The organism is Acinetobacter sp. YH12255 (assembly GCF_013417355.1).
GTDB classification, from domain to species: Bacteria; Pseudomonadota; Gammaproteobacteria; order Pseudomonadales; family Moraxellaceae; genus Acinetobacter; species Acinetobacter pseudolwoffii.
On record NZ_VPEC01000001.1, the window covers coordinates 1 to 56,780 of the forward strand.

Genomic DNA, 56,780 nt, shown 5'->3' on the forward strand with positions numbered 1-56,780 from the left:
GTGAGGAGGATTATGTAATCGTTGATGTCACTGAGTCACAGATTGAGCGTCCCAAAAAAACAAAGAAAATTCTATAGTGGTAAAAAGAAGAAACATACGCTAAAAACACAGGTCATTTTTAACCCAAAATTAAAGCAAATTGTAAGTATACAGATTGAAGATGGCAGAAAACACGATCTGACGATTGCGCGTAAGTATTTGAAGGAGATGGTCATTTATCCTTGTATCATGGCAGATTTAGCCTATAAAGGATTTCATCAGATTAAGAGTAAGTTACTCATTCCCATCAAGAAACCTAAGAATTTATCATTACCCCAAATAGCAAAACAGATCAACCAAGAAATCAGTCGGCGTAGGATCACAATTGAACATATCAACGGCAAACTTAAACATTTTCGGATATTAACAGAACGCTATAGAAATAGACGGAAACGCTTTGGTCTAAGAATGAATTTAATTGCTGGAATGGTGAATTGGATGCTCTTAAATTAACTTTCGCAAGAGATCTATTGTCATGTTATTATGGTCTTTAATAAAAATAATAACCAAATAATAATGAGAGCATTAATAACAGTCGGCTGTAAAACCGATCATGGGGGAATCATTACTTTTGGCGACCCTTCCTTTCTGGTGGAAGGAAAAGCTGTGCATTTGGATGGAATGGTACATTATTGTCCTAAATGTAATGTCCTAGCGAAAGCTCTTGCTTCTAACCGAGGCTTTATAGTCGTCCTGGGTAGAAGCATTGTTGCGGCAGGAGACACATCAACTTGTGGTTCAAAATTTCTAAAAACTTCTGATTTGGCTGTCATAAGTAATGGTATTATCTCAAGTAAAATTGATCAATTAATATCAGATACAGCTACTAAATACATTGAAGAAAAAGAAGAAAAGATCATTAGATCTCCTGCGAAAGTAAAAAATTGTTCATACTGGCCCCATGAAATATGAAAATTTAATTAGATTTAATGATGGGGAATTTAAGCGACTCGTTGGAGTTCCTCGTCCATTATTCTTAAAAATGGTATCGGTGTTACAACACGTTGAACTTGCCAAGAAAAAATCTGGAAGGCCGCATTCTTTGTGTTTAGAGGATCAATTATTGTTAACTCTAAACTACTTACGCTGTTATAGGACTCAAATTGAATTATCCGCTGACTATAATCTCGCTGAAAGTAATGTGAATCGTACTATTCATAAAGTTGAAAATGCTCTGATTCAATCACGGATTTTTGCATTACCGAAAAGGAATCAAAAGTTTAGTGAAGGTGATTATGTGATCGTTGATGTCACTGAGTCACAGATTGAGCGTCCCAAAAAAACAAAGAAAATTCTATAGCGGTAAAAAGAAGAAACATACGCTAAAAACACAGGTCATTTTTAACCCAAGACTAAAGCAAATTGTAAGTATACAGGTCGAAAGTGGCAGAAAACATGATCTGACGATTGCGCGTAAGTATTTTAAGGAGATGATCATTTATCCTTGTATTATGGCAGATTTAGCCTATAAAGGATTTCATCAGATTAAGAGTAAGTTACTCATTCCAATCAAGAAACCTAAGAATTTATCATTACCCAAAATAGCAAAAAAGATCAACCAAGAAATCAGTCGGCGTAGGATCACAATTGAACATATCAACGGCAAACTTAAACATTTTCGGATATTGACAGAACGCTATAGAAATAGACGGAAACGATTTGGTCTAAGAATGAATTTAATTGTTGGAATGGTGAATTGGATGCTCTTGAATTAACTTTCGCAAGAGATCTATTAATAATATTTATTGGAGTTATGGAGATAACCTTATTCTTCTAAAAAGAAAATCTAGATTTTTTGATGACTTGAATTTGCATATAGAAACTTCAGGTTATGCACAAGGAGATACTATTGATATAGAAATAAAACCAGAATCTTCTGAGATAAACTCATTTCATCCATTTACGATTTCACTTGATATTGATGCTGAAGGTAAGGGAGTGCTTAAAAATATTTTTAAAGGAAAAACTATATTAATTGATACGGAATATTAAATATGGTGAGTATAACTGCAAGGGCTGGTGGTCGGTCTTCGACCATACAAGCAAAAAGACCTTTATTTTCCGAATTATGGAAATATTATCCGGTAAAAATGTCAGCAAATGATGTGTATTCTATGGTGGGAGGTCAAGCTATGGCTTTATATCAAGAAAATCCTACAGGATACGCAAATGCTTGTGCTTTAAGATTAAGTAGATCTTTCAACTACGGCGGAATGCCAATTAAACAGTCAACCAGAGGTTATAAAGTCAGAGGCGCTGATCATAAACCTTATTTACTTAGGGTTCGCGAGATGATCAGCTTTGTTGAACAAAATTTAGGAACTGCAGATCTCTCCTTCAAGCCTCAAAATAACCAGGATTTATCATCACAATTAAAAGGGAAAAAAGGAATTATTATTTTTAAAGTCTCTGGTTGGGGAGATGCTTCTGGACATGTCACTTTATGGAATGGAAATGATTGTGGAGATAGTTGCTACTTTATTCATGATACACCGAGCCTAAGAACCACAGATATTCTGTTTTGGAATTTAAGATAATGAAAATAATTGCTGTACTTTTTAGTTGTCTAGTGATGAGTGCATGTTATGCAAAAGACTTAATTCCATCCATATCAAATGAGGATGAGCTCAATATCAAAAATTTTGGCTTTAGTTATTGTCTGACGAGGGCTCAGGATCAATCCCTCAGTTCTGAGGCTGCTCTAGCGATGGGCGGGTATTTCCAACAGGGATCATATGAAGAACCCGCGTATAAAAATTTGAAAGAATATATAAACCAATCTATGAAAGCAAAAACTGAGGTGTATAAAAATCAAGCAAGGCCAGCCATATTAATGAGCTGTTTAGAGCTGTATAACTCGACAGAATATAATGAAATGGTTAAACAACAGCATCACTATCTTATCCGATAGTTATTTTTAACTTAGACTTGAGAAGATAAGTACATTCTCAAGCGTATAATGTTTAGCCCTGCTGCGCCAAAAACTTCTTAATCGCCACCTGCGCAATCTCAGCGTCCTCAAATGATTTCACACCTGATACACCCATCGCACCCACTAATTGCCCTTGATACAGAATCGGTTCGCCACCTTCCAGCATTCCCGAGAAACTTTCCATAGTCAGAAAGCCCATCTGCCCGCCTTTGATAATATCTTCAAACAGCTTGGATGGACGACGACTCATCGCCGAGCATCTGGCTTTTTCAATGGCCAGATTTGCAGTCATCGGTGCTGCACCATCCATACGTTTCATCGCAAGCAAATTGCCCGTTTCATCGACTACGGCAATACTGACATTGAAGCTGTTCTGAATTGCGTATTGATGGGCGTGATCCAATAGAAATTCCGCATCACTTAGAGTCAAATAGTGTTTGGTTTGCATGAATGAATATCCATAATTTTAGCATTTAATCTCCCCTAACCCTGAGCCAGATATGGCACAAGGAAAAGAGGGGAAATTTATTATTTGTACAGATAAAATTCCCTCCTTTGAAAAGGTGAAAAGCACCGCTTCGCAAGAGGGAGGATTTTAAAAAAATTAAAATTTAAGCGTTCATCTCAGCAAAAGTCTCGATCGCAGCCTGAATGGTAAATTCAATATCTTCATCGCTGTGTGCAGCCGAGAAGAAGCCAGCTTCGAATGCAGAAGGTGCTAAATTCACCCCCCGATTCAACATGCCATGGAAAAATTTACGAAAAGCATCGATATCACATTTCAACATCGAATCAAAGCTGGTGATGTCTTCCTGATCGGTGAAGTACAGACCAAACATCCCACCGACCTGTTGGGTTTTAAAGGGTACGCCTGCCTCGTCTGCTGCTGCTTGTAAACCTGCAAGAAGTTTTGACAACTGCGCAGATAGGTTTTCATAGAAACCTTCAGCACGAAGATGCTTAAACATCTCAATCCCGGCACGCATTGCCAATGGATTACCCGACAATGTTCCTGCTTGATACACTTTACCCAGTGGCGCAATGCATTCCATCACTTCACGTTTACCGCCAAAGGCACCGACTGGTAGACCTGCACCAATAATTTTACCCAATGTGGTTAAATCCGGAGTTACGCCATAATGTGCCTGCGCACCGCCTAAGCCAACACGGAAACCGGTCATCACTTCGTCGATGATAAAGACTGAACCATGCTCATCACAAACATCACGAATCGCTTGCAGAAAACCGTCAATTGGTTTCACCAGATTCATGTTGCCTGCCACAGGCTCCACAATCACGCCGGCAATTTCAGCACCAAACTTGGCAAAGCATTCTTTTAAAGTCGCAATGTCATTGTATGGAAGCGTGATGGTATGCTTGGCAAAATCAGCTGGCACACCCGCAGATGTCGCTTCGCCCTCACCTTTAGTTAACAAGCCCGAACCTGCTTTTACAAGAAGCGAGTCTGAGTGACCGTGATAACAGCCTTCAAATTTTACAATCTTGTCACGGCCGGTATAACCGCGCGCTAAACGAATCGCTGTCATGGTGGCTTCCGTGCCCGAGTTGGTCATACGTACCAATTCAATCGACGGCATGATCTCGCAAATAATATCGGCAAGCGTGGTTTCATGAACTGTTGGCGCACCAAAGCTTAAACCATCTACTGCGGCCTGTTGAACGGCTTGAATAATTGCAGGATGGGCGTGACCCAGAATCATCGGTCCCCATGAACCGACATAGTCCACATAACGTTTTCCGTCTACATCATACAAATATGCGCCTTGGGCTTTTTCGATAAAGACCGGTGTACCACCGACGCCGTTAAATGCGCGTACAGGTGAGTTGACGCCACCCGGAATATGTTTATTGGCTTGTTTGAACAATTGTTCTTGCTTTGGAGATAAGCTCATGAAGGCACTCGACTCAAAATTAAATCAATCAAAAAATTTTATGCTGTAGCTTGAAAAAGCGCAGACCATTCATCTAAACGTTCAGGAATGGCATTCATCGGCAAGCCCAATATATCACTAATCACGGCGCAATAATCCGCACCTGACTCAATGACTTCTTTGGAATTTTCAACCGTTAAACCGCCAATGGCACATAAAGGCACGTTCAATTTCTCTTTGGCCAGTTTTAAAGTTTCCAAGCCAATATTACCGGCTTCAGGTTTACTGTCGGTGGCATAGATGGCACCAAATGCCACATAGTTTGCACCATCGGCAATGGCCTGTTCAGCCAGCTCAAGCGAGTTATTACAGCTACGACCAATCAAGACATTTTTTGGCAAGCGTGCAACTGCCTCGACAATAGACCCGTCATCCTGACCCAAATGCACACCCACCCCGTATTTAACGGCCATTTCAAGATCATCATTAATCACAAAAAGCACACCATATTCAGCACACATGGCTTTCATATACTCGATTTCGTAAATTTGATCTTGTTTGGCGACTTTTTTACGGCGATATTGCAATACTGCAATGCCGCCATTGGCCATTGCGCCTTCCAGTTTTGCCAATAAAAGTTCTACGGGATCATCATTGGTAATTAAATATAAACCGCGCATCTTGCTCGCCACTTGCTAGGATGGCTCTATTATAGGCATAACTCGGTTTAATTGCCGCAGTCCTGCTGTTTCCGCGACCGGGTAGCAACAGATTTGCAGTTTTTTAGCGCAATTTTCCAGTTAAATCTAAAATATCACCATTTTCAGGGATATACCGACTATAAAATATGGGTTTTAATCGCTTTATAACAAAAATAATAAAGTGTTAATGCTTACGCCCTCCGACAAACGCTTTTAGGATTTTGCAGATAACTTGGTGGAGAAGTTGCAAAATTCTAAGAGCGGTTTTTTTTACCTTTAAATTTTCAATATTGTTAAGCCTCTTTAAGATTAAACTCAAAAAGATTAAAAAATACCCAATTTCAGGGATGGCCCAATTAGCTCAAAGAGACTTAAATAGCGTTAGACACAGAAAATAACCAGAAAAATAAATACCTGTGTTGGTGACACCCGATCCTTTCTAGTTTTGAATAATACGTTTGTGGGGAGACGTTTCAAAGCTAGAAAGGATCATTTTCTTTATGTATGATCCGCATGACTTGTTCTATAAATATTTACGCAATAATGGCAACGAAGTCAGTAAATTTATTTAAAAAATAGAGATATAAAAAAGCCCGGAGAAGGTCGCTCCAGGCTTGGAAAACTGTTTTATTCAGTAAACTATAACTTTTGATCAAATTCCATCAAACTGAATAAGCAATAACACAATTAATAGAATAATAAATGGCGACTTGCAAGTCTTTTATCGAAAGATCATGTTCCCTAGCCACACAATCCGATGAAAGTTACCTGAGTTTAACTTGAAATCTTATCGTATTTGCGATCAAGCAGACTGAGACGACCACGCAGGACATCCGCAAACATACGCCAGTCTGAAATAAAGCTATACACCGGCTGTTTAAAACTGGCCGGTTTATTGCGTTCAAAGATAAAATGGCCAATCCAGGCACAGGCATAACCCGAAAGCAAACCATAAGCAAAATATCGTGGTTTGCCTTGACGAATGGCTTGAGTAAAACAATATAGGCCGATACTGCTACCTGCGACATGTAAACGGCGACTGACCATATGCCGGTGTTCGGTCAAATAAAAGCGGTAAAACTCATGATAATTGCCAATCGGCATCTGGGGTTGATGCGCGATCACATGGGTATTCTCTGGCTGTACTTGTACATTCATTTCTCATCGTCCTGATGTTTTCTTTTACCTTAGCGTATATTTTGGCCAATTAACAGTCTCTTGATTTGCTCGAATATTCTTAGATATTTTCCAAGCAAAGCCGCAATTCCTCTCGCTTTGCAACCCTATTAACAGCTCAAAGCCAATATTTAAATTCCTGTTCAATATTTTTATATGCAGGTCAAGTCTTACATGCATTTTGATTTTGGTTACAATCTGCCACGCATACATCTAAAAATATAATTGCGGCGATTGCCCGCCGAATTTTCAGCATCTCATTAAAGCGAAAAATATCAGTACATGCTGGCGTGTACTAAACAGATAGGAAAATCATTATGGTTGAAGTTGAACTCAAGTTCCAGATTCCTGCGGCACGACGCACTGCGCTGCTCAAGGCACTTGATCCGAAAAAGTCTCAACAGATCCAGCTTCAAGCCAAATATTATGATACTGCCGACCGTCAACTGGCCCAGCACGGGGTAGCACTACGTCAGCGTCTGGAAGGTACGCGCTGGGTGCAAACCCTGAAAGCTGCCGGTAAAAGCCATATTGAACGCTTTGAACATAATCATGATCTGGGGGAATTAACTGAATCTCCTGAACTGGATTTAAGTATTTATACCCAGTTCCCAGAAGCACAGGCGATTCTGAGCCATGCGCTCGGCAATCAGTCTGATCAGCTACAACTGCAATTCGAAACCGATATTGCCCGCACCTTGCGTGTAATTGAATACCAAGACACACAAATCGAAGTCAGTCTGGATATTGGGCAGATCCGTACCCGAGATGCTGAACAAGAGGTACATGAAGTCGAGTTTGAGCTAAAAAGTGGGTTGATACACAATTTATTGGCGTTCAGTTTTGAATGGGTCAAGAAATATCAGCTCTGGCTCGATGTACGTAGCAAGGCAGAAATCGGTAATTTATTGGCCACCTCACAACGCGTGAGCCCGGCCACCTTCGCCAAAGAGTTCCAGATCAGTAAAAAAGACAGCGCTGGTAAAACCCTATGCAGTCTGATTGCGCAGCAGATGCAACATTTATTGCCAAATATCGCCGCGATTTCAGCTCAGGTTGCACAGCAGGAACATATTCAGCAGGCTCAACTGGCACTGGATCAGCTATATCTCACTTTGCTGCTGTTTAAAGACTGGCATCCGCAGCTTTCGGACAAATGGGCACATCAAATGGCTGCCTTTAAGCAGCAGTTCGAGCATTTACAACATTTGCAGCATATGCAAAACAGCTTGGCCAGCTTCCTGCAAAATCCGACCACTGCGGAAAATCTGAGTAAAGATATTCTGTATGCTCAGGAAAAACTGGGCAATCTAGTCAAATCAACGCAAAATGTGCATCATTATCTGGAGTTATTGACTTTTAGTTTAACTGAAGATGAACATGCTGCTCTGGATTTAAAAACTGCTGCACAAACCACGCTGCAACAACAGTATAAAGTGCTGCAAGAACAGATGAACCAGACTGAAATTAACAATTTTGAAAGTCTGGATCAATTGGCAAGCCGGATTCAGGAACTCAAATTCAGCTTTCCGATCTTAACCACAATCTATGACGTCAAAAACTTGCAGAAGTACAGCAAAGCACTGAATGATGCACAACTTGCAGCCGGTGAATATCAAACCTTGGCTTCTTCGGCAGTGTATATTCAGCAAACTGAACTGGAAGCGAGTGACTGGTTTGTATTAGGTTGGCTGACTGCTAAACAGGAAGTCTATGCCCAGAAACTGCTTGAGGCGACAGAACAGTTCCTGGTGAGCCGTAAATTCCTCAAATAAATATCTTTAAGAATATTTTAAAGCACGCTCCCTCTACGGCGTGCTTTTTTTGTTGCAGAAGCACATCACACCATGGCTAATCTTTGAGCTATATTGCTCTGTATAACCTACATCGAGAAGGAATGACCCGATGGCAGAAATAGAGCTTAAATTCCAGATTCCGTCACCGTCACGTGCACAATTTGAACAGGACTTCCAGAAGCTTCAGCCGACTCGGCATCGTTTATGTGCGCGCTACTTCGATACTGAAGCACAACAACTCCAACAACATCAAATCGCCTTGCGACAACGTCTAGAAGACCAGCAATGGATTCAAACCCTGAAAGCACCTACTGAGCAGCAATTTGAACGTTTTGAACTTGAACATACATTAAAAAGCCCACCTGAAAGCTGTGATTTTCAGTTATATCGCAAACACAAACCGGCAAAAAAGATTCTGAAACAGGCGCTTGGCGATTTGGATATACCGCTTATTCTGCAATTTGAAACAGATGTCGCGCGTTATGTGCTGACCGAAACACATCAAAATAGCCAGATTGAGATTGCCTTTGATGTAGGGGAAATTCGCCATAAGGATCAAGCCATTGATATTTATGAAGTCGAATTTGAGCTAAAATCCGGTCAATTGAGCGAATTGATTGATTTCATTCGGCCATGGATTCAACGTTATGATTTATGGCTGGATACGCGGAGTAAATCGGAACGCGGTTATGCCCTATTACAGGGTGAAGAAAGTCTGCCTGTGCAGCATCAGCTGCCATTAGAACTTGAGCAGAAAGATCAGATTGCTACTATTTTAAAGAAAATCGTAGCCAACTGTCTGGCTCATCTTTTTCCGAATGCAACTGCGATTGCCGCTGATCATTATAACAGCGATCATGTGCATCAGGCACGTGTCGCGATCCGGCGCTTACGCAGTGCCTTTAAAATTTTTCAGTCTGTGACTGAACATGTACAGCCAGAATGGCCGGAACAGCTGCGAGATATTTTTCAGCAACTGGGTTCTACCCGAGATCGCGATGCCCTTGCAGAAAGTCTGATTCCGCAACTGGAAAAAGCCGGCTCACCCTTATTAAAATTACCACCACACCGACAAAAACAGCCAGATATTAGCACGCTGTTCAGACAAACAGCTACAGTGGACTTGATACTGCAACTACTCAGCTTTAGTCAGGAAAAAACGCATAGCAAAGCCAAATCTTCGCATAAAATTTTGTGTAAAGGTTTGAGCAAGTTACATCAGCAAATTTGTCAGGATGCCGAAAACTATCAGGAACTGGATATTGAATCGCGGCATCGCACCCGTAAACGGGTGAAACGCTTGCGCTATAACGTAGAATTTTTACAGAGTTTATTTCCTGAAAAGGATGTGAAAACTTATCTGAAAGCCCTAAAACCCTTACAGGAAAGCTTGGGGCATTATAACGACCTGTTTGTGGCAGACGAACTGTTTAGACCGTATGTCAAGCAAAATAGCAAAGCCTGGTTTGTGCTGGGTTGGATAAGCGCGGAACAGCAGCGTTTATCGAGTGAAGCAGCCGAGCGTTTACAGCAGTTTGCTGAAAATACCAAACCCTTCTGGTAAAACCGGGCTAGCGATATTTACCAAACACTTTCCAGGTATTATTATCGGCCAGAGGGTCATTATAACTATCACTGCGTTGCTTACGTGGTTTATCACGGGCATCGATCAGCTCAAAATGTGGCTCGACACTCAGCACGATACCATTCACATAAAAACGGGTACGTGTATATTCACTTTGACCATGCTGAAACACATAAGTACGTAAGTCTACAAATTCGCGGTGTGCCACCAAAGCCGCGGTATCGTCACTGTCGAGCCAGTGTCGCATGGCTGCGATCTGTTCGGGTTCAAACTGCCCGCATTTTTCAATCAGGCTGGCCACACCACGAAAAGTTTTAGATTCTTTGGCCCGGGTTTTATTTAGCCTGATTCGGTCAACATGAAAATAAAACAGCGGCAAGTTTAAATGACTGGGAAGATGGATAGCATCTAGGGTTTCATCGTCCATGAAAGGTTGGAACAGATCCTGCGCCCTTTCAATCAGACCAAGCCACTGGGTGTAATATTCTTCGACCTGCGATTTGGTTCCATAATAAATCGGCAGACCTTCGACATTGGCTAGATTTGCCGGTGGCCAGATATTCTGGCGCAATAAGGCAATATCACTTTTCAGACTTTGTACCGCAATCGCATCCTGCATGGCATTCACTTTTATATGCTTAGGCTATTTTTAGATTAAGGCAAAGGTTTAGTTTCTGCAAGGCTTTGCCTATAATTAGCCATTAAGATTTTATGATGGTCAGGAAAAATTCATGGTTCAAAAGATTGAAGCAACCGATGTAACCGAAGAAGAAGCGTTAAATGCGGCATTCTTTGAACGTGCTGATGAATTTATTCAACAAGCCAACGAGTTTTGTCGCGTAGAAAAAGGCTCGCAGGAAAAACCGAGTGATAAGCGCGGTCAAGTCAGTGCAGCCATGTTATTTGGTACTGCCCGTTTCAATACCTGGGTGGCAGCGAATAACTTTAAAGATGGCAACGAAATGCGCGATGCCAAAGATCAGGTGATGTCTTATATTATGCAGCAATTCCAAATGATGCTGGAAGATAACTATGATGAATACTGTGAACAGTTCGAAAACTATTTACGTTTCCGTCACAATGAAGAGTTTCATGCCAACAAGCATAACCATGATCACAAGCACGATCATTGATTAAAATATGAAAAGCCCCGCGGGGCTTTTTTATTTGCCTTAATTTATCATCTTGACTTCGAACTGATTTTAGCCCCATATAAATTGAATAATAAATACACTAAAACAAGGCATAGCATGCAGCAACTTCCCTTCCCGATCATTGACCCACATATTCACCAATGGGATCCGTACAACACCCCACACGCGGCAGCATTTGCCGTAAAACTGTTTGGCAAATATCCTAAATTACTGGACAAAATGGTGCGGCTGCTCAAACCTAAAGATGTGATTGAGACCATTGGCCTGACCGAGCATCTGACCGCCCCTTATCTGCCTGCGAACTACAACAAAGATCTAGGGCATTATGAAGTCGAACAAATTGTGCATGTTGAAGCCAGCTGGCATGATCAGAAAGGTACAGGCGTGGTGGATGAAACCCGTTTTGTGGCCGGACTTCCTTTTGATCAGCATAATATCCAGCTCGGTGGCATTATCGCTACGGCGGATCCGCGGCAGAAAAACTTTAAACAGTTGATTCAATTGCATCAGGAAGCTTCTCCCAAATTTCGCGGCATCCGTAAAATGGCTGCGGTACATCCAGACAAAGGCATTCATGCCTGGACCGATGAGCCGCATCTCTATCGCAACAAAGATTTCCTGAAGGGCTTTGAGGAACTGGCCCAGCAAGACTTAAGTTTTGATGCCTGGGTCTATTCGAGCCAGCTTGCTGATGTGACTGCACTGGCTAAAGCCTTTCCTAAAACACCCATCGCACTAGATCACCTCGGTACGCCTGTCGGCTTATTTGGCAAGGTGGGCAAAGCTACAGGCAAGACCGAACAAGATCGCGCCCTGATATTTTCAAGTTGGCAAGATCAACTGGCTGAACTGTCCGAGTGCAGAAATGTATCGACTAAAATGTCTGGCCTGTTTATGCCCGTTCTAGGTCATGATTTTCATCAGCAGAAACGGTTAGCCAATAAACAGGAATTATTGGAACGTGCAGCTCCCCTGATTCAGCATGCTTTAGATTGCTTTGGTTCTGAACGCCTGATGTTTGCCTCCAACTTTCCAATGGACAGTGTCAGCAGCTCACTCGTGAATATCATTGATGCTTTTAGCGATATTGTTCAGGACTATGATGAAAACGCGTTAAAGCCAGTTTTTTATGAGAATGCGAAAGCATTTTATAAATTATAAGAAGCGTCTGGATTTTTAAAGAAAGAAGGAAAATACATATGCTCTGGGAGGAAATAATCGCGAGTCCCCGATCAGATAGGCTTTTCTATACTTGCTGAGCAATCTTTTCTAGTTTAATCGCATCATATTATTACCAACATATTATTCACCTTCCCTTTAATAAAGATATCGCTGTTGGAGCAATATTAGTATCAGCTGGGATTTTCCTGTTTCTTTTTGCCACTTTCTGGTGGAGCTTACCCAGTGTTGTGCTATCTGGCGTTTTAGGTGGAATCCTGCTTACCAGAAAAGCGACTTAAATTAGAGCTTTTAATTATATTGAAGAATAAAAAATCCCCCTATTAGAGGAGGACTTTTTTTAATGTAGATCAATTCTATGATTTTTTGATTTCTTTTCCATATTGATCAGCCATCACTTCGACCAACTGATCCAGCTTGATGTATTTTTTAATCACGGCATCAATGTCGGCTTTCGTCAGTTGGGCAATCGCCTGATCACGTTTTTCACGGTAAATCAGCTTACGATCTTTTTCCAGTTGAGGAACCAACATACTGTGAATACGGCGATCATCTTCCAGTGCATTGACACGTTTTTTCAAAATGCTGGCTTTGGCCGCTTCCACTTCCTGTTCAGTTACACCACGTGTTAACAGCTCATTGAGTACCTGATGCACCGTTTGAGAAACCTGTGCAGATTTACCTGCGGTATAATTGGCACCCAGTGCCAAAGCACCTGAATCGGCCCATTCATTAAACTGAACATGGGCACTAAAACCGTAGACCAGCGCATTTTTTTCACGTAATTCCTGAGCCAAACGGGAAGACAGTTGAGAGTCACCCAGAATATGACGAAAGACTTGTAAAGCAGGTACATCTGCATGGTCTGCCCCCACCGGGAAGGTCAGCAATGCCTGATAACTACCGAACTCACGTTGTTCAGACAAGGCATGAATTTTTTGGGCTGGATAGCTTCGATATTCTGATTTCAGTCGTTCATAAGGCTGTGCCGCTTTCCAGTCCGCAAAACTATTTTTCAGCATTTTCTGTATAGATTTTGGCTGAAATTCCCCAGTCACTGCAATGTGTGCATGATGCGTTTTAAAGAATTGCTGATACAAAGCGACCACTTGCTCACGAGTGGCTGCTTTAAACTGCCTGGTGGCCAGTTCAGGTTCAAAATGGAAACGAATGTCACCGGGTTGATACACTTCAATGGTTCGCGCCATAGTCAGGCTCGACACTGTATCTGGCTCGGTATAAGGACGATCCAGACTGGATAAGGTCTGACCCTTGATCAAATCAAACTGGCTTTGCTCAAATGCAGGGTTTTTTAGTACATCAACCACATATTGGAAAAACTCTGCAAACTTCTCTTTTTTGGCACTGATCTGTATGTTCAGGCCATTACTCGATGGGCTGGCAGTCGCTGAACCGCCTACTTCGATAATTTTGTCAGCAATCTGCTGCAAGCTCTGGCTTTCCGATGAGCGCAGCATTAAATACGCGGTCAGATCCAGAATCTCGCCTTTATTCATCAGGCTTTGCGCAGTCCCAAAATCCAGAGAAATTGTGGCATACACCTTGTCATCGCGAATATTGGTTGGGAATAGCGCGTATTTAATGCCATTTTTTAACTTACCACGCTGAATCTGCTTGTCCTTAGCAGATAAATACTGCTTGGATTGCGCTACATACTGCTTCACTTCCGCCTGATAAACACTGACATCCTTTAAAGGCTCTTCAGTCTCAACCTGTTGGTCCAGTGTTTTTTTCGGTGCTTCCGTCTGTGTCACTTCCTGCGCTTTTTTCTGATCTTCAGGTGTTGGCAGGATATTGCCAGAAATACGATATTCAGGTTTTAGAAAGCCTTTATAGACCTGATTGACCTGACTCACATTCAGGTTTTCAATCGCATTCAGATCTTTAAAATACTGGCTCCAGTCACCCGAATAAGCCACGGCATAATCACTTAAACGTGAACCTAATGCAGTCGCGCTATTTTTAATATTATCAGCCTGATTGCGGGTCAGGTTTTTAACTCGGTTTAATTCGGCCTCGGTAAATGGCTGGCTTTGCTCTACGCCTTGAATCAAACTTTGTTCCACAGTTTTTGGCTGATGATTGGGTGCATAGATCGCGCCCATAAACACCAGATTAAAGTCTTTATCTAACCAGGTGCTAGATTGCACCATGGTCGATTTTCCACTTTCCACCATGCTCTGATATAAATGCCCGCTCGGTTGCAAGGTATAGAGCGTCGGCGAAACAGCCAAAGCAGTCTTGATCTTTTCATCCGGACCATTCAGGTAAATATTGAATTTGGCCAGATCACTGCCCTTTTGCACAGTAAATTCACGCTGTTGAATCTGCTCAGGTTTTAAAGCCGGAACTTTCACTTGCGCCGGTACACTTCGCGATTGAATCGGACTGAAATGGCTATCAATCTGCTTTAATACTTCCGCCTTATCAAACTTGCCTGAAATCACCATAAAGGCATTATTCGGTGCATACCAGCTCCGGTAAAACTGGTTCAATTCCTGCATATTGATGGATTGCAGCTCATTCAGATCACCAATCGGTAAACGGCCCAAATACTGATTGCCATAAGCCGACTTGAACACCTGATCCATGAGTACTGAAAATGGCTGATCCAGACGAATTTCGCGTTCGCGTTTTACAATATCAATTTCGGTCGGTACATATTTTCCCTGAAGAACCAGCTGATCCATACGCTCAGCTTCAAGAAAAATCACTTCACTGAGCGCCGTTTTTTCAGGACGAATGACATTGGTATATTTGGTTGAATAATAATCGGTACTGGCATTGGTCATTAAGGTATATTGATCGAGCCGACGCTGAAATTCATCACCTTTGACATTTTTAGTGCCTTTAAAAGCCAAGTGTTCCAGCAGATGCGCCAGTCCACCTTTTCCTTTAGGATCATTCAGTGAACCGGTCAAATACACCGTATTCATAAAAATTTTATTTTCTTTATCATTCGGTGCCAGAATAATTCGTAAACCATTATCAAGACGATATTCCTCCACATTCTGTTCAGTTTTCACCAAAACAGGTTGTGCAAAACTCAGCGCACTACAACCCGACAACAAAATCGCCAAGCTTAAATTCTTATAACGTACCAACATTATTCATCCAGATTTTAAATGTAAATTTTTATTCGCGCTCATTTTAGAGAATGATTCTTATTCTGAATAGTCTTTTCTAAATTGAATCATTAAAATAACATGCCGCCTTGCCTGACGACATGCATATCTATGTAATCAGAGATTAAAGATAAAGTTCAGCCTGCATATATAATTTGCCATAACCCGAAATTTCAATTCGTTCCTGATCTTGCAAAGCACAATAAAGTACACCACCGCGCGCTGATGCCTGATAAGCGACCAGTTCATTTTTACCCAGTTTGTCTGCCCAAAGTGGCGCAATTCCGGTGTGAATAGACCCTGTGACCGGGTCTTCATTGATTCCGTTACTCGGTGCAAAATAACGTGAAATACAATCATATTGTGTATCTTGCGAGGTAATCGCGACATCTAAAAAGTTATTCTGAGCAGTAATCGCGGTACGCTTGCCATTTAATTGTTTTAATAATTCAAAATCAGGTGATTCATCTAGCACATCCTGTACCGATTCATATTCGACAATATAACCTTGTGCATTCAGATAAACCTGCTTAAACGGTTTGCTCAATGCCTGTCTTAAGGCCTCAGGATATTCTGTGACGGCTACTGCACGGCGAATTGGAAAGTTCATTCTGATCTTGCCATCTGTATCCTGATCAACCACAAAGATCCCCAGATCTTTCACATGAAACTGGATCGTTTTTGCCGTACCAAATTGATTGAATAATACAAAGCTGCTGGCCAAGGTTGCATGACCACAAAAATCCACCTCCTTGGTCGGGGTAAACCAGCGAATAGCATAATTTTCTGCATCAATTATTTTCACAAAAGCTGTTTCAGACAGATTATTTTCCAAGGCGATATTTTGCATCAGTTCATCTTCGAGCCAGTCCTCCAGCACAATCACCGCAGCTGGATTTCCTTTAAACAGTTCCGTGGTAAACGCATCGACCTGGTACATTTTCATTTTCTGAAGTCCTCAATATCACAATCTCTAGTTTAAAAGCTTTTTTGCAAGAGTGAACTTGAATATGCTAATAATCTAACTAATCTAGCCACTTAAATACACCAATATAGTGAATGATGCGGTATGACCAACCCCCATCTTCAAAGTATTCTCCTAGAAAAATCCTATCGGCTAGGTAGGCTGAGCCTGCATGATGTACCTGAAAAATTGGCACCATCTGGCCTAAGGTTATTTAAATTCTCTGGTTTTGATATTTCTCTGGGCAAGGCTGTGCTGCATAAATACTCTGCGAGCTGATTCCCGGGCCGCATAACCAGCAAATGCATGATCTGTTTATTGGCAAGCTGATTGCGGCCTATGCCGATGATCAGTCTTCCGCGACAGTCACTGGCATTATCATGTAGTGAGTGAAGAATGGAAAAGTACTCATCATGTGACTGGTGTACAATTTTATAGCATTGGCAAGGCGGTAAGCGTTGATGATTCGGACTTATGATTTTTTAAATGGGACATAAACAAAAATTATCCCGGATGAGCAGATAATATCTGCAAGCCCAGAGCATCTGAAATTATGCTACTTTATTCTCAATCTTCATTTGGTCTGATGCGCTATGATGCCTTTTAAAATTCACTGTATTGATGTCCAGAACTCGCTGCAAAATTATATCTGGTTGCTGGAACATACGGCTTCTCATCAGGTCGTAGTCATTGACCCGACCGAAGCAGGATTGGTGCAAGATTATTGTGCCGAACACGGTTTAATCTTAAGTCAAATCTGGTTAACGCACTGGCATAAAGACCATATTGGCGGTGTGCCCGGCTTAATTCAGGGACAAAATCTGCCTGTTTATGGCCCACGTGCAGAACTGAGTAAAATTCCGTTGATCACGCATCCACTTGAGCATGAAGAACAGTTCAGCTTTCATGGGGCAGATATTCAAGTGATCGCAGTACCAGGCCATACATTAGGCCATATCGTTTACTTCATTGATGCGATTGATATGCTGTTCTGTGGCGATACTTTATTTGCCATGGGCTGTGGCCGGGTTTTTGAAGGTACTTATTCACAGATGTATCATTCACTGTCACGTCTGGCTGCCTTACCACCACGCACCCAGGTCTATTGCACGCATGAATACACCCTCTCGAATGCCCAGTTTGCCAAACACGTCGAACCGGACAATCAGGCAATTCTGGAACGCTTTGAGCATATCGAATGCTTGCGTATGTTAGGCCAGTGCACGCTGCCAAGCAGCATTGAAGATGAATTACAAACCAATCCTTTCCTGCGTGCGGATAGTGTGGAAGAGTTTCAGCGCTTGAGAACCCTGAAAGATCAGTTCTAGAGTTAAAGATCCATGTTAAAGAATCTGGTGACTTTGCGCATAAGCATCCAGTTCGTCTTGAGTGACGACACGCACTGCCTGCATTTCGTCAACACGTACCAGCAGCAAACCAGCTAAGGCCGGTTGATAACGACGTGCACTACCAAACGGCGTATAGGCTACTTTCGATTGCACTGTAAAATTCAACCAGTCCTCATGTCCCAGCATCACAGCAACCGGATCTAAGCCCTGTTGCTGCATCCATTCAATTTGCTGATTCACATTGTGTTCAATCGTCAGTTCAGTCATGGCAATCGTATTTAATTCAAGAATTACATTTTTGATAGTATAGCGTATGCATCTCAAACGATAGCTCAGAAAACCAGCAGCTGCTAATGATCCGATTAAATAATCAATGCAACTTTAATATGCCGATGCTTCGGCATTCCCTATTCTTACATTTTATGGTGTTGATAAAGTTTAAATTTAGATCAATAGCAAAATAAGCCTTTGAAATTAAACTATAATTAAATTTATTTACATGCTATAAAAACTTAATATTTAGTTACAACCTATTCAATATGATAAAAATCATTTACTTAAGTCATAAACTGCTTCTTTAGCGAGCATACGATGTTCACTAAACATTCAAATTAGATTAAATTAATTAAATATGGGAATTTGCCCTTTAAAACAAAATTTCTCACCCTTATTTAAGATAGAACAATGATGAAGGAGTGATCTCGTGAAAAAAGTGGTTAAAGCTAAAAATCTGATTGCATTTCGACTATGGTTAGAAAAATTAGGATATTCCGTACGCACCCTGGCTGATGATCGTGGTTTCAGTTTCAGTTTCAAAAAAGAATACGGTCTGGTCACCTGTGATCTGGCCGGCAATGCACTCGCGATCCAGCTGGGTGAGGAATTTGAAGATCATTTAAAAGCCTGATTCAGGTTATTTTCAATCAGAAAAATAAATAAATTATTCCACTGATTCAGCAACTCTATTCTCCAATCTTTAGTCCGTTTCGACGGACTTTTCTTTTTATCTTGATTAAATAAATTTCAGGAAATAAAAAAGCAAGGCATCAGCCTTGCTTTAATATGATGGTGGGGACGGAGAGACTCGAACTCTCACACCTCGCGGCGCTGGAACCTAAATCCAGTGCGTCTACCAATTTCGCCACGTCCCCATCAGGGTACCAACTTAGCGTTGGATTTTTCAAACTTTGGCAGAGGATCAAGGACTCGAACCTTGACGAACGGTTTTGGAGACCGTCATGCTACCATTACACCAATCCTCTACTCGGCCAGTTTACTCAATTACTCAAGTAAATTGGTGGGGACGGAGAGACTCGAACTCTCACACCTCGCGGCGCTGGAACCTAAATCCAGTGCGTCTACCAATTTCGCCACGTCCCCAATGGCTGTGTATATTATAGAGATAGACCGTCATTGACAAGCGATTTTACAAGCAATCACATTCTATTCCGCTAGAAATTAAACAGTTAATTATATTTTTTTACTTTTGATAAAATTTATCAAGACAATTTGACTCTTTGAAGACGAAACCACAAATTCAGTATTTTAAAAGGTCTCAGCTTTATTTTGTGTCATAAAAACCAAAATGTATAAAAAACAAACTACAGATCAAGCCTTATATTGTATGGCCTCGGCATTCAAAACAATGCAACCATGCTTTTTATATAACTTCCGTCACACACGTTCTATCAAGCAAAATAAGGATTTAAGAATAAGATCAATGAAAATTGCTGTATAAAATTTCAGGCAATAAAAAAGCAAGGCATTAGCCTTGCTTCAATATAATGGTGGGGATAGAGAGACTCGAACTCTCACGCCCAGAAGGCGCTGCGACCTGAACACAGTGCGTCTACCAATTCCGCCATATCCCCATGGCTGTGTATATTATAGCGATCAGACCCGATTCACAAGCAATTCTGTAGCAGGAAAATACTTTTATATCAAAATTTAAACAATTAATTCAGTGTTGCGTAAATACTGACCTATTTGCACTGTTGTCGCCTAGTTTCATCGAAACAGATAAGATCAATACGCACCACAGGAGAATCACATATTCAAATTTAGACTTTAGCTGACTTGCATAATATCAATTATTGCATCTAATAAAACAAAGTTTCCTGAAGTTCTGCCCTTTCCTGAGCATTGACCCGTTTTCTAACGTTCTTTAACAGACTAAACCTATGCGTAAAAGACAGCAAAATTTTACAGCTTAAAAAATCTGGTATAAATTTCAGGCAATAAAAAAGCAAGGCACCAGCCTTGCTTTAATATGATGGTGGGGACGGAGAGACTCGAACTCTCACACCTCGCGGCGCTGGAACCTAAATCCAGTGCGTCTACCAATTTCGCCACGTCCCCATCAGGGTACCAACTTAGCGTTGGATTTTTCAAACTTTGGCAGAGGATCAAGGACTCGAACCTTGACGAACGGTTTTGGAGACCGTCATGCTACCATTACACCAATCCTCTACTCGGCCAGTTTACTCAATTACTCAAGTAAATTGGTGGGGACGGAGAGACTCGAACTCTCACACCTCGCGGCGCTGGAACCTAAATCCAGTGCGTCTACCAATTTCGCCACGTCCCCAATGGCTGTGTATAATATAGAGATCATTTCCAGCTGACAAGCCGTTTATAAGAAAAAAACACTCGTTTGATTAAATAAGAAACAATCCCGATTTTATTGTATTTTTCTCATTCGATTTCAGTCACTAAGTAGTATTTAACCGCTTTAAAATCTGCCAACCGATGCTGTTTTTGCTTGCCTAGCATCAGCGCTAACAACTTTTCAAAAATCTGAATTTGTTCAGGCAACTCAACTTTTAGGCGCTGACAATGTAAAAACGCCCAATCCAGATAGTCAGTTGCCTGCAAGCGCTGTCCACTCAGCCATTCATAAAAAATCACGCCCAAAGCATAAACTTCGCTCTGCAAGCTTTTGGCTTTTCCTTGGAATAATTCCGGTGCCATATAACGTGGTGTCGCATTCAGCTCATCCACTTTCTGATCCAGAGGCTGGACGTGTTCAAAATCAAGTAGACATACCCTACCCTGATCATCAACAAAATGCTCCCGCTTTAAATCCGCATGCAAATAACCCAGCTGTTGCAGGCAGATTAAAGGTTCTACCGCTTGCAGCAAATGTTGTCGAATCTGCGTTACAGAAAGTTGATCTGGCATGATCTGAAAATGTGCTGGTGCATCGACCAGAATCAAAGCCTGCTCAAATTGTTCATGTTGAATGGTGAATGGTTGTTGAATGATTTGATGCGGAAGGAAAAAGTTCAGATCACTCGAACGGCTATGCGTTTGATAAAAATTCAGCTCCTGCTGCAAGCCCAGCTTTGCATGCGGAGATGATATTGAGCTGTCAGATTTAGTCGACACTTGAGTTTTTAGCCAGAATGCGGGCTGACCCGCAGCATAATACAGGCGTCGGCCAAAACTCAGACTGCGGGTTTTGGTTCTTGGTTGAAAATCGAAAGTATCAAGATGATCTAAATTAAGTGGTTGCAATATATTCAGGCTTTGGATCAGCAGTATATTGATAATTTAGCAGCTCCAGACAATGCTGAATAGTTTTCCCCACCCGTTCCTGAGTCTCAATTAAGGAAATTTTTGGCCAAGTGGCCCGTTCGCCTTCGCGCTGCAAGATTTTAAAGAGATAGGGCCGTGGATTTTGCAGCATATAGCTATAGTGGCGCAGGCTATATTTACCGACAATATTCACATCGCCATAATAACGCTGATCGACCACCCCATAGCCGTGATCGAGTATGCGGCGTACAGGTGGCAAGCTTCCGGCATGTTCCCGGGCAAAATCCATCATTCCTTTGGTAATCACCGCACCCTGACGGCGTACAATCCGTTGTGGCCAGCTTAAGGTACCTTTGCGGAAACGTGCGACATCATCTTGCATAAATGGCACGATATGCGGATTGACCTGGCTGGCGATGGTGTAATTGATATTGTATAACCGGGCCATTTTTTCCTGCGGGAAATCACTGCGTACACTGCCATCGACCCAACGTGTTGCTCCCATATAAGGGGTATATTCACCATCATAACGCTTACTGGTCAAACGTACTGGCGGAAACAGAATAGGGACTGCACAAGAGGCCAAGACCGCACTCCAGACCAGCACATCCGGAGAAGTATAGGCATTTAAAATACGGGCATCCTGTGCTGAATCATAAGGGGCAACAGCAATATTGATATGCAGACCTGAGGTTTTGAGTGCTTCTTCAAAGGTCAGATCGCCTAAATTTTCGACCAGAAATTTTTTCAGATATTTGACATCTGCCAGACCTCCATTGCCTTTCAGCAATTCACTCATGGTTCGGAAATGAAACGCCTCATGAAAGAAATTATGTCCCTTCAAGAGATCGACATACTGCGAGGGTTTGGATACACCCAGCATTGCCGTCATGATGGCACCTGCACTTGAACCTGACATGACCTTTGGCAATAAATCCTGCTCTATCAGGGCCTTACAAACACCGGTATGAAACAGACCCAAGGTCGAGCCACCGGAAAACATCAAGGCTGGCTGACCATAAGCACGCTGACAGCCTTTAAAAAATTCAATTTTTTCCTCCATATTTAAGCAGCTACAGTCTGTTGAAGCGATATGTGCCAGCCCCTGACTAACCTGCTCCACATAATCTTCAATAATTCTTTTGGTGCCGACATAGGCTTCGGTGAACAATAAAGGATGGGCAATATTGGCGATATCGTAACTTAGACCTTCGCGCAGAATATACATCAGGTCGTGGGTACGTTTCTGTTGTCTATAGCGTCTTAATTTACCCAAACGATGCGCAATAACTTCTGCATCAAAATAGGGAGAACTATTGTCGAATTTCCATTCTTGCGCCCCGGATTCTTCATCTATTTTTAGCGCAATATATTTCCATTCCTCATAGGACTCAGCTTGTTGCAGCTGCTGCTTGAGTTTTTTAATACGATAGGCCTGATGTGGATTAATGTCCTGAGTAAAATCTTTAAACAGCATCTGCCTTCTTCCCTATATTGTATTTTTCATTCATCTTGCACTGCGTAGAAAATATGCACCGATCTGTTCATAACAACAATAGCGAAAATTCTCTGCTTTAAGCAAATTATCACACTTTTCAGGCTTTGACTGTGAATTTTAGGGTGATAGTATCCTAGACATAATTTTAAATCTGTAATGCTGAGATCATGGCGAAAATTGAGTTACCTGACAATATCTTGAATACCCTTTCGACTGTTCTGCTGCAACTTCAGCAAAGCCTGCCCGAGCTGAAACATGCTCCTGATTTTTCTGCACATGCCTATAAATGGCAACAGGGTGAACTCAAGCCCATTCATCAGCTTAGACAGATGGAACTGGCCGATTTAAAAGGGATTGAGCGACAAAAAGAAAAAGTCATCCAGAATACTTTGCAGTTCTTAAATGGCTTGCCTGCCAATGATGTCTTGCTGACTGGTTCGCGTGGCACCGGTAAATCCTCTATCGTTCGTGCCCTGCTGACCGAATACGCAGCGCAAGGTTTACGCCTGATTGAGATTGAACGCGATGACTTGTCAGAACTTCCGGAAATTCAAAAACTGATTGCAGACCGTCCTGAAAAGTTTATTGTCTATTGTGATGATCTGGCCTTTAATGCAGAAGATGAAAATTATCGCAGTTTAAAAAGTGTATTAGATGGTTCATTGCAATCGGGTTCGAGTAATTTTGTGATTTATGCGACCAGTAACCGCCGCCATTTACTGCCAGAATTTATGCATGAAAATACGCCTGTCACCCGGGTCGATGTTCCGCAATATACTGAGCTACATCCTCAGGAAGCAATTGAAGAGAAGATTTCGCTATCTGACCGTTTCGGCTTATGGCTGTCTTTTTATCCAATGGATCAGAATTTATATCTGGAAATCGTAGAACATTACTTGAATAAAGCGAATATGCAACTCAGTGCAGAAGCACGTGCCGAAGCTTTACGCTGGTGTCAGGCACGCGGTCAACGCTCAGGCCGTGCCGCTTATCAGTTCTCGAAACACTGGATTGGGGCAACTCAGTTGAATAATCTGGAACAATAGAAAATTCAAAAGATCAGGCTCAACGTAAATATCGCTTTGGGCCTTCTTAGATTCGCATTTGAAGTGCAACACCATGTTGTTGCCATAATACCTGACTCGGACTTTTAAAGCCGAGTCTTTTATCTTGTGTATCATGCAATTTTTACTCTGAATCTACTAAATCAAACCATCTAAATCAGCAAATGCATCGCGGTCCCATAGATATGTAGAACCTTGAGATTTTTACCTTCATTGCTAACATCTTCAGCAGTAATGCATTTTGCTCTCATATGTTCATCAAACTGACAGACTGGGTTCTGATCATAAACATTGAGTAAAATCTATGGATATTGCATTGGGTGAATATCTTTTAATGCCTCTTTAAACAAGACTCGACCAATCCTACGCTTTTATGCAGCTTTCAATACATATAACGCTATAATTTTGGCAATGCCTTTTGCTTCACTTAGCGAAACATCAATAAAGCCCTGAATATGCCCTGCTCCTTCTGTAACCAATAGAATATGGTTATTGAGCTTGAGCACCTGCAATCATAAAGCAAGCCGTGTATCTAGCTTATATTCCGCCAAAATAGGTAGATAGAGCATCTGCTGACAGGTTTCTTGCCCGCTCTGCACATGCGCTTGTGCAATAACTGCCACATCTTCAATTGTCGCAGGACGAATCATTCTTGATCCCTTTATCATTCATTTTATTTTTAAATTCTCCAATACTTCTTTGAAAAACACTATCTTATTAATCAAAACCTTGAAACTAAACATGATACATAGATTTGCCATTCCTCATAAAATGAGTTGACAGATAAAAGCTGAATATTGTGCTACTGGATATAACTTAGTGAATATCACAGCTAAATTGTGTTGGTCGCACTTCAACTTGTTCAGCATCACAGTGAACATTTACTATTACGTCATCACCAATACCAATACATGCATTACTTAAGACCCATAAATTATTTGTATAAAATTGCCAATTTCCTTCACCACGACAACGATACTGTACCTGCTTCAAACGGCAATCCGAATACACGTGATCTGGTCGTGTTGCACGTCCAACTACACCCACCAAATGCACACGTGGACGCCCTGAACTCCCACAACGAAGTACACCTACACTGGTTCCATTACGTACTGCATTACGATATTGTAATAACTCAATTTTCTTTCTTGCTTCTTGCTCTTCTTTCTCGACTTGAGCCAGTTTACGTTTAAGCTCCTTTTCTTTTTCACTTAAACTTAACTGTTCTTTTTTAATTTCTGATTTTTTTTGATCATTATTTTTAATTACTGAATCAGTATTCTCACCTCTTGCCTTACGCGCTGCGTCTGCAAGATCCACCATTTTTTGAGCTTCTGCTGTCCGGTGTTTACCCAACAAATCGACCTGTTTTTGAATTTCTTTTTTTTTTACCGAGTTTTGATAAGTTTCACCATAGGTTCGCCCCCACTCTCCAGAAGGAGGTCCAATCATTACATATTCTGCAGAAAGACCTGTGGTGGTAAAGAACGATATATAAATTAAATATTTCTTCATTTGAAAATCAAAAAATCAAGCTTTTAAGTTGTATTTATATATTACCTAATACTGCTAAAAAAAGAAAAATACTAATCTTTAAAGTAGAGGAGTTTTATTTTAAAATAAAACGATTTATTTATTTGGCTTTTTATACATGAATTACCTAAAGTCTCTGACTATTATGTCCAGCTGTTTTTTATTTACAACACCACTTATAGCAGCAGAGCAAACTGTAGCAAATGCACAAAAATTTTTAACGATTATATTACCAGACAAAGGTATCCAATCTGGAGATTTAAAAAAATATTTTTCAGATATGGCTGATGAGCATGATGGATCAGCACGACTCGAAGGCTAAGTAAAATTACCAACGTAACTACTATTGATCGTTGTATTAGCAAAATAAATTATGATAATAATAGCTTATCTTTGAGAGTTTATCATGGTGGTTCAATGGTTGAACCGGTAGTATCCCTAAGACCTGACTTACGACTAGGGAGTACCGAAAATGGAATTGATTGGGGAAAGGTTTTAGAAGTTAAACAATCTAAAGAACTTGTTTCTATACGCTTAAAAAATAATGAACCATACACTATTTTTTCATTAGGAAGTGAAGATATAGCGACACGTGTAAACTATGCCATGACATTTCTTAAGCAAAAATGTGATCCAGCGAATGGAACAGGTTTTTAAGTTTAAAAGGCACTATGTTAAACATAGTGCCTTTTTTACTTATAACACACCTGGTGCACTGAAATTATATGAGCGTCGTGTAGGAGCAGGTGCTTGATAAATCGGAGGTGCAGTATATACAACTGGCTTAGGCTTATCATAGTTTATTTTACAAACCCAATAGGTTTGTTGAATATTTGAACATATACAACCTGAAGTAGTCGAACCACGTTGAATTTTCTCATCAGCTTGATTACATGCTTTACTTCTGTCTGCACCCACCCCTTTTGATGTATAATTGTATGCTTGGGTTTCAAAGCTAACAATAGCAGACAAACCAAGACCTAAAATAAAAAAATATTTAGATATATTCATTTAAACTACTCTAATCTTTGCTTAAAAGCGAAGATAACCAATAAAAACACTCACTCTCCCTATTTTAATTTTATTCTATTTATTTAAAACCATAAATGATCAAAAATAAGACAAATAAAAAATATTTTTTATTTGTACACTTTTATAAAAAATTAAATTTATTCTTAATTCCGCCTATCATAGAGCGGGATTCCTATATGATTAAACCATTTTACGGTATCTGTAAGAAAACACTTACTATGGCAGAGTCAAAATAATTTATTATTTGTTGAAAATTTCTACTCAATAAAACCAAGACAATAAAAAAGAGGCTTTCCGCCCCTTTCCTATCTATCTTTAAACCGCTTCAGGATTTTTTAACTCCGTCATCGGCCAACGTGGCGTTGTGGTTACCGCCAAGCCATCCTGCTGCCCTGCTTTCAGACGCTGATAACCTGCAAATGCAATCATCGCACCATTATCGGTACACAGTGCTGGCTCAGCGTAGTAAACCGTTGCCTTGATTTTTGCCAAATCTGCTTCCAGACGTTCGCGTAAACGTTTATTGGCACTGACACCACCTGCAATCACCAGACGTTTTAAGCCAGTCTGCTTCAATGCCTTCACGGATTTTTTTACCAAGGTATCGACAATCGCTTCCTGGAAACTTGCTGCGATATCTGCATCACGGTTTTCATCACCCAGTTTTTTCATTTGAACGGAAACTGCAGTTTTTAAACCGCTGAATGAAAACTCTAGGCCTTGATGCAGCATTGGACGTGGGAAAGCAAAAGCAGCAGGATTGCCTTGTTCAGCCAGTTTGGAAATGTTTGGCCCACCTGGATAGGGCAGACCCATCATTTTCGCCACTTTATCGAATGCTTCTCCGGCTGCATCATCAATCGATTCACCCAGCAATTCATACTGGCCAATGCCATAGGCTGCCATCAGTTGTGAATGCCCACCAGAGACCAACAGCGCCACAAATGGAAATTCTGGCGCTGTTTCAGACAACAATGGTGCGAGCATATGCCCCTCCATATGATGAACACCAATTGCCGGTTTGTTCAATGCAAAGGCCAAAGTTCGACCAAACAACGCACCTGTCATTAATGCGCCCATCAGACCTGGGCCACGGGTATATGCCACTGCATCAATTTCTGATTTGTTCACGCCGCTCTGCTCAAGCAGCTCATTGATGAGTGGAATCAGTTTACGCACATGATCACGTGACGCCAGCTCTGGAACTACACCGCCATATTCTGCATGCAGTTTAATCTGGCTATAAAGCACCTGTCCGCGCAAACCCAACTCGCTGTCATACAGCGCAAGTCCTGTTTCATCACACGACGTTTCCAAGCCTAAAACGATCATTAAACTGCCTATAACCTGTATCAATTCTATTGCAGCAACTATTATAGACTTGTGGTATGAGATGTAAATGAGTAAAATACTGACCTTCACTTGTGATTGAGGGCAATTCAGCCCGAGATCTTACCCTAACTGATATGAGGATTCTTCATGCCACAAGTTAAATTGAAAGAAGGCGAACCAGTAGACGTAGCTATCCGTCGTTTCAAACGTTCATGCGAAAAAGCGGGTGTTCTTGCTGACGTACGTAAGCGTGAATTCTACGAGAAACCAACTCAAGAACGTAAGCGCAAAAAAGCTGCTGCTGTTAAACGCTACCAAAAGAAATTGGCGCGTGAATCAGTACGTACGACTCGCCTTTACTAAGATTAATTTGTGATTGATTGCCTGGAATAAATAATGACGACTTTAAAAGACCAAATCACGGATGTTTTGAAAGCAACAATGCGTGCCAAAGAAATGTCCAAGCTGACGGTCATTCGTAGTCTACAGGCAGCAATTAAGCAAATCGAAGTCGATGAGCGCAAAGAACTTGACGACGCTCAGGTTCTTGCGGTCATTGAAAAACAAATTAAACAACGTAAAGAATCGGTTAAAGCCTTTGCAGGCGCTGGCCGAGATGATTTAGCTAGTAAGGAACAAGCCGAAATTGAGATTTTGTCTCAGTTTCTACCAGAAGCTATGACTGAGGAAGAACTTGATTCCATGATTGCGCAAGCTATTGCAGCGCAACAAGCTACTAGCATGAAAGATATGGGTAAGGTGATGAATTCTCTGCGTCCGCTCATAGCCGGGCGCGCCGATCCTGCACAAGTTTCCGCCAAAATCAAAGCGCAACTTGCTTAATCCCTACTTTCTAGTATTTCCTCTTTAACGTTGAACTGCCTTTTTATAAAAGACAGTTCTTAACGTATTCTTATTGCAAATAACAGTCAACCTGATAACGTTTCAGCAATTGCATCTCTTTAGACGATTTCACTTCTACAATTACATCCTGTTTACTCATATTTTGAAACTTACGATCCAGATAAGCACGATTCTGGTCAGCGGCTTGATATAAACGATCAACATAGCGTCCTACTATTCCACAAAATTTTGCATTCTGCTCAGGACTAAATCCCTGTTGCTGCGGATTTAAACCACTTAAAAATTGACGCGATTCCTTTTTATAATCCGCATTAATTCGTTCTACCGCGTCTACATACTCAACAGCACTCGCAGCAAAAACCCCATAATTCCACCCCAGTAGACACACGCCCAATAGTATTTTTTTCATATCATGCTTCGGATTTAATCACACTAATATTTAGAAAGATTGTAGCCTGATTGAATATATTCTTGCCATAACATCCTGATACAAAAACTTAAAACCCAGTTCAGCTTTAAATCTTATATTGACGTGCCTGCTGCATCTGTTTCAGGCGTTGGTTAATGGTTGCAGATAAAGATTGATTATTTTTCGCTGTACGCTGTGCATGTAATAATGACTTGATGGCAGTTTCCTCATAACCGGACCAGTATTCTACTTCTGCACGATAACGCAGCACATTGGCGGCCTTGATTGCCGATGCAGGCTCTGCATTGGTCGCCAGTTGCATCAGTCGCCAGCCGCTCACATCGCGGGAATTGGCATTCAAAAATTTTTGTACAATCTGTTTAGCTTGATCTGGTTGCTGGGCACGAATCAAGACTTCTGCATATTTATAATTGAGCGCGCGGTTTTCCGGCATGATTCGCGCTGCTGAAGCCACACTTTTCAGCGCTGCATTCAACTGGTTCTGACCTAAGTAAATATCAGTCTGAAACAAGACCAATAAAGGATGCATCTGGTTATGCTTTTTCGCCTGATCTAAAGCAGCCTGTGCGGCCTGAAAATCACTTTGCTGTATCTGGTAGGCAGCCAAAGCAAGCTGACCGGCAAAATTATTCTGCCGATTCATCAAACTGAGCTGCTCCTCACTGGTCTGGCGAGACAGCACCCTGCTATACCATTTGATAATCTCAAAGTCCTGATCATTCAGCTTAGGTTTGACCGCAGGCAGCTGATTGGCACGTAAACGTGCTTCACTCATACGCTCAGTCGTCAATGGATGAGTAAACCAGAAATCCGGCAGGAAGCTTAAGCGACTGGTCGAGCGATGCATGACTTCGAAGAAGTCTGCCATACTATGCGGGTTATAGCCGGAACGATACATGTATTGCATGCCAATTCGGTCTGCTTCACGCTCCTGATTACGACTATAAGTCAGCTGTTTATCCATCAACGCGGCTTGCGAACCCATCATCACCGCAGCACCCGCATCACCATCTGCTTGAGAAGCTACCAAAGCACCCACCAAAATTCCCGCTAGCGCCAATAAACCTTGTCCCTTAAAGGCATCCTGGGAGCGACTGTAATGACGTTGTGTGACATGTGCAATTTCATGCGCCATCACCCCTGCCACTTCATCCATATTTCGTGCTGAATTTATCAGACCTGCATTCAGTGCAAAGAGCCCGCCCGGCACAGCAAAGGCATTAATTTGCGGATCATTGATTACCAGCAAACCGATAGGCTGTTGTAACTGGGTCTGACTCAGAATATGTGAGAATACTGATAAAAGTTGATCTTCCAGCCATGGATTTTGCAAGACAGGCATTTTCTTATGCACTTCACGATAAACTTTCTCACCGATCATTTTTTCTTTTTGCTGATCGAGTAAACCCACGCCTGTACCAATATCAGGCACAGAAAAGTGTGCAGTCGCTTGATTAAAATCATGGCTAGAGCTATGCCCTGTCACCATGCACATCGTTAAGCCACACGCCAACGCCAATCGTTTCAATGAAAAATCTCTAAATCTATTGTTCTAAGCTGCCTTGAATATAGCATTGAAAAATGGGCCTATACGCAAGAAAATGTTATTTAATATTATTGAAACTCAGGATTAACCACATAGCGTGGCACTCGCCCTTCTAAAGCATCCACCAGATTCTGATAGGCCAATTCGGCCATTTTTTTACGGGTGGCAGCCGTCGCAGAACCCACGTGTGGCAATGTAACCACATTGTCCAACTGAAATAATTCAGATTCTTTTAAAGGCTCTTTCTGATAGACATCGAGACCGGCAGCAAAAATTTGCTTGGCTTTTAAAGCGTCAATTAAAGCCTGCTCATCAATGACTGAGCCACGTGAAATATTCACCAATACCGCATGTGGTTGCATTTTTGCCAACTCAGCCGCTGTAATCAGCGCTTTGGAATCAGCATTTAAGTCAACCGCAATAACGACAAAGTCGGAACGCTGTAATAGTTCATCTAAGTCAGAATACTGTGCATTCAGGCCTTGGGCCAATTCTGGTTTTTCACGGCGGTTATGGTACAAAATATTCATATTGAAACCATAAAAACCACGACGTGCAACTGCAGCTCCAATATGACCCAGACCGATAATACCTAAAGTTTTTCCAAAAATATCCAGACCAAATTGTGCTTCACCAACAGTACGCTGCCATTGTCCTTGTTTGGTCCAGTGATCCAGATAGGCCACTTTACGTGCCGCAGACATCAGCAATGTAAAAGCCAGATCTGCCGTGGTTTCAGTCAGTACATGCGGGGTATGGCTGAGATAGATATTTTTTTCATTTAAATAATCAAGTTCATAGTTGTCATAACCGACACTGACACTGGAAATGACTTTAAGCCGGGTGGCAGTCGCCAGATTGTTACGATTCAGTAATCGACCTGCTCCAATCATGCCATCGGCATCCTGAACCTGCTGCAAAAGCTGCTGGTTCACATCGCCTAACTTGGGTTGTATATAGGCGACATCATAAGTTTGTTCAAGTTTATTTTGAATATCAGCATCGATCTGACTAAATACAACCACTTTTTGTTTCATATTTTTTATTCCAAACTCATATTATTTCAAGCTGGCAGACCTATTTTGCATAAACTGCCATAAACGTTTTTTCAAAATTGGCTGATCCAGCATTTCCTGTAAAGAAGCCAACTGGATTATTTTACTATTTGAAATATAAGGTACAGTTCCCAAGAAAATAATATTTTTCTCGGCACTCATCCCATCGAGAAAACCCTGAATATAAGAGTCCACACCGCGCCCATCCTGAACATTGGCCCAAGGAAATGGCCAGTTCAGCTCACAAAACTCGCTGACCACTGCACGCTGGATATTCGTCCATAAATTCTGGGTTTCTTCAGTCATTGCAGTCGCGTCAATCACAATACTGCAATAGGCCAGACTTAAAATCTGCAAACTAAATGGCGGAATTTGTATGATTTCACGCTGTTCCTGAACCAGTACTGGCGTGGGCACTGATACCACGGGCATGACTTCAGCTTCGGGTTGAATAACCGGCTCAGGAATTGATAGATCTGTAAATACCTCGGGCTGCTTGGACTGAGGCAAGACAATGTCACTGTGAAATTCTGGTGCGGCCTGATCACGCCAGATCGAGACCTGATGTGGCTGACATGCGCTGTCCCTAGGAATCCAGAGATCAATTCCTAATGTTGCCAGTATGTCACGCTGATGCCCTATCATCTTTTCATCATCACCAATTTCAGGCTGAACATTTTAGCCGGATTGCCTCTACTTTGCCGAACTTTTTCCGCTTTTCTTTTTTATCCTGATGGATTCTAATACAAAGTCGATCTGCCTGCTAAAAACTGTACTTTTAATATGCAATTAAATCACTGCCTCTGTTATAACAGATGCAGTTTCAAACTGTGAATTGTTATCTTCTTTTTTACATAATGGTTAAACTGTTTTTCTTCAACATTTGTTGAATAATCTGCTCTGCCTCAAAACCCAAGCGCCAATAAAGCAGTTCCATCACATCCAGTTCGTCCTGAGTCACAATACGGTCGCTCCACAAACAGGCTTCTGCGATCCCCAAAATCCCGAGACGTTCACGCAGTAAAAGCCCCGAAATATCATTCAGAATTTCCGCCAGATCAATCGGCTCATCAGAAATTTCATTGTATAAGTCCAATTCTCGAGCCGACAAAATCCGGTTTAAAATGCGTTCGCGAACCTCAAGCTGGTTTCCGCTATTAATCTGCTGCACATGCAACAAGGCATCAATCAGACGCACAATCTGAGGCTTAACTTCATCCAAAGCTGTTGGAATATGTGCGGGCAATAGATTCAGCTCATATTTGACACATTCCAGCAATAAGGCATCAAGCAAGCCAATTTCACCATCTTCCTGAATAATTCGTGCCAGTTTCATCAAAAACTGACGTGCAACTGTGGTGGGCATCCCGCCAATATTCTTGCAGGCTTGCTGGAAAATCGAAATATGCACCCGCCCATCCAGATTCAGCAGTGAATCTACAATGGCGCGGCTCACTTCAGCCTCAGTCGGAATAAATTCACGATATTGACGAATCATCAAGATGGCAACCATGACTTCACGCGAGCCGGTCGCCGTCTGCAATGCACGTTCAAGCAACTCCGGACGCGGCATACTCAGCCGCAGCTCTGGATTCAGTGGCTTGATCGCATCTTTAATTGCAAAGCTGATTGGAGATAGACGCAACAACGGCAGAGGCTGTGGCGAACTCCAGCTCATCGCAGTCTCGGGCACCACTTCTTCCAGAGAACGAAATAAACTGAATAAAGGCTGATTCTTGAGTTTCTTCAAGTTCTCGAGCTGCAAATCCTGAATCAGGGCAGGATTTAATTCATAGATGCGCTGATTGATGTTCGGGTGAATGTTCAACCAGTTTTGCGGACTCAAGGAATTGGCAAAACACATATGGGAAATGGATTCGGCATATTCACTATAGATTTGCGAACCGGAATGATGCACATGAATTCTGAGTAAAGTCTGGATATTGGCATCATTTTGAATCAGGCGGCGAGTTTTCTGGTCATTCTTAAAAGTGCGTCCACCCAGTGAAATATATTTAATAAAGCGTGTGATCAATACCCCTAAACTGCCAATCAGCCAGATTACTGCGCCAATTGCGACATAAAAGGTTTCAAACTTATTTTCACGTCGAATGCCAGTTCGATAGAAACCAGATTTGGCAATTTTGCTGCCCCACTGGCTAAAGGTGGTTAAACTGCTATACAAAATTTTTAAGCGGGTATTTTCAGCAGTTTCACCCGACAGAATTTTATTAAATTCGTGACTGAGTAAACCATACAGCTCGACTTTATCCAGAGTTTGTACCGCACCCCAGGTCAGAATAATCGCGGTATCTCGCGGGCTAAATCCCGCCGTCAGTGCATTAACTCCAACTTCATCGGGCAGTACATACACCGCCGGAGGTTCAATTAAAAAGGTATCGGCCAGCTGCTGGGTAATTTGCAGTGCCGCACTTTCCTCAGGAATACTTTCCATCGGACTGAGACGGCGCGCTCCCATCTGTTTTGCCAGCGAATAACCGCCATTCCGGAAAAGATAAAATTCATAGATGACCGAGATCAGCATCACACATAACAGCAACGCAATCAGATAAGGACTGAGCATATGCCAGAAAATAGACTGGGTAGAATCAACATAAAAAACGAATAGACCAACAACGGTATTGATAATAAAAATAGTTAACAGCACAGCAATCAAGCAGAAGCTTACAGGCAATACGATATTCTTGTTTTTTATAAAATCATATCCTACGTTGCGCAATGTAGAACCCTAGTTAAGATTATTTTCAATGGGTTCATCATAAAACAAAAAAGCGGGAAATTCCCGCTTTTTCATGATGATTTTAAGCGCTTAGACTTCACGTACGCCAGTTAAATCCACAGAAGCTGCATCGATATTCACATCGATGTAATTCCCTTCTTTCATGGCACTGTCACTACGTTTTTGCTGTAGATCATCCAGATACTGCGCATCAATACCACCCGCGACATAAACGCCGTCAAATACCGAACAGTCAAAATCTTTCAGATCTGGCACTTTGGTGGTTCGAACTGCATCTTTTAAATCTTCCAGATCCTGGAACACCAAACGGTCTGCACCAATAATTTCACGAATTTCTTCAACGCTACGATCTGAGGCAATTAGCTCTGATTTTGCCGGCATATCGATACCGTACACGTTTGGATATTTCACCATCGGTGCTGCGGAAGCAAAGAAGACTTTTTTCGCACCAGAATCACGTGCCATCTGGATAATTTCATTACAGGTCGTACCACGCACAATCGAGTCATCGACCAATAGTACGTTTTTACCCTTAAATTCAAGCTCAACCGGGTTCAGTTTTTGACGTACCGATTTTTTACGTAGTTGCTGACCTGGCATAATAAAAGTACGACCGATATAACGGTTTTTCATGAAACCTTCACGGAATTTCACACCCAGCATATTGGCAAGTTCCAATGCAGAAGTACGTGAAGTATCCGGAATCGGAATCACCACATCGATATCATGCTCTTCACCCCACTCGCGCAGAATTTTTTGCGCCAGCTTCTCACCCATTTTCAGACGTGCTTTATACACCGAGATTCCATCAATAATGGCATCCGGACGGGCAAAATACACATATTCAAAAATACATGGACGATATTCAGGATTGCTCGCACATTGCTTGGTAAAGAAATTACCTTGTAAATCGATAAATACCGCTTCACCTGGCTGAATATCACGCTCAACTTTGAAGCCCAGCGCAGTAATCGCAACCGATTCAGAAGCTATGATATATTCCATGCCCTGTTCAGTTTCACGTGAACCGTAAATCAGTGGACGGATACCATTCGGATCACGGAAGCCCACCAGACCTTGTCCGGTAATCATTGCTACCACACCATAAGCGCCTTTACAACGCTCATGCACACGTGTTACCGCGTGGAAAATATCTTCCGAAGTCGGCACCAATTTGCCATGTTTTTGCAATTCATGCGCCAACACATTTAGCAGTACTTCTGAATCAGAATCCGTGTTCATATGACGCAAGTCAGTTTTGAACAGATCATCATGAATTTCTTCGGCATTGGTCAGGTTACCGTTATGCGCCAAGGTAATTCCATACGGCGAGTTCACATAAAATGGCTGTGCTTCTGCACTGCTCGATGAACCGGCTGTTGGATAACGCACGTGGCCAATACCGTAATTTCCTTTCAAGGCACGCATATGACGGGTATGGAATACGTCACGCACCATCCCATTGTCTTTGCGCAGGAACAGACGCCCTTCATCACATGTCACGATCCCAGCTGCATCTTGTCCACGATGTTGTAACATCGTTAATGCATCAAACAACATTTGGTTAACGGGTGATTTACCAGCTATACCAACTACTCCACACATAGCAACCTCGCAGACAAGCTAGGATTAATAAAAAGGATTATTTGTAGACTCATCTGCAGCTCCAGATTTGGACGATGTTTCAGATGATACAGCTGAAGGTTTCGATGTCCCTTCAGGCTTGATATGTTGTAGTGCGCCATTCGCGGCGTCTTTCGACATTTGAGTCGCCCAAGGCGCATAAGGCAATAAGGCTTGAATAAACTTGGACTGTTTCCAGTGCGGTGAGCTTTCTACCCATGGGCCAATGCCTTGCATAGTAATCAGTACAATCAGCAAGCCTTTCAGGCTACCAAAGACACCACCTGCCAGACGGTTAAGCGGACCCAGTTTAAGACTCTTTAAAATACGGTTTAAAAGCGCAGTGACGATCCAGGTCAGAACCACAATTAACAGGACGATAAAGGCGAAGGCTGCTATCTTTTGTACGACTGGATCTGTACTCAGAGCAACCATAGACGGCGCAAGTAGCGTTGAATATTTTGCCGCAACAATCAGGGCAAAGATCCATCCCACTAAGTTCGCAAAGGCTTTAATAAATCCTTGACGCAAACCGTTGAGCCCTCCAATGAGCAAGATAATCAGCAGAAAGATATCAATGGCATTCATAGGATTTAAAGTGCGTCTACACAATCTTTTACAAGTTCAGGTCCAGTATAGATGAGGCCACTATAAACTTGTACAAGGCTGGCACCTGCCTGTTTCTTGGCAACAGCATCTGCGCCTGAAAGAATACCACCCACACCAATCAAGGGAATTTGTCCTTTTAACACCTGAGCAAATGCAGCCAGACATGCGGTACTTTTCTCAAAGACTGGCGCGCCAGATAGACCACCTGCCTCCTCTGCATGCGCCAGACCTTCCACCCCTTCACGTGACAGTGTGGTATTGGTCACGATCAGACCATCAATCTTGAATTGCAGTAACTGCTTGGCAATAAAGGCAATATCGGTTTCGTCCAGATCAGGCGCTACTTTAAGGACCAAAGGTACATAATGCTGGTATTCCTGCGCCAATTCAAGCTGACGGTTTTTCAATGTTTCAAGCAGTTCGGTCAGTGCATCACCACTTTGTAAACTGCGCAGATTTTTGGTATTGGGAGAAGAAATATTGACGGTAATGTAAGACGCATAATTATAGACTTTTTCTAAACAGATAAGGTAATCATCTACTGCTTTTTCTACCGGAGTATCAGCGTTTTTACCGATATTGATGCCGAGAATGCCTTTAAATTTGGCAGCTTTGACATTTTCCACCAGCTGATCTACACCCTCATTATTAAAACCCATACGGTTAATAATGGCTTTGGCCTGTGGCAAACGGAATAACCGCGGATGGGGATTGCCGGCTTGCGGTCGCGGGGTAATGGTGCCAATTTCAATAAAACCAAAACCTTGACCAGCAAGGGCGTCAATATAAGCACCATTTTTGTCTAAACCTGCCGCAAGACCTACTGGATTGGGAAATTCGATTCCCATACAAGTCACAGGTTTCGCAGCAACATTTTGACGCATCAAGCCCATTTTATGGGATGATTTCAATAGTGATAGTGTCAGCTCATGTGCACGCTCTGGTGCTAAAGAAAACAACAAAGGGCGGGCTAGAGAATACAACATATCTAGAAAAGTCTACTGCTTTTTAAGTCGGCATATTATAGGCATAGGCTGACAAAAAAACCATGCTTTGCAAATCTTTATTTTTACCGTTTATTGCACGGTCGCGGTTAATTTAATCTGTCCTGCTTCATTATTTAGTTCCATTTTCTCAACACTTAGACCCATTTGTGCCAGTTGAGTCAGGAAGTTTGCCAATACTGCATAATTTTCATGCATGACTGCCAATTGAATTTTCCCATCTATTTGCTGCGATGCAACCGAAAGACCTTGTTGCTGTGCCACCCGCTGTACTTTCTCTGCGGCATCCAGCTGCATGTCTCCAGCAGGTTTCATGGTGACTGCATTACTTTGCATCCAGACAATGGTATCTTTCAGCTGATTTAAACGTTTCTGCTGGGTGTCTGCTGCCTGATGCATATACCAGAGTGCTGAACTGACCGCAGCCACAACTACAAAAATAGTGGTAAAAATCACCAATACCCGTTCACGTGCCGAGAGACTGTCCAGATAATCCCTCAGTTTTTCAAAAGACTGATCCATGCGATTTTGTAGCGCTTCGATGGCTTTCATTATTGCACCCTCACCAGCCCAATGGCACCTGTTCCGCTGGCCTGAATATTCCCCAGCTCCACTTTAAAGCCTTGCTGACTCAATTGCTTGGTCAATGCATTTAGCGTATCTGATGAATTGGCCTTGAGCTCCATACTCAACACAGACGCATCATAATTGATCCGTTGTGCCACAATCTGGTTCTGCATCAAGACTGGCCCAATCCGACTAATCAGCTGTAATGCCTGTGTATCAGCGATCTGGCTTTGACGTAACTGCCCTTCAAACTGGCTTTTGATATTCTGCTCAGTGACCGGATAATTTTGCCCAAACCAGTACTTGAACTGATCAACGGCCTGTGCAGCGGTCTGATTTGCCACTTTTTTATATTGATACCAGCGCACCGCATCATAACTAAACTGCAAGACCAGTATGCCCAGAAATACAGCTGCACATGCTTTCCAGTAACCGGAAATGGCACCTTCAGATTTGGCTTTGGGCAATACATTAAACGCATGCTGTTTAGGTTTTTTCAATACAGGAAGGACATACTGAAAAGATTCTAACTGCTCCTGTGTGACCAATGCTTCTAGGCTACTTAACTGATCCTGATTCAGACTACTGACTTTATAATGCAAATCTTTGGGCTGATAATCCAGATACAGACTCAGATCATCCAATGACTGGCCGATATATTCTGCCTCTCGTACCAACAAGCGCCCACCAATTTGGGTAATCACCCGCTGATTGGCTTCAGGAACCGGCAGCACCAAAAAGTCTGGCAGCAAAGCCGCCAGCTTGACGGGAATCAGGTTGAGAGAATACTGCAAGGTCTCGAGGGTAGAATTCGCAATCCCCATAATACTGACCTGATCAGGCTGCTGAAAATGATGCAGCACTTTCATGGCATCGACGGGCAGCACCACATATTCTTCAAGCAGATACTTGATGCCCTCATTGCCCATTTTTTTATATTGGCTCTTGGGCAAAGTCTGCTGCAAAATTTGCACATGACGGCTCGGGAAAAACACTACTGCTTCTTCGCCATGATGAGCCTGAATCTCCTGAATCAACTGCTCAAGTGTGGCCGCAGTGTTCCAGAATTCCCCAGTTGACCATTGCCAAACCCCATTGGCCTCAGGCATCCATAAATACAACATCGATTGTGTACTACCGTTTTAATTGGTTTTTATAATGTAGGAATAAAACTTTTAACTGTTGTCGACAAACCCGCGGCAATGACTGGCTGCGCATAGATACGTGCTTCTGCCAATGCATAGGGATGAAAAGACTCCGCCAGCAAAATAGAAGAAATGTGTGCCACCACATTCATATGACACACCACGGCAATCGATTCATAAGGCAGTTGCGACAACCATTCAACCGCGACCTTGGCATCATCATCGGGTTTAATCGCATTACAGATCACCACGGGTACATCTTGAAAATACTGCTGCAGATGAGCCAGGGTCTCTTGTGCACGCAATAAGGGACTGACCACAAACACTTCAGGTTTAATCATATTTTTTAAGAACTGTGCAGTTTGCTCAGCCTGCTGATGACCACGCTCCGTCAATGGACGCTTGCTATCATTGCCATTGACTGGTGGAGCAGCCTCACCATGTCGCACTAAAGTCAGTTGCATTGGATTTCCTTATTTTCTTTTGCCTGCATGATAACTGGCCAATATGACAATTCACATACAGTCTCTTTGGGTTATAGATCAGACTTGATGATGTGGCAAGACAAATTCCACATCACTGCGATGACCATTTTTCATCAATGACAAGGCAATATTAAGTGGTGGTGCACCTTCAAAAATCACATCATACAAAGCAGAAGTAATTGGCATATAGACATCCAGTTCTTCGGAACGCGCCTTGACCTGTACGATGGTATTGATCCCTTCTGCAGTTTGACCCAGTTCAGTAGTAGCCTGCTCCAAAGTCTTGCCTTTGCCTAAGGCAAAACCAACCTGATAATTACGACTCAGCGGACTGCTACAAGTCGCAAATAAATCACCCACACCGGAAAGCCCGAGGAAAGTCAGCGGATTCGCGCCCAATTTTACCGCAAAACGGCTCATTTCGGCCAGTGCACGGGTCAGGATCATACTCTTGGTATTTTCACCCACGTTATACGCGGCTGCCATCCCCATCGCGACGGCATAGATATTTTTCAAGGCACCACCGAGTTCTACACCATGTACATCATCACTGGCAAAAACACGGAACAAGGCACTATGTAAGGCTTGCTGTACGGCATAACGTACCAGCTCAGATTCGCTGGCAATCACGGTTCCTGCCGGCTGACCTGCCACAATTTCCTTGGCGAGATTCGGCCCGGACAACACTCCATAAGGCACTTCTGGCAATACTTCCCGAATAATATCACTCATGAAGCTAAAAGTTTTGGCTTCAATCCCTTTGGTGAGTGAAATCACGGCTTGTGAGGTGATAAAAGGCTTGATTTGTTGCAGGACATCCCGAAAAGAATGACTTGGAATCGCGACTAAAATAATATCACGATCACGCACAGCCAGTTCCAGATCCGACACAGCCAGTAAGTTTTCTTCCAGCTGGAAATCTGGCAAATAACGTTTATTGATATGCGTGGCATTGATATCTGCCGCAACAGCTTCATCACGAATCCAGATCATGGTATTACAACCATTACGCACTGCGGTATTGGCCATTGCGGTACCAAAACTGCCCCCACCCAACACCGTGACTCTTAAAGCGGTCTTATGATCGACTGCAACCGGCTCGACCAGTGCTGAAAAATTTAATTCTGACATGTTATTTTTTAATACCCTGTTATACCGTGCAAATTAACCGTTCTGATTCCAATAACTTACAAAATTACTGGTCTGAATCTCTGCGCGTGCTGGAATTGCTTTTGCTGCAGTGCCAATATAAATAATACCCGAGACCAGATCGTCTTTTGAAATTCCTAATGCCTGCTTAAACAGGCCAGATTCGACTACAGCACCACTGCGCCACATGGTCGAGAAACCCTGAACCTGGAGTGATAACAGAAAATTCTGTATGGCGGCACCTGAACTGAGAATCTGTTCAAAATGTGGAACTTTAGGATGATCTTGCAAACGCGTTAAAGCCAGCACCAATAGTGGCGCACGGAATGGATGATTCTTGACCCGTTCAATCTGTGCCGTTTCAGTTTCACCCAGATCGACCAGTGCCTGAGACAACAGCTCCCCAAATGCTTCACGCTGTGCATCAGGTATCACCACAAAGGTGGTGGGTTTCAACCGATGATGATCCGGTGCTGTCAATGCCGCCTGAAAAGCCAGCTCCAGCTGTTCTGCATTCGGTGCCGGTGCCAGCAAATGTCCTATTGATTGACGTTGGTGAATATTTTGATGAACGATGTCGACCACGGATTCCGTCATTGCTTTGTAGATCTATACTTAAAAACTGTTTTCAAGATTAGCATATTCCCGCTGTAATACTCTATAAACTTCACCGCGACTTAGCCGCAAAAATCACTCAAGAACATTACAATATTTTTATTTTAATCAATGAAATGCTTAGCTGAATTACTTTTTTAGCATAGAGTCACACTAAAAATTTCCAAACTTATACAACAGCTCCAAACTCTGTGCGCTTTACTATGCTCAAATAAGCTTAATTCTGTTTTCACCCGAGATTTTATCATGAAAAAAACAATTGCGATCAGCGGATTAGCAGCTTCAGCTCTACTTTTAACTGCCTGTGCTTCCAACCCAACCTCACTGGCAATTCAGAAAGAAAATAATCAGTTTGAGGTCACCGGATTAGGTAAAAATCAATTAACTGCCAAAAATAATGCCATTAATGCTGCCAGCAAAACCTGTGGTTCGAAAGCTACTGCGATTATTATCGATGAAAAGACGGGTTATAACGGGGCATTAAAAGGTGTCGTTGATGATCAGACTGGACAGATGATTCAGGCAGCAGCGACTGTTTTAGGTAATATCGCAGGCACCAATACCGGTTTAAACCAGAATGATGACTATCAAACCATTTTGACTTTCCGTTGTCAGGCCAAATAAGTCCAGATCACATGGTCATAAAAAAACCGCTCTTCAAGAGCGGTTTTTTTAATCTGGATTAGCAATAACCTTCCAGACGGGTCAAAGGCAATTTCTGTCCAATCGCCTTCTCAATTTCTGGTAGATAGAACGCATCATCTTCGGCAAGGAAACTAATACTCACACCACGTGTTCCCGCACGGCCAGTACGTCCAATACGATGTACATAATCATCTGACTGTTCAGGTAAAGTGAAGTTCACCACATGTGAAACACCATCCACATGAATACCACGACCCGCAACATCTGTTGCAATCATAATGTTGTGCTTACCATTTTTGAACTGGTCTAGCATTTTTAGACGCTTGTCTTGAGCAATCTCACCAGACAGCATGACCACCTTATAACCATCACGTTTTAAATGATCATAAAGCTTACGCACCTGATCACGACGGTTGGCGAAAATCATCACCTTTTCAATCGGCTCATCACGCAAGATTTCTTGCAACAGTTTATATTTATCGGCCTTAGCCACCATATACACCCGTTGCTCGACATCGGCATTGGTTTTCTTTTCCGGTTCAATTTCAACTGTGACCGGTTCAAATAACCATTGCTGTGCCAAATTTAGTACATCATAGCTAAATGTTGCAGAGAACATTAAAGTCTGACGTTGCTCCTTACGCGGCGAAAAACGCACAATGCGTTTCACTGAAGGAATAAAGCCCATATCGAGTAGACGATCCGCTTCATCAATGACCAGAAATTCAATCTGATCCAGCCAGACTTCTTTTTGCTCGACAAAATCGATCAAACGACCGGGTGTCGCGACCATAATATCGACAGGTGCTTTATTTAGTTGATTCTTTTGCTTGTCAAAATCTACACCACCCAGCAAAGTCACGACATTGAGACCGGCATATTTGGCCAGATCCTGTGCATCGCTTTCAATTTGCAGTGCCAGTTCACGGGTCGGTGCCAAAATCAGGGCGCGCGGTTCACCACGATAACGCTGTTCCTGAATCGGATTATTTAATAGATCATTCATGATACTAATTAAAAAGGCCGCAGTTTTACCGGTACCTGTCTGTGCACGGCCAATGGCATCATGTCCTGCCAGCGTGAATTTTAAAACCTTCTGCTGGATAGGCGTCATGGTGGTAAAGCCTAAAGCATCAATCGCTTTTTTTAGATTGGGATGTAAATTTAAGGTTTCAAAACCAGATGACATAAAGCGGTGCTCTACTTGGGTAATCACTAAGATGGGGATAGTATAAACAAAAAACGCCCCAAGTTATATTGGAGCGTTTTCTTTTTAGCTTAATCCGAAGATTAGTCTAATGGTTGAACTTCTTCAGCTTGAAAGCCTTTTTGGCCTTTAACAACACTGAATTCAACGCGTTGACCATCACGAAGTGAACGGTGGCCGTCACCTTGGATAGCACGGAAATGAACAAATACGTCATCACCGCCGTTACGTTGAATAAAGCCGAAGCCTTTAGTATCGTTAAACCACTTAACTACGCCTTGTTCGCGAGCAGCTGTCATAAGTTAATCCTCATTGAAACTAAAAGAAGGACCACCCGGTGTTGCAAACAGCAGAGCAAACAAGTTTGAAAATATTATTTTTAAGCTTGTAATCATTCTGTAAAACTATCAACAAAATCCCGGTTACATCCATTTATGTAATAGGGTGAAAAACAATCACTTTGTTTATTCAAAGTCCCAAATACGCAACGAGCTTAACATGGGTTTATCACAATTAATAGATTTTTTTTAGCATGTTCTGTTTGATTTAGTTATTTTTTTCATGAAAATTGTCAAAAGACTTTATATCTTCTTTTAGATCCTGATTTTTATTAAAGCAGTTTGGTTCTATACGCTTCTTTGTTACTATTTATTGTCATTTTTTTGCTATATGAATGAAACCCTAATGTCGCAAAATCCAGAGCAGTATTGTCTTATCGATGCCATGGGAAAACCCTGCCCGATGCCGCTATTAATGTTAAAACGGGCACTAAAGGCCGGTAATCAGAAAACTTTCTTGCTCAAATCCTCTGATCCACATAGTCAGACGGATGTCAGCCGTTATTGCCAGATTCATCAACTCAAGCTTGAATCAAAAAAAGTTTCTGATTCAGAATTTCACTACTTGATTGAATCTTAAAAATTTTCAATTAAACTGTTTATCTTAGTTTCGTATACTTTTTTACATTTCTCTACCCAAATATCCATTATTTGCGGAGAGATTGGATTAAGATAAAACCTATGTTTAGGGTTATCCCGCATTTCAAGGAGAACACATGAGTGACAGCCGCAATCAGTTGATGCCCCTGTCATTATCGGCGCCAGGGGTCAACCTCGGTGCTTATATCAGCACTGTCAATCAGATTCCGATTTTAACGGCCGAACAAGAAAAAGAGTTGGCTGAACGCTATTACTATGACCAAGATTTAGATGCAGCAAAAATGCTGGTCATGTCACATTTGCGTTTTGTGGTGCATATTGCACGCAGTTATGCAGGTTATGGTCTGCCACAAGGCGACCTGATTCAGGAAGGCAACCTGGGTCTGATGAAAGCTGTAAAACGTTTTGACCCGAATATGGGCGTACGTTTGGTGTCATTTGCTGTGCACTGGATTAAGGCGGAAATTCATGAATATGTGATCCGTAACTGGCGTATTGTTAAAATCGCCACCACCAAAGCGCAACGTAAACTGTTTTTTAATCTGCGTAGCCTGAAAAAATCATCGAAAAAATTGACCCTCGCAGAAGCTCAGTCGATTGCCAATGATTTAAATGTCACACCAGAACAAGTTCTGGAGATGGAAGGCCGCTTGACGGCATATGATGCTGCTTTTGATGCTTCCGGCGATGACGATGATGAAGGTTCAACTTATGTTGCACCGGCTTTATATCTGGAAGATAACCGTTATGATCCGGCCCGTCTGATTGAAAATGAGGATTATGAGGAACAAAGTACCTCTGCCCTGCACGAAGCCATGGATCAGCTCGATGATCGTTCACGTAATATCTTGCAGCGTCGCTGGCTAGACGATGAGAAATCAACCCTGCATGAGCTGGCCGCCGAATATAACGTTTCCGCGGAACGTATTCGTCAGCTGGAAAAAAATGCCATGGAAAAAATTAAAGTGGCAATGTCCTCCAATTAATACCAAATTCTGTTATTGATTTAATCTGAAAAAGCCTTCATCAAAGAAGGCTTTTTTATGTCCGAATTTTGAATTTATGCTAAGGTTGAGCGCAAACTTTATCAGGAAGATCAATTCAAATGTGGATTGCGATTTCAGCACTCAACTTGGCGCTTGCAGTGATGCTCGGTGCCTTTGGTGCACATGGTTTAAAAGCGCGCGCGACTGAAGCCCAGCTCGGCTGGTGGCAAACGGCAACGGATTATTTTTTCTATCATGCCTTAGGTTTGCTTATTCTGGCCTTGCTCGCGAAAGTCATTCCGACACTCCCGATTCAATGGAGTTTTTGGCTAATTCAGGTCGGTATTTTATTATTTTCTGGTTCACTGTATATCATGGCCTTGGGTTTACCACGTGGATTAGGCGCAATTACGCCAATTGGTGGTGCTTTAATGATTGCAGGATGGTTAATTCTGGCTTGGAATGCTTTAAAATACGCCAGATAAGTCTGAAAATCACTTAATCATGGAGGGTAGCTAGAATGATGATTTATATCAATGGCGAACAACAGGAAACTCACTGCAAGAATCTGCTGGAACTGATTCAGAGTATGGCGCTTGAGGGTAAGCGTTTTGCAGTTGAAGTCAATGAAATGATTATTCCTAAAAGCAGATTAGGCGATACGCCGATTTGCGATACAGACAAAATAGAAATTATTCACGCGGTCGGTGGCGGCTAATACTCGGGACGATTATGCAAGATTTATTACAGATTGGTTCACGCCAATTCCAGTCTCGCCTTTTGGTAGGCACAGGCAAATATAAAGATTTAAATGAAACTCAGCAAGCCATTGAAACCAGTGGCGCAGAGATTGTTACTGTCGCGATTCGTCGGGTCAATATTGGACAGCATCCAGATCAGCCGAATCTGCTGTCAGTCATTCCTCCGGAAAAATATACCATTTTGCCGAATACCGCAGGTTGTTTCGATGCCAATAGTGCCGTTCGCACCTGTATGCTGGCACGCGAACTCCTTGATGGCCATAATCTGGTCAAGCTTGAAGTTTTAGGCGATGAAAAGACCTTATATCCGAATGTGACTGAAACCTTGAAAGCTGCACGTACCTTGATTGACGATGGCTTTGAGATCATGGTCTATACTTCGGATGATCCAATCGTGGCGCAAGAACTGGAAAGCATGGGCTGTGTGGCAATTATGCCTTTGGGCAGCCTGATTGGTTCGGGCTTGGGAATTCTCAATCCACATACCCTGTCGATTATTAAAGAAAATGCCAAAGTGCCTGTACTGGTCGATGCCGGTGTTGGTACTGCAAGTGATGCCGCAATTGCGATGGAACTGGGCTGTGATGGTGTACTGATGAATACGGCGATTGCGGCTGCACAGAATCCGGTACTCATGGCCTCAGCCATGAAAAAAGCAGTCGAAGCTGGCCGTGAAGCTTTTCTGGCCGGCCGTATGCCACGCAAACGTATGGCCAATGCCAGCTCGCCGGAAACTGGTTATTTCTTTAAATAAATCTCATCGTAGTCAAAGGATTGTATGATTCTTTGACTATCATTTAGCTTTTACTCATCCTAAATTATCTATTTTTATAAATCAGCTCGACGGATTCAAGCTTTAATAAAGCATCAGGAAAAAGCAGCTCCCCCTGCAAGCCTGGCAATTCAATCTTGCTCCAGACCAGTTTATTACGTAAAGACAATGGAAGTTTCTCTGCAATAATCGTAGTGCAATAACGATGCGTCTCACCTCTTGATCCTAAAATAAATTGCTCTCCTACCTGCCTTGTTACGGCCCTAGCAATATCTTTTCTTTTATATGGCTCTAAACTGCTTTCTCTATAAACTGCCCACTTTTTTGCTCGTTTTGAGTCAATAAAATCACTGATATCTGATTGAATCACTTGATTTACATGTGAGGGATCATCATCTGTGGTCGCATGCACCACCAAAATATTCGGTTGAGTTTCTGCAATCACGCCAATATGTGAGTATTCACTCCCACTCAGTTTTTTGATTAAAAAACTTTCGTAACCCACCCCTTCCCGAACAATCCAATCACCCACTTGAAATGCGTGCTCGGGCATATAAATCTGTTTATCTTGCTTTATAGTATCTTGAGGGGGAAACCCAATAAAAAGGCAGATTAGAATAACTAATCTGCCCAAAATCAAACTAAACCGATTATAAATCAACTTTCCATTTATCTTCATTTTTGATAAGTTTTACTCGATCTGTTACAGAATTAGAGCCTTCATTTTTAAAGCTGACTCCGATAGTCACCCGTCCTTTTCCATTTGCTTCATCGATATTTTTGTCTACCACACTAATTTCTTTGACTCCGCCTTTACGTTCAGCTTGCTCTTTAGCCTTTGCCGCGCCAGCTTTTATTTTGCCTTGAATCATTTCTTCAGAACCTGCTTGGGCTTTAACATTTTCAGGTATATAAATATAAGAGAGCATTTTTTCTGAATCGCCTTTATAGGCTGCTGTAACATATTCTTGAGCTACATTTTCTGGATTTTTAACACTACTACATGCAACCAGCATTCCCGTTAAACCGAAACTTAATACTAAATTCAGTATTCTCTTCATCTTATTTATTCCAATAGCAATTATTAAATGAAAGTCAAAAAAAAAGCATAATAATTATGCTTTTTTTAAATTTTATGGAATTAGACCTTCATCTCGCATTGCAATCTGTACAGACTGACGCTCTGCGACTTTATTGCGGATATGAATAATATTCTTATACGGACTTAAATCATGCTCAATATGATTCGACCAATTGGTCAACACAAACAGATAAGCATCGGCTGGGCCAAAGTTATCATCAACCAGATAGTCATTGTCTGATTCAGCAATCGCTTTGTCGATATAACTTAATAGACGATCGACTTCTGCATAGGCTTTTTTCTTTTCATCATCGGATAACTTGCCACTAAAGAACACCGCATAAGCATCATGCAATTCTGAATTGAGATAACCCAGCCATTCCAGAACTTTGGCACGCCCCATTCCAGATGGTGGAATCAGATCTTGTTTTGGATCGTGTTGAGCCAGAAAAGGTAAAATGGCTACGTTTTCTGTCAGGATCAGACCAGGATTAATTTCTAAGGCTGGTACATAGCCTTTAGGATTAATTTCGTAATAATCCGTACCTTTCTCTGTCTTATGTGTTTTTAAATCAACACGTTCCAAATCAAAATCAACATTAATTTCATTTAAAATAATATGAGCTGCCAGTGAGCATGCACCTGGCGAATAGTAAAGCTTCATTTCTGATCCTTGTTATACACTTCTCTATGTTTTAAATCGCTTCTGTCAAACTTTCAAGTGATCAAACCTGTAAATTGCAAAAAAGCGTAACTGCCCCTCAGGACATTTACTCATTCAATATTCAGGAAATTAACGGCTTTTTCAAGCCCATCTCTGTAGATTTTTGACCGCATCTGTTTAAGATACCCAGGTTTTCCAAATTTAGATGATATTTCGTGATTAGCCTTAAAAAAGAAGAATGGTTTTCCAATGTCCGGACTGATGTACTCGCAGGTTTGGTGGTTGGACTGGCCTTAATTCCCGAGTCAATCGCCTTCTCTGCAATTGCTGGCGTCGATCCGCAGGTCGGTCTCTATGCTTCGTTTTGTATTGCTGTGACGATTGCTTTTTTTGGCGGCCGCCCTGCCATGATCTCAGCGGCTACGGGTGCGATGGCACTGCTGATGATTACGCTGGTAAAAGACCATGGACTGCAATATCTGCTGGTAGCGACTATTCTGACCGGAATTATTCAGGTCATTGCCGGTTATTTTAAAGTGGCCAAGTTGATGCGCTTTGTTTCGCAAGCTGTGGTGTATGGATTTTTGAATGCATTGGCAATTCTGATTTTTGTCGCACAGCTTCCCGAGATGCAAAAAATGGATGGGATGGGCTATCTGTTTATTGCCATGGGTCTGGCGATTATCTATCTATTTCCTTATCTGCCTAAAATTGGTAAAGCCATTCCTTCTCCGCTAATTTGTATCATCGTGCTGAGTGGACTGGCGCTGTTCTTGGGTGCAGATATGCGAACCGTGAGTGATCTGGGGCAATTTCCGGACACCTTACCAATGTTCCTGCTGCCGGAGATTCCGCTCAATCTGGAAACCCTACAAATTGTACTACCTTATTCATTGACGCTGGCGACTGTCGGTTTGCTGGAAAGCATGATGACCACGACTGTAATTGATGAAGTCACCGGAACTGAAGGTGACCGTCATCAGGAATGTCGTGGTCAGGGTATGGCCAATATTGTCAGTGGTTTTATGGGTGGCATGGCCGGTTGTGCCATGATCGGTCAATCGATTATTAATGTGTCTTCCGGTGCACGAACCCGTTTATCGACGCTGATTGCCGGTGTATTTTTGCTGTGCCTGGTGGTGTTTCTGAAAGACTGGCTGGCTTATATTCCGATGGCGGCTTTGGTGGCGATTATGGTGATGGTCGCCTTTACCACTTTCCAGTGGGGTTCAGTCAAACAATTCAATAAACATCCGCTGGAATTTAATGTGGTTATGATTGCGGTGGTGCTGGTGGTTTTAGCCACCCATAATCTGGCACTGGGTGTATTTGTTGGCGTGCTACTTTCTGCCCTGTTCTTTATTAATAAACTGGAAAGAACCGTGCATGTATCTACCCATTTAAATTCAGCTCACTCCCGCAGCTATATTATTTCCGGACAGATTTTTTTCAGTAGTTCAGAAAAATTCTATCAGTTCTTTGACTTTAAAGAAAAGCTTGCACATGTCGAGCTGGATCTGACCCATGCACATATCTGGGATGTGACTTCAGTCAATATGCTGAATAACGTCATCCAGAAATTTAAAGCTCAAGGTATAGAGGTGACCGTGATTGGTTTAAATGAAGCCAGCAGCACCTTGATTGACCGTTTTAGTAGCTGAGGCATGATGATTAATAAAAGAGCCAAGCGAGGCTCTTTTATTGTATCTGGAAGATCTTGCCGATTTTTATGGAGAAATACCGAGAAAAGTTTGACTTGCTCGGCTCAGGACTTAAAATACCGCATTCTGAATTTTTAGATTTGCCAAAGTTATGTCGAACGATCAATTAGACCAGCAAGTCGTGGAGCTGGACAATTTAAGCGAGCACCGTGAAATCGTGACGTTTATGCGCCGCTCAATGCCGCTGAACACCTCTCAACGTACTGCGCTTGAACAATATGGTCACTTAATTTTGGAATATCCGGTGGGCGATTTACGTCAACACTTTGAACATCCGGAGCGTCCTTTAACGGTAGAAATCGGTTTTGGTATGGGTCGTTCTCTGGTGCTGATGGCCAAGGCCAATCCCGAGCGTAATTTTGTCGGGATTGAAGTTCATGTACCAGGCATTGCGCAGTGTGTCTATGAAGCAGGTATGGCCGGCGTAACCAACTTACGCGTACTGGATGCCGATGCGATTCAAGTGCTGCGTGAAATGCCGGACAATAGTATCAATACGGTTCAGCTTTACTTCCCTGATCCATGGCAGAAAAAACGTCATTTTAAACGCCGTTTTGTTTCACATGAACGTATGCCACTGGTTGAGCAAAAGCTGGAGCTGGGCGGCACCTTCCATGCTGCAACAGATTGGGAACCATATGCAGAATGGATGCTTGAAGTTTTGGAAGAACGTCCACGTCTGGAAAACCTCGCAGGTAAAGGCAACAGCTATCCTCGTCCTGACTGGCGTCCACAAACCAAGTTTGAGCGTCGCGGCATTGAAGCCGGTCACAAGATTAATGACTTTATCTTCAAGAAAATTTCTTAATCTAAGACTCACAAAAGCGCTGATTATTCAGCGCTTTTTTATAGAGAAAATTTGTCTTTGAACCCTGCTCTGTAGATAAATCATTAGCTTCTTCATTTTTGATGACGCGTGAGAATCTGCTGGCTCAACAACTGATAGACATTTTGTAAATCTGCTCGCTGCCGATTCGCCAGCATCTGCTGATGCATATTCAGGATATTTTGATCACCACGCATGGCGGGGCCAGTCTGCATTTGCCTTGGATCATTTTCGGTAGCTTTATGGGCAGTTTCTAGTATTAAGGGATACAGCAGACTGAAATCGACCTGCTCAGCATCTACAATCTGTTTGGCCATATCATAACAATAATTACTGAAATTACAGGCAAATACTGCGGCCAGATGCAAACTTAAGCGTTGTTCAGAGCTATAGTGATAGACTCTATTGCTTAGGCTATTTGCTAGATCATGCAGTTTTTCTTGATCTTCAGCATTATCCGCTTCAATAAATAAAGGCGTATTTGACCAGTCGATGTCACGCTCCAGACTAAAAGTCTGTAAAGGATAAAATACGCCTGAACGTGGGTGAACATCCTGCAAAACGTTTAAGTGGGTACTGCCAGAAGTATGTACGATCAACACATCAGGAAGATAGGCATGTACCTGCTCGATGACAGATCGAATGAATTGGTCACTGACGGCAATGATTAAAAGATCAATTTCGGAATGCAGTAATTCAGGAGCGTTGATCGCCTGAGCCTTAAATTTAGATGCCAGCTGTTCTGCCTTGGCAAAACTGCGGCTATAGATTTGTACAAGCTCATGCTGTCCATTTAAGCCTTGGGCAAGATGAAAGGCAACTCGACCTGCCCCAATAATACTAATCCGCATTTACTGATCTTCCAGAATAATTGCGCACAGCATGCCAATAAAAAAAGGACGAAGCAATTCGTCCTTTTGTGTAAATCAGATTTTAAAATTTACGTAAGGTTAAAATCTGCTCACTGCGACCAAAAGGCCCATGAAGATCATGTAAAATTCCACTGGTTAAACCAATGCCATCTTCACCATATTGCTGTAGCACTTCTAGTCCTAGCCATGTGCCTTTAGGTAAACGATGCAAATGAATCTGCAAGTCCAGATTTGGAAAGCCCCATCCCGCATTTGGATCCTGACGCGGTACCACGCCATTGGCTGTATCCACCATTCCCATCAAACGGCTAAAGTCGCTGGTCGTCTGACCTTCTACCATTTCCAGGGCATTGGATAACCAGACAATACCTTTGCCCGCACGATGATCGACATGGGCACGGGTATTAATACTTTGAATATAACCACCTGGCCAGCAGCGCATCCCTTCCCACACCGGCAGGTCTTCAGGGTGCTGAACCGGAAAATCTTCCAGACCGGCGATCGCACGGGTATCCGAAGTCATCATTTTCCAGGCACGTGCCACAATACAGGTTTTCCCGTTGGCACACATTTCTGCTTCAATAAGTTCGATGGTTTTACCCGGACGAATCATGCGCGTAGTAATGGAAAATTCACCAAAAGCAATCAGTCCAAAGATATCCAGACTCACCCGGCCAATGCGCATCTCTGCACGTGGCTGAAACTGTTCCAGTTCTGCACAAATAATGCCAGTCGCGGGCGCCATATGCTGCTCATGCGGATTCCATGCACCTTGCGCATGAATATTAGATTCATAATAAGCAGTGCTGCTGCCATCGGCATGCTGTTCGCGGTTGATGAAACGATAGTAGGCTGACATTGTTTTTACACTTCCTTGAATCTTATATTTAAATTTCTAGTTAACTGTTTCAGTTAGCTATGCTTATTTCTGTATAAAAAAACCATAATAATTCATGATTTGACAGTAAATTTTGCTATGTTTAAATCCGACTTTGGTTAAAAGCGCTGCTAAATCTTGGGCAGAGATTAAATGAAAATCCTGCTGTAATCGTTCAATCATTTTTTCGCTTTGTTGAATACTGAGTCCTGTCTGCTGTGCCATTTTTTGCAAGATTTTTAATTCAGTTTTATTTTCAGGTTGCATCAAGTCATAGGTTAACAGGATTCCATCGGTCTTAAGACTATCGGATATATCCTGAAAAAATTCAGTTTTATTTTCTGATGGAATAAAATGTGCCACCAAAATTGCTAGAGCCGCATCGAACTGATTATCTTGATTTAAGCTTTGTGTATCTGTCTGAATAAAACGAATCCGCTGCGATCCCAGGTCTAACCCAATATTTTTCTGCGCCTGTTCCAGCATAGTCGCCGATGGATCAATTGCAGTAAATATCCAGTTTGGGTGGCGTTGCAACAGATAAGATAGCTCATAGCCTGTCCCGCAACCAACGACCAATATATGGGCAATTTCGGGTAAATGAGTGGTTAGGATGGCATCAATTTGCTGATGTACCAGTTCATAGCCGGGAATCAGTTTACGGATGTGCTCATCATAATTAGCGACGACGAGTTCACTATGAAAGTTTTTTGCCATATTTTCACTTTACCTCACACCATTCAACAGACTAAAGAGCATTCGGTTTATCAGTTATTACAATATTGATAAAGATTCCATCTAAAGGTTTTAAATTTTCGACCATTATCCTAAATCTAATCACATGACAGGCGACATGAATGTCGCCATTTTGCTGAAGGGACATGGATGTCCCTTCAGCAAAATAAAGGGCTTTTGTTTATTTTGGCCCATCGAAAGTCAAAGCATGGCCTACACGTTAAAATTAAAATCTTTCTTTCTAAGTGAGGCTGTGCAGATCTTTCGCTTTTTCTTAATAGTTTCTCTTCAACTTTTTTTAATGATAAAAAAGTTGAAGAATTCACCAATCTCAAAAACTAAACAATACTTAAGCTATTTCCTTTAAGTTCAACTCTTCACGCATAAATTCACGCAATTTAAACTTCTGCGCCTTACCGGAAGCTGTCATCGGGAACTCATGGAAGAAACGCACATAGCGCGGCACTTTATTGTGTGAGATATGCTCGGCACAATACTGGCGAATAGTTTCTTCAGTACACGGATCGTTTTCATGCAAAATGATGCAGGCACAGAGTTCTTCACCATACTTATGATCTGGCACACCAATCACCTGAACATCTGAAACCGCAGGATGGGTATAAAGGAAGTCTTCAATTTCTTTGGGGAACAGGTTTTCACCGCCACGAATGACGACATCCTTGATTCTCCCCTTGATTTTGACAAAGCCTTCATCATCCATTTCAGCAATATCACCCGTATGCATCCAGCGCGCATTATCAATTACTTCTGCAGTTTTATCCTGATCTTCCCAATAACCGAGCATCACCGAATAACCACGCACACAGAGTTCACCGAGTTGTCCGCGCGGCACCACCTTGCCATCTTCATCGACAATTTTCACTTCCAGATGCGGATGTACCCGGCCGACTGTCGTAACACGCTGTTCAATGGAGTCTGCGGTAGAGCTTTGCGCACTGACCGGTGCGGTTTCAGTCATGCCATAGCAAATGGTGATATCTGACATATGCATCCGCTCAATCACACGCTGCATGATTTCCTGTGGACATGGACTGCCGGCCATAATGCCGGTACGTAAACTGCTCAGATCAAATTCATCAAACTGTTCATGCTCAAGAATGGCAATAAACATGGTCGGCACCCCATAAGCCGCCGTACATTTTTCTTGTTGAATGGCTTTGAGGGTTTCCAGAGGATTGAAAACGGCAGATGGATAAATCATGGCTGAACCATGGGTAATACAGGCCAGATTTCCCATCACCATACCAAAGCAGTGGAACAGTGGTACCGAAATACAAACCCGATCTTCTGGACTTAAATGAATGGCTTCACCGACAAAATAGCCATTATTTAAAATATTGTTATGGGTCAACATAGTACCTTTCGGATTCCCCGTTGTACCCGAGGTGAACTGAATATTGATGGTTTCATCAAACTGCAATTCACTCGAAATTTGCTGCAATTTTTCTAAGGCGTTTGCGCTTGGTTCCACCAATAAGTCCTGAAAACGATGTAGACCCGGATGTTCCTGTTCATCAATTTTAATCACATGCTTCAAATGCGGCAGACGCTCTGCATTGAGTAATTTACTTTCAGTCTGTGTTAGCTCAGGAGCAATTTTAGTCAGAATTTCCTGATAGTCAGTGGTTTTAAACTGCGCTGCAATCACCAGTCCCTTACAGGAGACCTTGTTTAAGACATATTCCAGTTCATTACTTTTATAAGCTGGATTCAAGTTCACCAGAATAATCCCGGCCTTAAATGCAGCAAACTGGGTAATGGTCCATTCCACACAGTTCGGCGACCAGATGGCCAGACGGTCACCTTTTTCCAGGCCCAGTTTCTGCAAACTACAGGCAAAAGCATTCACTTGCTGCTGCAACTGCTGATAGCTCAGACGCACATTCTGGTGCAAGCTGACGATTGCATCAGAATGTGCATACTGTTCGCATGCCTGATCAAATTTTTCGCCAATTGTCATGCCCAATAAGGGTTGGCTGCTTGTTCCGTAGGCATAGCTTAACCGTACTTGTGTCATTGAATCGATCTCCTTGATTCTTTGTAATTCTGATTTTCAACTCTATTAATTGTTTTTGACCACGACAACCCTGTCTTCCTGCCTGTTTTTTGTGTTTTATGCTCCTGCTACTCCCTCCTGTCGACGTACTGCGTTGACACAAAAATCGGCAATCTGTTTGACAAAGTGATCCTTATAATTTTGATCAAACCTGATATTCCGAGATGGATTCAAAGGTTCAATTACTACAAAGGTCATGGAACCAACCACACCCAGCGCTGCGGTATTTAAATCTTCAAATTCAAACTCGCCATTGACTTTTCCTTCAGCCAAAATTTCCTTAATGCTTTGCTTGATTAGCTGTTTACTGTGAAAACGCTCATGTTCCATTTCCGGATCGACCGGTTCGAACATCAGCGAATACGCCAACTGTGGGCTGTTCATGGCTCGCTTCACAAAAGTTGTAACAGATTTTTGCAATTTCTGTTTTGGCGATAAATCCGAGGCAGCAATGTGATTTAAAATCTCAATCTCAAGCCGAATTGCTTCTGACAAAACCTGAATCAAAATCTGATTCTTGTTTTCGAAATATCGATATACCAAGCCTGTAGAAACGCCTGCACGTTCTGCAATCGCCTGAATCGACGCCTCTTTAAAGCCCCCTTGAGTAATCAGCTCACGAGCAGATTGCAAGATCGCCAAGCGATTTTGCTCCATTCGTTCCTGCATCAATGATGATCTTTTATAACTCATAAAATTAATCTCAACAAGATAAAATGAATTGTAAATCATTTTGTGAATATTGATTCACTTTTTTAAATTTTCGATGTATGTTAAATAACAAGCACAACAAAAATGCTTTTTTGGATACAACAAATAGAACCACAGGATGGATGAACAATGAATTTACAAAGCT

62 protein-coding genes, 7 tRNA genes and 3 pseudogenes (1 of these 72 running past the window's edge) are annotated in these 56,780 nt (G+C 42.2%); 27 read left to right on the forward strand and 45 right to left on the reverse strand.

Features of this window, described 5'->3' with window-relative positions; translation table 11 throughout:
- From FTV30_RS00005 to FTV30_RS00030, 6 genes and pseudogenes are all read left to right on the forward strand, one after another.
- A pseudogene (locus tag FTV30_RS00005) lies at positions 1–492 on the forward strand (transposase family protein); the annotation flags it as partial.
- A gap of 63 nt (positions 493–555) precedes the next feature.
- Positions 556–822 (forward strand): annotated as a pseudogene (locus FTV30_RS00010) (PAAR domain-containing protein); the annotation flags it as partial.
- Between the two features lie 118 nt (positions 823–940).
- A protein-coding gene (locus FTV30_RS00015; protein ID WP_180000781.1) for an IS5 family transposase occupies positions 941–1,754 on the forward strand; the annotation gives its coding sequence in 2 pieces (ribosomal slippage) (positions 941–1,327 and positions 1,329–1,754; 813 coding nt in all).
- Positions 1,755–1,848: 94 nt separating this feature from the next.
- A complete protein-coding gene (locus tag FTV30_RS00020; protein ID WP_257228878.1) occupies positions 1,849–2,031 on the forward strand; it encodes a hypothetical protein in 183 nt (60 codons plus the stop codon).
- Between the two features lie 2 nt (positions 2,032–2,033).
- Complete coding sequence (locus FTV30_RS00025) at positions 2,034–2,576, forward strand: type VI secretion system amidase effector protein Tae4 (RefSeq protein WP_180000782.1); 543 nt, start codon at positions 2,034–2,036, stop codon at positions 2,574–2,576.
- Complete coding sequence (locus FTV30_RS00030; protein WP_100355069.1) at positions 2,576–2,950, forward strand: hypothetical protein; 375 nt, start codon at positions 2,576–2,578, stop codon at positions 2,948–2,950. The genes FTV30_RS00025 and FTV30_RS00030 overlap by 1 nt, the downstream gene beginning before the upstream one ends.
- A gap of 52 nt (positions 2,951–3,002) precedes the next feature.
- Here FTV30_RS00030 and FTV30_RS00035 read toward each other — a convergent pair whose 3' ends face one another.
- The 4 genes from FTV30_RS00035 to FTV30_RS00050 form a co-directional block, all read right to left on the reverse strand.
- Positions 3,003–3,419 (reverse strand): heme-binding protein, encoded by a 417-nt coding sequence (locus tag FTV30_RS00035; protein ID WP_180000783.1) that lies wholly within the window; start codon positions 3,417–3,419, stop codon positions 3,003–3,005.
- Between the two features lie 163 nt (positions 3,420–3,582).
- The gene (hemL, locus tag FTV30_RS00040; RefSeq protein ID WP_180000784.1) at positions 3,583–4,884 is read right to left on the reverse strand and encodes a glutamate-1-semialdehyde 2,1-aminomutase; all 1,302 of its coding nucleotides are present in this window, start codon (positions 4,882–4,884) and stop codon (positions 3,583–3,585) included.
- Positions 4,885–4,922: 38 nt separating this feature from the next.
- On the reverse strand, positions 4,923–5,543 hold the full coding sequence (gene thiE / locus FTV30_RS00045) for a thiamine phosphate synthase (protein ID WP_005171511.1): 621 nt from the start codon (positions 5,541–5,543) through the stop codon (positions 4,923–4,925).
- A gap of 795 nt (positions 5,544–6,338) precedes the next feature.
- On the reverse strand, positions 6,339–6,722 hold the full coding sequence (locus FTV30_RS00050) for a DUF962 domain-containing protein (protein ID WP_005171513.1): 384 nt from the start codon (positions 6,720–6,722) through the stop codon (positions 6,339–6,341).
- A gap of 335 nt (positions 6,723–7,057) precedes the next feature.
- Here FTV30_RS00050 and FTV30_RS00055 point away from each other — a divergent pair, with 335 nt between their 5' ends.
- Complete coding sequence (locus tag FTV30_RS00055) at positions 7,058–8,515, forward strand: CYTH domain-containing protein (RefSeq protein WP_180000785.1); 1,458 nt, start codon at positions 7,058–7,060, stop codon at positions 8,513–8,515.
- Between the two features lie 130 nt (positions 8,516–8,645).
- Entirely contained in the window at positions 8,646–10,100 is a 1,455-nt protein-coding gene (locus FTV30_RS00060) for a CYTH and CHAD domain-containing protein (RefSeq protein WP_180000786.1), read from the forward strand.
- Positions 10,101–10,107: 7 nt separating this feature from the next.
- On the opposite strand, the gene FTV30_RS00065 is transcribed toward FTV30_RS00060, so the two are convergent.
- The gene (locus tag FTV30_RS00065) at positions 10,108–10,740 is read right to left on the reverse strand and encodes a hypothetical protein (RefSeq protein ID WP_005096604.1); all 633 of its coding nucleotides are present in this window, start codon (positions 10,738–10,740) and stop codon (positions 10,108–10,110) included.
- 112 nt (positions 10,741–10,852) lie between these two features.
- Between FTV30_RS00065 and FTV30_RS00070 the strand changes: the two genes are divergently transcribed.
- Positions 10,853–11,254, forward strand: a complete 402-nt coding sequence (locus FTV30_RS00070; protein WP_005096603.1) for a DUF3144 domain-containing protein — start codon at positions 10,853–10,855, stop codon at positions 11,252–11,254.
- Between the two features lie 117 nt (positions 11,255–11,371).
- Entirely contained in the window at positions 11,372–12,436 is a 1,065-nt protein-coding gene (locus FTV30_RS00075; protein ID WP_180000787.1) for an amidohydrolase, read from the forward strand.
- 374 nt (positions 12,437–12,810) lie between these two features.
- On the opposite strand, the gene FTV30_RS00080 is transcribed toward FTV30_RS00075, so the two are convergent.
- A complete protein-coding gene (locus FTV30_RS00080) occupies positions 12,811–15,582 on the reverse strand; it encodes a pitrilysin family protein (protein WP_180000788.1) in 2,772 nt (923 codons plus the stop codon).
- 142 nt (positions 15,583–15,724) lie between these two features.
- Complete coding sequence (locus FTV30_RS00085; RefSeq protein WP_180000789.1) at positions 15,725–16,546, reverse strand: PhzF family phenazine biosynthesis protein; 822 nt, start codon at positions 16,544–16,546, stop codon at positions 15,725–15,727.
- Between the two features lie 153 nt (positions 16,547–16,699).
- Between FTV30_RS00085 and FTV30_RS16405 the strand changes: the two are divergent.
- Together FTV30_RS16405 and gloB are read left to right on the forward strand one after the other, a co-directional pair.
- Positions 16,700–17,042 (forward strand): annotated as a pseudogene (locus FTV30_RS16405) (flavin reductase); the annotation flags it as partial.
- A gap of 115 nt (positions 17,043–17,157) precedes the next feature.
- Positions 17,158–17,892, forward strand: a complete 735-nt coding sequence (gene gloB / locus FTV30_RS00090) for a hydroxyacylglutathione hydrolase (protein WP_180000790.1) — start codon at positions 17,158–17,160, stop codon at positions 17,890–17,892.
- Positions 17,893–17,907: 15 nt separating this feature from the next.
- Here the strand turns inward: gloB and FTV30_RS00095 are convergent, their stop codons facing one another.
- Positions 17,908–18,180 (reverse strand): hypothetical protein, encoded by a 273-nt coding sequence (locus tag FTV30_RS00095; protein ID WP_034609047.1) that lies wholly within the window; start codon positions 18,178–18,180, stop codon positions 17,908–17,910.
- 436 nt (positions 18,181–18,616) lie between these two features.
- Between FTV30_RS00095 and FTV30_RS00100 the strand changes: the two genes are divergently transcribed.
- Positions 18,617–18,820, forward strand: a complete 204-nt coding sequence (locus FTV30_RS00100; protein ID WP_005096596.1) for a hypothetical protein — start codon at positions 18,617–18,619, stop codon at positions 18,818–18,820.
- 159 nt (positions 18,821–18,979) lie between these two features.
- On the opposite strand, the gene FTV30_RS00105 is transcribed toward FTV30_RS00100, so the two are convergent.
- From FTV30_RS00105 to FTV30_RS00145, 9 genes are all read right to left on the reverse strand, one after another.
- A tRNA-Leu gene (locus tag FTV30_RS00105) sits at positions 18,980–19,064 on the reverse strand.
- A 37-nt stretch (positions 19,065–19,101) separates the two neighbouring features.
- A tRNA-Trp gene (locus FTV30_RS00110) sits at positions 19,102–19,175 on the reverse strand.
- Between the two features lie 33 nt (positions 19,176–19,208).
- A tRNA-Leu gene (locus tag FTV30_RS00115) sits at positions 19,209–19,293 on the reverse strand.
- A 405-nt stretch (positions 19,294–19,698) separates the two neighbouring features.
- Positions 19,699–19,784 (reverse strand) — tRNA-Leu (locus FTV30_RS00120).
- Positions 19,785–20,186: 402 nt separating this feature from the next.
- Positions 20,187–20,271: transfer RNA gene (locus FTV30_RS00125), tRNA-Leu, on the reverse strand.
- Between the two features lie 37 nt (positions 20,272–20,308).
- Positions 20,309–20,382: transfer RNA gene (locus FTV30_RS00130), tRNA-Trp, on the reverse strand.
- A gap of 33 nt (positions 20,383–20,415) precedes the next feature.
- Positions 20,416–20,500: transfer RNA gene (locus tag FTV30_RS00135), tRNA-Leu, on the reverse strand.
- Between the two features lie 107 nt (positions 20,501–20,607).
- On the reverse strand, positions 20,608–21,429 hold the full coding sequence (locus FTV30_RS00140; protein ID WP_180000791.1) for a protein kinase: 822 nt from the start codon (positions 21,427–21,429) through the stop codon (positions 20,608–20,610).
- Positions 21,416–22,927, reverse strand: a complete 1,512-nt coding sequence (locus FTV30_RS00145; protein ID WP_074382960.1) for a DUF3336 domain-containing protein — start codon at positions 22,925–22,927, stop codon at positions 21,416–21,418. Before FTV30_RS00145 ends, FTV30_RS00140 begins: the two co-directional genes overlap by 14 nt.
- Before the next feature lie 188 nt (positions 22,928–23,115).
- On the opposite strand from FTV30_RS00145, the gene FTV30_RS00150 reads away from it, so the two are divergent.
- Complete coding sequence (locus FTV30_RS00150) at positions 23,116–23,994, forward strand: ATP-binding protein (RefSeq protein ID WP_180000792.1); 879 nt, start codon at positions 23,116–23,118, stop codon at positions 23,992–23,994.
- 389 nt (positions 23,995–24,383) lie between these two features.
- On the opposite strand, the gene FTV30_RS16150 is transcribed toward FTV30_RS00150, so the two are convergent.
- The 3 genes from FTV30_RS16150 to FTV30_RS00160 form a co-directional block, all read right to left on the reverse strand.
- Entirely contained in the window at positions 24,384–24,518 is a 135-nt protein-coding gene (locus FTV30_RS16150; RefSeq protein ID WP_257222781.1) for a hypothetical protein, read from the reverse strand.
- 6 nt (positions 24,519–24,524) lie between these two features.
- Complete coding sequence (locus FTV30_RS00155) at positions 24,525–24,662, reverse strand: hypothetical protein (protein WP_157797501.1); 138 nt, start codon at positions 24,660–24,662, stop codon at positions 24,525–24,527.
- Between the two features lie 166 nt (positions 24,663–24,828).
- Positions 24,829–25,464, reverse strand: coding sequence for a hypothetical protein (locus FTV30_RS00160; RefSeq protein WP_180000793.1), 636 nt, complete (start codon positions 25,462–25,464; stop codon positions 24,829–24,831).
- 199 nt (positions 25,465–25,663) lie between these two features.
- Here FTV30_RS00160 and FTV30_RS00165 point away from each other — a divergent pair, with 199 nt between their 5' ends.
- Together FTV30_RS00165 and FTV30_RS00170 are read left to right on the forward strand one after the other, a co-directional pair.
- Positions 25,664–25,867 carry a hypothetical protein gene (locus tag FTV30_RS00165; RefSeq protein ID WP_180000794.1) on the forward strand — a complete coding sequence of 68 codons (204 nt, stop codon included), beginning with the start codon at positions 25,664–25,666 and terminating at the stop codon, positions 25,865–25,867.
- Positions 25,868–25,962: 95 nt separating this feature from the next.
- Positions 25,963–26,202 carry a hypothetical protein gene (locus FTV30_RS00170; protein ID WP_180000795.1) on the forward strand — a complete coding sequence of 80 codons (240 nt, stop codon included), beginning with the start codon at positions 25,963–25,965 and terminating at the stop codon, positions 26,200–26,202.
- 39 nt (positions 26,203–26,241) lie between these two features.
- Here the strand turns inward: FTV30_RS00170 and FTV30_RS00175 are convergent, their stop codons facing one another.
- Together FTV30_RS00175 and tsaD are read right to left on the reverse strand one after the other, a co-directional pair.
- On the reverse strand, positions 26,242–26,556 hold the full coding sequence (locus FTV30_RS00175) for a hypothetical protein (RefSeq protein ID WP_141667071.1): 315 nt from the start codon (positions 26,554–26,556) through the stop codon (positions 26,242–26,244).
- 336 nt (positions 26,557–26,892) lie between these two features.
- A complete protein-coding gene (gene tsaD / locus FTV30_RS00180; RefSeq protein ID WP_180000796.1) occupies positions 26,893–27,909 on the reverse strand; it encodes a tRNA (adenosine(37)-N6)-threonylcarbamoyltransferase complex transferase subunit TsaD in 1,017 nt (338 codons plus the stop codon).
- 147 nt (positions 27,910–28,056) lie between these two features.
- On the opposite strand from tsaD, the gene rpsU reads away from it, so the two are divergent.
- Both rpsU and FTV30_RS00190 read left to right on the forward strand, forming a co-directional pair.
- The gene (gene rpsU, locus FTV30_RS00185; protein WP_001136722.1) at positions 28,057–28,272 is read left to right on the forward strand and encodes a 30S ribosomal protein S21; all 216 of its coding nucleotides are present in this window, start codon (positions 28,057–28,059) and stop codon (positions 28,270–28,272) included.
- Positions 28,273–28,305: 33 nt separating this feature from the next.
- Positions 28,306–28,752 carry a GatB/YqeY domain-containing protein gene (locus FTV30_RS00190; RefSeq protein WP_004280076.1) on the forward strand — a complete coding sequence of 149 codons (447 nt, stop codon included), beginning with the start codon at positions 28,306–28,308 and terminating at the stop codon, positions 28,750–28,752.
- A gap of 70 nt (positions 28,753–28,822) precedes the next feature.
- Here the strand turns inward: FTV30_RS00190 and FTV30_RS00195 are convergent, their stop codons facing one another.
- From FTV30_RS00195 to FTV30_RS00255, 13 genes are all read right to left on the reverse strand, one after another.
- A complete protein-coding gene (locus FTV30_RS00195) occupies positions 28,823–29,182 on the reverse strand; it encodes a hypothetical protein (RefSeq protein WP_180000797.1) in 360 nt (119 codons plus the stop codon).
- 106 nt (positions 29,183–29,288) lie between these two features.
- Positions 29,289–30,731: a M48 family metalloprotease gene (locus FTV30_RS00200; RefSeq protein WP_218950536.1), complete on the reverse strand. Its 1,443-nt coding sequence runs from the start codon at positions 30,729–30,731 to the stop codon at positions 29,289–29,291.
- An 86-nt stretch (positions 30,732–30,817) separates the two neighbouring features.
- Entirely contained in the window at positions 30,818–31,786 is a 969-nt protein-coding gene (locus tag FTV30_RS00205) for a D-glycerate dehydrogenase (protein WP_005171555.1), read from the reverse strand.
- A gap of 21 nt (positions 31,787–31,807) precedes the next feature.
- Positions 31,808–32,449: a hypothetical protein gene (locus FTV30_RS00210; protein ID WP_005096584.1), complete on the reverse strand. Its 642-nt coding sequence runs from the start codon at positions 32,447–32,449 to the stop codon at positions 31,808–31,810.
- 205 nt (positions 32,450–32,654) lie between these two features.
- The gene (locus FTV30_RS00215) at positions 32,655–34,544 is read right to left on the reverse strand and encodes a M48 family metalloprotease (RefSeq protein ID WP_180000798.1); all 1,890 of its coding nucleotides are present in this window, start codon (positions 34,542–34,544) and stop codon (positions 32,655–32,657) included.
- Positions 34,545–34,634: 90 nt separating this feature from the next.
- Positions 34,635–36,170 (reverse strand): amidophosphoribosyltransferase, encoded by a 1,536-nt coding sequence (gene purF / locus FTV30_RS00220; protein WP_005096582.1) that lies wholly within the window; start codon positions 36,168–36,170, stop codon positions 34,635–34,637.
- A 24-nt stretch (positions 36,171–36,194) separates the two neighbouring features.
- A complete protein-coding gene (locus FTV30_RS00225; protein WP_005096581.1) occupies positions 36,195–36,776 on the reverse strand; it encodes a CvpA family protein in 582 nt (193 codons plus the stop codon).
- A gap of 5 nt (positions 36,777–36,781) precedes the next feature.
- Positions 36,782–37,783 (reverse strand): quinone-dependent dihydroorotate dehydrogenase, encoded by a 1,002-nt coding sequence (locus tag FTV30_RS00230; protein ID WP_005096580.1) that lies wholly within the window; start codon positions 37,781–37,783, stop codon positions 36,782–36,784.
- 90 nt (positions 37,784–37,873) lie between these two features.
- Positions 37,874–38,353, reverse strand: a complete 480-nt coding sequence (gspM, locus tag FTV30_RS00235) for a type II secretion system protein GspM (RefSeq protein ID WP_005096579.1) — start codon at positions 38,351–38,353, stop codon at positions 37,874–37,876.
- Positions 38,353–39,492, reverse strand: coding sequence for a type II secretion system protein GspL (gene gspL / locus FTV30_RS00240; protein WP_180000799.1), 1,140 nt, complete (start codon positions 39,490–39,492; stop codon positions 38,353–38,355). Before gspL ends, gspM begins: the two co-directional genes overlap by 1 nt.
- 29 nt (positions 39,493–39,521) lie before the next feature.
- The gene (gene sixA / locus FTV30_RS00245; protein ID WP_005096577.1) at positions 39,522–39,977 is read right to left on the reverse strand and encodes a phosphohistidine phosphatase SixA; all 456 of its coding nucleotides are present in this window, start codon (positions 39,975–39,977) and stop codon (positions 39,522–39,524) included.
- Between the two features lie 78 nt (positions 39,978–40,055).
- Positions 40,056–41,129, reverse strand: coding sequence for an NAD(P)H-dependent glycerol-3-phosphate dehydrogenase (locus FTV30_RS00250; protein WP_005096576.1), 1,074 nt, complete (start codon positions 41,127–41,129; stop codon positions 40,056–40,058).
- A 33-nt stretch (positions 41,130–41,162) separates the two neighbouring features.
- Positions 41,163–41,744, reverse strand: a complete 582-nt coding sequence (locus tag FTV30_RS00255) for a nitroreductase family protein (RefSeq protein WP_074382970.1) — start codon at positions 41,742–41,744, stop codon at positions 41,163–41,165.
- Between the two features lie 264 nt (positions 41,745–42,008).
- Between FTV30_RS00255 and FTV30_RS00260 the strand changes: the two genes are divergently transcribed.
- The gene (locus FTV30_RS00260) at positions 42,009–42,386 is read left to right on the forward strand and encodes a hypothetical protein (RefSeq protein ID WP_005171568.1); all 378 of its coding nucleotides are present in this window, start codon (positions 42,009–42,011) and stop codon (positions 42,384–42,386) included.
- A gap of 58 nt (positions 42,387–42,444) precedes the next feature.
- On the opposite strand, the gene rhlB is transcribed toward FTV30_RS00260, so the two are convergent.
- Together rhlB and FTV30_RS00270 are read right to left on the reverse strand one after the other, a co-directional pair.
- Positions 42,445–43,596, reverse strand: coding sequence for an ATP-dependent RNA helicase RhlB (rhlB, locus tag FTV30_RS00265; protein ID WP_005096570.1), 1,152 nt, complete (start codon positions 43,594–43,596; stop codon positions 42,445–42,447).
- 101 nt (positions 43,597–43,697) lie between these two features.
- Positions 43,698–43,913 (reverse strand): cold-shock protein, encoded by a 216-nt coding sequence (locus FTV30_RS00270; RefSeq protein WP_004280099.1) that lies wholly within the window; start codon positions 43,911–43,913, stop codon positions 43,698–43,700.
- Between the two features lie 385 nt (positions 43,914–44,298).
- Between FTV30_RS00270 and FTV30_RS00275 the strand changes: the two genes are divergently transcribed.
- From FTV30_RS00275 to FTV30_RS00295, 5 genes are all read left to right on the forward strand, one after another.
- Positions 44,299–44,532 carry a sulfurtransferase TusA family protein gene (locus FTV30_RS00275; RefSeq protein ID WP_257221941.1) on the forward strand — a complete coding sequence of 78 codons (234 nt, stop codon included), beginning with the start codon at positions 44,299–44,301 and terminating at the stop codon, positions 44,530–44,532.
- A gap of 136 nt (positions 44,533–44,668) precedes the next feature.
- Positions 44,669–45,538 (forward strand): RNA polymerase sigma factor RpoH, encoded by an 870-nt coding sequence (gene rpoH / locus FTV30_RS00280; protein WP_005096567.1) that lies wholly within the window; start codon positions 44,669–44,671, stop codon positions 45,536–45,538.
- A 119-nt stretch (positions 45,539–45,657) separates the two neighbouring features.
- Positions 45,658–46,023 (forward strand): DUF423 domain-containing protein, encoded by a 366-nt coding sequence (locus FTV30_RS00285; protein ID WP_005096565.1) that lies wholly within the window; start codon positions 45,658–45,660, stop codon positions 46,021–46,023.
- 35 nt (positions 46,024–46,058) lie between these two features.
- Positions 46,059–46,256 (forward strand): sulfur carrier protein ThiS, encoded by a 198-nt coding sequence (gene thiS, locus FTV30_RS00290; protein WP_004280105.1) that lies wholly within the window; start codon positions 46,059–46,061, stop codon positions 46,254–46,256.
- 14 nt (positions 46,257–46,270) lie between these two features.
- Positions 46,271–47,053 (forward strand): thiazole synthase, encoded by a 783-nt coding sequence (locus FTV30_RS00295; RefSeq protein WP_005096562.1) that lies wholly within the window; start codon positions 46,271–46,273, stop codon positions 47,051–47,053.
- 64 nt (positions 47,054–47,117) lie between these two features.
- Here FTV30_RS00295 and FTV30_RS00300 read toward each other — a convergent pair whose 3' ends face one another.
- From FTV30_RS00300 to FTV30_RS00310, 3 genes are all read right to left on the reverse strand, one after another.
- Positions 47,118–47,750: a YiiX/YebB-like N1pC/P60 family cysteine hydrolase gene (locus FTV30_RS00300; protein WP_100329790.1), complete on the reverse strand. Its 633-nt coding sequence runs from the start codon at positions 47,748–47,750 to the stop codon at positions 47,118–47,120.
- Complete coding sequence (locus tag FTV30_RS00305; protein WP_100329791.1) at positions 47,722–48,132, reverse strand: DUF4878 domain-containing protein; 411 nt, start codon at positions 48,130–48,132, stop codon at positions 47,722–47,724. Before FTV30_RS00305 ends, FTV30_RS00300 begins: the two co-directional genes overlap by 29 nt.
- A 72-nt stretch (positions 48,133–48,204) precedes the next feature.
- The gene (locus FTV30_RS00310; protein WP_180000801.1) at positions 48,205–48,816 is read right to left on the reverse strand and encodes a glutathione binding-like protein; all 612 of its coding nucleotides are present in this window, start codon (positions 48,814–48,816) and stop codon (positions 48,205–48,207) included.
- 215 nt (positions 48,817–49,031) lie between these two features.
- Between FTV30_RS00310 and FTV30_RS00315 the strand changes: the two genes are divergently transcribed.
- Positions 49,032–50,477 carry a SulP family inorganic anion transporter gene (locus FTV30_RS00315; RefSeq protein WP_180000802.1) on the forward strand — a complete coding sequence of 482 codons (1,446 nt, stop codon included), beginning with the start codon at positions 49,032–49,034 and terminating at the stop codon, positions 50,475–50,477.
- 151 nt (positions 50,478–50,628) lie between these two features.
- Positions 50,629–51,345, forward strand: a complete 717-nt coding sequence (trmB, locus tag FTV30_RS00320) for a tRNA (guanosine(46)-N7)-methyltransferase TrmB (RefSeq protein ID WP_100355085.1) — start codon at positions 50,629–50,631, stop codon at positions 51,343–51,345.
- A 92-nt stretch (positions 51,346–51,437) separates the two neighbouring features.
- Here trmB and FTV30_RS00325 read toward each other — a convergent pair whose 3' ends face one another.
- From FTV30_RS00325 to FTV30_RS00345, 5 genes are all read right to left on the reverse strand, one after another.
- Positions 51,438–52,214 carry a Rossmann-like and DUF2520 domain-containing protein gene (locus tag FTV30_RS00325; protein WP_159138064.1) on the reverse strand — a complete coding sequence of 259 codons (777 nt, stop codon included), beginning with the start codon at positions 52,212–52,214 and terminating at the stop codon, positions 51,438–51,440.
- 82 nt (positions 52,215–52,296) lie between these two features.
- Positions 52,297–53,094 (reverse strand): thioesterase family protein, encoded by a 798-nt coding sequence (locus tag FTV30_RS00330; RefSeq protein ID WP_005096553.1) that lies wholly within the window; start codon positions 53,092–53,094, stop codon positions 52,297–52,299.
- 63 nt (positions 53,095–53,157) lie between these two features.
- On the reverse strand, positions 53,158–53,829 hold the full coding sequence (locus tag FTV30_RS00335) for a class I SAM-dependent methyltransferase (protein WP_180000803.1): 672 nt from the start codon (positions 53,827–53,829) through the stop codon (positions 53,158–53,160).
- Between the two features lie 367 nt (positions 53,830–54,196).
- Entirely contained in the window at positions 54,197–55,885 is a 1,689-nt protein-coding gene (locus FTV30_RS00340) for an AMP-binding protein (protein ID WP_180000804.1), read from the reverse strand.
- Positions 55,886–55,981: 96 nt separating this feature from the next.
- Entirely contained in the window at positions 55,982–56,617 is a 636-nt protein-coding gene (locus tag FTV30_RS00345) for a TetR/AcrR family transcriptional regulator (protein ID WP_035337915.1), read from the reverse strand.
- Between the two features lie 147 nt (positions 56,618–56,764).
- Here FTV30_RS00345 and FTV30_RS00350 point away from each other — a divergent pair, with 147 nt between their 5' ends.
- Positions 56,765–56,780, forward strand: the beginning of a protein-coding gene (locus tag FTV30_RS00350) for an isovaleryl-CoA dehydrogenase (RefSeq protein WP_005096545.1). The gene runs 1,157 nt beyond the window's last position; the window shows 16 of its 1,173 coding nt (coding positions 1–16); its start codon is at positions 56,765–56,767; its stop codon lies off the right edge, out of view.

Coding starts and splice junctions, on each gene's coding strand:
- FTV30_RS00025 (WP_180000782.1), top strand. CDS start 2,034: ATGGTGAGTATAACTGCAAGGGCTGGTGGTCGGTCTTCGACCATACAA.
- FTV30_RS00030 (WP_100355069.1), top strand. CDS start 2,576: ATGAAAATAATTGCTGTACTTTTTAGTTGTCTAGTGATGAGTGCATGT.
- FTV30_RS00035 (WP_180000783.1), bottom strand. CDS start 3,419: ATGCAAACCAAACACTATTTGACTCTAAGTGATGCGGAATTTCTATTG.
- hemL (WP_180000784.1), bottom strand. CDS start 4,884: ATGAGCTTATCTCCAAAGCAAGAACAATTGTTCAAACAAGCCAATAAA.
- thiE (WP_005171511.1), bottom strand. CDS start 5,543: ATGCGCGGTTTATATTTAATTACCAATGATGATCCCGTAGAACTTTTA.
- FTV30_RS00050 (WP_005171513.1), bottom strand. CDS start 6,722: ATGAATGTACAAGTACAGCCAGAGAATACCCATGTGATCGCGCATCAA.
- FTV30_RS00055 (WP_180000785.1), top strand. CDS start 7,058: ATGGTTGAAGTTGAACTCAAGTTCCAGATTCCTGCGGCACGACGCACT.
- FTV30_RS00060 (WP_180000786.1), top strand. CDS start 8,646: ATGGCAGAAATAGAGCTTAAATTCCAGATTCCGTCACCGTCACGTGCA.
- FTV30_RS00065 (WP_005096604.1), bottom strand. CDS start 10,740: ATGCAGGATGCGATTGCGGTACAAAGTCTGAAAAGTGATATTGCCTTA.
- FTV30_RS00070 (WP_005096603.1), top strand. CDS start 10,853: ATGGTTCAAAAGATTGAAGCAACCGATGTAACCGAAGAAGAAGCGTTA.
- FTV30_RS00075 (WP_180000787.1), top strand. CDS start 11,372: ATGCAGCAACTTCCCTTCCCGATCATTGACCCACATATTCACCAATGG.
- FTV30_RS00080 (WP_180000788.1), bottom strand. CDS start 15,582: ATGTTGGTACGTTATAAGAATTTAAGCTTGGCGATTTTGTTGTCGGGT.
- FTV30_RS00085 (WP_180000789.1), bottom strand. CDS start 16,546: ATGAAAATGTACCAGGTCGATGCGTTTACCACGGAACTGTTTAAAGGA.
- gloB (WP_180000790.1), top strand. CDS start 17,158: ATGATGCCTTTTAAAATTCACTGTATTGATGTCCAGAACTCGCTGCAA.
- FTV30_RS00095 (WP_034609047.1), bottom strand. CDS start 18,180: ATGACTGAACTGACGATTGAACACAATGTGAATCAGCAAATTGAATGG.
- FTV30_RS00145 (WP_074382960.1), bottom strand. CDS start 22,927: ATGCTGTTTAAAGATTTTACTCAGGACATTAATCCACATCAGGCCTAT.
- FTV30_RS00150 (WP_180000792.1), top strand. CDS start 23,116: ATGGCGAAAATTGAGTTACCTGACAATATCTTGAATACCCTTTCGACT.
- FTV30_RS00155 (WP_157797501.1), bottom strand. CDS start 24,662: ATGATTCGTCCTGCGACAATTGAAGATGTGGCAGTTATTGCACAAGCG.
- FTV30_RS00160 (WP_180000793.1), bottom strand. CDS start 25,464: ATGATTGGACCTCCTTCTGGAGAGTGGGGGCGAACCTATGGTGAAACT.
- FTV30_RS00165 (WP_180000794.1), top strand. CDS start 25,664: ATGAATTACCTAAAGTCTCTGACTATTATGTCCAGCTGTTTTTTATTT.
- FTV30_RS00170 (WP_180000795.1), top strand. CDS start 25,963: ATGGTTGAACCGGTAGTATCCCTAAGACCTGACTTACGACTAGGGAGT.
- FTV30_RS00175 (WP_141667071.1), bottom strand. CDS start 26,556: ATGAATATATCTAAATATTTTTTTATTTTAGGTCTTGGTTTGTCTGCT.
- tsaD (WP_180000796.1), bottom strand. CDS start 27,909: ATGATCGTTTTAGGCTTGGAAACGTCGTGTGATGAAACAGGACTTGCG.
- rpsU (WP_001136722.1), top strand. CDS start 28,057: ATGCCACAAGTTAAATTGAAAGAAGGCGAACCAGTAGACGTAGCTATC.
- FTV30_RS00190 (WP_004280076.1), top strand. CDS start 28,306: ATGACGACTTTAAAAGACCAAATCACGGATGTTTTGAAAGCAACAATG.
- FTV30_RS00195 (WP_180000797.1), bottom strand. CDS start 29,182: ATGAAAAAAATACTATTGGGCGTGTGTCTACTGGGGTGGAATTATGGG.
- FTV30_RS00205 (WP_005171555.1), bottom strand. CDS start 31,786: ATGAAACAAAAAGTGGTTGTATTTAGTCAGATCGATGCTGATATTCAA.
- FTV30_RS00210 (WP_005096584.1), bottom strand. CDS start 32,449: ATGATAGGGCATCAGCGTGACATACTGGCAACATTAGGAATTGATCTC.
- purF (WP_005096582.1), bottom strand. CDS start 36,170: ATGTGTGGAGTAGTTGGTATAGCTGGTAAATCACCCGTTAACCAAATG.
- FTV30_RS00225 (WP_005096581.1), bottom strand. CDS start 36,776: ATGAATGCCATTGATATCTTTCTGCTGATTATCTTGCTCATTGGAGGG.
- FTV30_RS00230 (WP_005096580.1), bottom strand. CDS start 37,783: ATGTTGTATTCTCTAGCCCGCCCTTTGTTGTTTTCTTTAGCACCAGAG.
- gspM (WP_005096579.1), bottom strand. CDS start 38,353: ATGAAAGCCATCGAAGCGCTACAAAATCGCATGGATCAGTCTTTTGAA.
- gspL (WP_180000799.1), bottom strand. CDS start 39,492: ATGTTGTATTTATGGATGCCTGAGGCCAATGGGGTTTGGCAATGGTCA.
- sixA (WP_005096577.1), bottom strand. CDS start 39,977: ATGCAACTGACTTTAGTGCGACATGGTGAGGCTGCTCCACCAGTCAAT.
- FTV30_RS00250 (WP_005096576.1), bottom strand. CDS start 41,129: ATGTCAGAATTAAATTTTTCAGCACTGGTCGAGCCGGTTGCAGTCGAT.
- FTV30_RS00255 (WP_074382970.1), bottom strand. CDS start 41,744: ATGACGGAATCCGTGGTCGACATCGTTCATCAAAATATTCACCAACGT.
- FTV30_RS00260 (WP_005171568.1), top strand. CDS start 42,009: ATGAAAAAAACAATTGCGATCAGCGGATTAGCAGCTTCAGCTCTACTT.
- rhlB (WP_005096570.1), bottom strand. CDS start 43,596: ATGTCATCTGGTTTTGAAACCTTAAATTTACATCCCAATCTAAAAAAA.
- FTV30_RS00270 (WP_004280099.1), bottom strand. CDS start 43,913: ATGACAGCTGCTCGCGAACAAGGCGTAGTTAAGTGGTTTAACGATACT.
- FTV30_RS00275 (WP_257221941.1), top strand. CDS start 44,299: ATGTCGCAAAATCCAGAGCAGTATTGTCTTATCGATGCCATGGGAAAA.
- rpoH (WP_005096567.1), top strand. CDS start 44,669: ATGAGTGACAGCCGCAATCAGTTGATGCCCCTGTCATTATCGGCGCCA.
- FTV30_RS00285 (WP_005096565.1), top strand. CDS start 45,658: ATGTGGATTGCGATTTCAGCACTCAACTTGGCGCTTGCAGTGATGCTC.
- thiS (WP_004280105.1), top strand. CDS start 46,059: ATGATGATTTATATCAATGGCGAACAACAGGAAACTCACTGCAAGAAT.
- FTV30_RS00295 (WP_005096562.1), top strand. CDS start 46,271: ATGCAAGATTTATTACAGATTGGTTCACGCCAATTCCAGTCTCGCCTT.
- FTV30_RS00300 (WP_100329790.1), bottom strand. CDS start 47,750: ATGAAGATAAATGGAAAGTTGATTTATAATCGGTTTAGTTTGATTTTG.
- FTV30_RS00305 (WP_100329791.1), bottom strand. CDS start 48,132: ATGAAGAGAATACTGAATTTAGTATTAAGTTTCGGTTTAACGGGAATG.
- FTV30_RS00310 (WP_180000801.1), bottom strand. CDS start 48,816: ATGAAGCTTTACTATTCGCCAGGTGCATGCTCACTGGCAGCTCATATT.
- trmB (WP_100355085.1), top strand. CDS start 50,629: ATGTCGAACGATCAATTAGACCAGCAAGTCGTGGAGCTGGACAATTTA.
- FTV30_RS00325 (WP_159138064.1), bottom strand. CDS start 52,214: ATGCGGATTAGTATTATTGGGGCAGGTCGAGTTGCCTTTCATCTTGCC.
- FTV30_RS00330 (WP_005096553.1), bottom strand. CDS start 53,094: ATGTCAGCCTACTATCGTTTCATCAACCGCGAACAGCATGCCGATGGC.
- FTV30_RS00335 (WP_180000803.1), bottom strand. CDS start 53,829: ATGGCAAAAAACTTTCATAGTGAACTCGTCGTCGCTAATTATGATGAG.
- FTV30_RS00340 (WP_180000804.1), bottom strand. CDS start 55,885: ATGACACAAGTACGGTTAAGCTATGCCTACGGAACAAGCAGCCAACCC.
- FTV30_RS00345 (WP_035337915.1), bottom strand. CDS start 56,617: ATGAGTTATAAAAGATCATCATTGATGCAGGAACGAATGGAGCAAAAT.